The organism is Psychrobacter sp. CoH-33_TS_01 (assembly GCF_058189395.1).
The window spans coordinates 618,190-675,860 of sequence record NZ_JBVGQI010000002.1; the positions used below are offsets into that span (position 1 = coordinate 618,190).

Here is a 57,671-nt window from a genome sequence, read left to right on the forward strand (position 1 = left end):
GGCAATTGATAATAGAGACGCCCGAATTGCTCGCTCATATCATCGCTGTCATGTAATTGCACGCGATGAATGCTGTCTGGGCCTTTAGGCTGCAAATATAACTGCCAATTACGAGCGGCAAAGAATACTTTGAGCTTGTCAATATCACTGGCAGGTAAGGGCTCAAGGTGACGAACGATAAGGGCCACGGGCTGCTCACCATCTGGCAAATCAGGTTGCGGCTCACCCATGGCCAGCTCTAACTGTGCAATTCTAGAGCGCATTTCTAGCGAGCTAATCAGCGCCTTTAGGTTCTCCAGCTCTAAACCAATGCGCTCATCTAAGACGTAGCAGATATCGAGCGCGGCTAAGAAATTGCTGTTGCGCTCACGGAAGCCGACCAGTGCCGTTTCTTTTTTGGCGACGTAGCGCACCCCCATACGGGCTTTAGTACGATAGCCCAAGCGATCGCCGACTACTGGCGGCAACCAAGACTCAGGTTGTACGCCAGCTTGATGCTGCAATAACTCGGCTAAGACGGTCTGTTTAAAGGCAATTTGACCTTCAGGCTGCCAATGCTGCAGCGAGCAACCGCCACACACACCAAAATGGGGACAAGGCGGTGTCTGGCGTTCAGGGTTAGGATTGGCCAACACGCTAACCGCATCGCCTTCTTCAAAGCTGGCGCGGCTATTGCTAATCTTAACGGCGACCGTCTCATTCGGTAAAGCAAAGCTAACGAAGACTTTTTTACCGTGTTTATCGGTGATATGGCCGTCTTCTTCAGCAAAACCTTTGCCATAAATAGCCACGCCGCGGCCATCATGGGACAGACCATCAATGTTAAAGGATAGGGGAGCCGCATCTTTCAACCGGTTGCGCACGCGAGCGCTAGGCTTGGATTGCTTTTTGCTGGGTGCTGCTGCAAGAGAGTTTTGAGCTTTTGAAGGGGTCGAATCGGTGGGTTGCATAAACCTGCCTTTGTATCAGTCGTAGCGCTAAAAATAGCGAAAAAATAATTAAGCATTCATTGCGGGCGATTTTACCACAGTGGCCAATAGAAGATTAAAAAAGCGGTGGTGTTAAGATAGTGAGTAGCTCTCTACTGCCAAGCTATTGCCAATCTTGCAAAAATGCTTGATGCCTAGGTTTGCCTTCTTCTTTGGCTTTATGGGTCAAGAAGTCTCTAGTTTGTGCCTGCCATTGCTCGAATACAGGACTCGTTATCACCCCGGTTAATCGTAACCAACGTAAATAAATCAGCCAAGTGTTCATCACGTCGGATTCGCAATAGATCGTCAGGGCGTCCCAATCTTCATTGGCCACTAAATCTCCCACCATACTGCCATCGATATCGGTCTTGCCGGGCAACCCGTATAGGCTAGCGACCACATCCATCGCCTCTCTTCGGCTGGCTCCATACTGACTGAATCTATCCATCAAATCTAGATGGCGGGTTTGGTAGCGGTTTACATAATTATCAAAGCGCATATTTTTGATGCGTTCGCCTTCTTCAAACAACCAAGGGGCGGCTAAATCATACTGCATGGCGCGATAAATCAGTACCGGGATATCAAACCCTGAGCCGTTCCAGCTGATCAGTTGCGGCAAGTTATTGGTATCACTAAAGGCGCGAAAGAATTTGCTAAGGATAACTTCTTCACTGAATTTATCCGCACTCAAGGAAAATAAGGAAAATTGACCGTCTTTAATATAGAGCGCAGAGATACACACAATACGCTGTAGCGGCAGGCGCATAAAGTCGTGTCCCGCCTCTTGCACTCGTAGGCTGGTTAGCGCTGATAAAGCATCCGTATCAGATAATTCCGCCAATTCAGGATAAATGCGGCGCGCGCCTGCAACATCAGCAGTAGTTTCGATATCAAAGACAAGGATAGGCGTATTGGGAAAAGTAGCAGTAGTCATAGCAAAGTCTTTAGTCAAATAAATTAAGCGGAATCAAGGAGAAGAGATATCAGATAAACGAGGCGATCAGTGTCGTAACCTGGCACGACTCACTGGACTGTTTCGGTCAGCCACTAGTTTGGTGGCGTATTAAGCAGGCCTTTAAGGCTAATAGCGCTTTAAGTCCAATAAAACCTTAAGTGATAGGGGGCTACTAACGCAGATCTTCAATATAGCGGACTAATAGCAGCGGGTATAGCTCAGCGTGCTATTAGTCTTATGCATTGACAATGCTATGGTCTAGTCTTAATCCGCTACGGTATACAGGCCAGTAGATAAGTAGCGGTCGCCACGGTCACAAACGATAAAGGCGATAACTGCATTGGGTTGTTCTTGCTGAATTTCAGCGGCTACTTGTAAAGCGGCCCAAGCGGCAGCGCCAGACGATACGCCAGCTAGGATGCCTTCAGCACGTGCAAGCTTACGCATATAAATTTCGGCAGTCAGCTGGCTCACATCCATAATGCGATCGACGACACTGGCATCATAAATCTCGGGACGATACTCAGGGGCCCAGCGACGAATCCCAGCAATAGAGGCCTCTTCGGTGGGCTGTAAGCCGATGATTTGTACGTTAGGATTCTGCTCTTTTAGATATTTACCCGTACCTGAGATAGTGCCGGTCGTGCCCATCGAGCTGATAAAATGGGTGATACGCCCTTGAGTTTGCTGCCAGAGTTCAGGTCCGGTGGTTAGGTAATGCGCCTCGCTATTGTCTGGGTTGGCAAATTGGTTGAGCACGATGCCGCGACCCTCTTTCTCTAACTGTAAGGCCTGGTCGCGAGCGGCTTCAATGCCGTCATCTACTTCAATCAAAGTGGCACCGTAAGCCGCCATGGCATCTTTACGCTCTTGCGTTGAGTTGGTCGGCATCAGCAGAATCATCTCATAACCACGCATGGCTGCGACCATGGCCAAAGCGATGCCGGTATTACCACTGGTGGCTTCAATTAAAGTATCACCGGGTTTAATCTCGCCGCGTTTTTCGGCTTGAAAAATCATGTTAAAGGCAGGACGGTCTTTAACGGAGCTGGCTGGGTTATTGCCTTCAAGTTTTGCGAGCACTTGTACGCTATCCGCAATATTTTCTTGCTGCGGTAAGCGCTGCAAACTGACTAGGGGAGTGTTGCCCACGCAGTCGGCTAAAACGGTAATATGCTGAGTAAAGTTGTTATTATTTGCAGTATCGGCCATGAAACATCTCGGTCAGTTGGCTAAGGAATGAGGATGAGCGTAGCTTGGGTTGGCAGCAGCGTAATTTAATACTTGCTTGAGCCGTAGCTCATAGACGCTAAGGGGCGTAAAACTTGCAGAATTATATCATTTACCGCAGGGTGCTGTCGTTGCCAAATCTTGTACGAGTGTAAGCACCCTAAGGTCTCTTTAATAGGAGGCAGGCAAGCTTAGTGATTGGCTTAACTATCTTTTACTTTCCTTTTTCGCCTTCTGCCAAATGCTATAAAACCCTGTTAGACTAGCACCGTGAGCCGATTTAAGCTCTGATAATGAGGAGTAGCGATGACCTATTGACTAGTAATAGTCATCGCACAGGCTCCTATAGCGCTATAACTGTTCCGGTATTAACCGAGAAAGCCTTAGAGCCATCACTACAACATTGTTATCCCATAATATCGCTACACCCACAATGTCTAAAAAATCTCGCAGCATCTTAATAGAGCGACAGCAATGGCTTCTGATAAACGTATTGGATTTAGTAGTGCCTACGGTCAATTGATCCTTTTGGTCTTTTTACCCATTTTGGTATTGGCCATGGTCGGCGGCGTTTTGGTGTTTTATGAGGGCTCACGGGCTAGCCGCTCAGAACAACAAGCGCAAGCGGAAGCAGTACTGGTCCGGCATAAACCGATGCTATCGCAGGCTCTAAATGATACTTTCGGTCAAGATGTATTTACCGAGACTGACGGTATTGATGCCAGCAATGACAATAATATGGCAAATAGTACTGAGCTGCCCAATACCGCCGCCACTGACCAAGGTGGTGATAATACAAACGCCGTTAATGCGACAAAAACTAGAGAAGCAAAGGCAGACCCCCGTTGGTTTGGTCTACGCACTAAATTAGGTCGAGTGCAATCAGATCGCCATGTACAACGGGCGGCGTTTATTGATGAGCAAGGTCAGGTGCTGCTCTCTGTAGGGTATGCTACTGATAAACCTTGGCCTTGGTTTGATAGTAAATTGGAAGTGGTTGACGCGGCAGAGTCAGTCATTGGTACTGCTTATGGCACTTACGTCGGGCAAGTCGATGGCCGTAGAATCTGGCTAATGGTCGATATGGACAATGAGCCGCTGCATATTGCCCGCTACCGGATTGCTTTAGCCCTAGCGATCACTGGGCTGTTAACCTTACTCATCTTGCTGCTGAGTCTAAATATTTATGCCAAACGCTGGATTACGCCCATCTATGAGATGCGTTTGCAGCTGCAGCGCACCCAAGTCGATACGCTCTATAAGTCGATGCCCATTGTGTCTAATGGCGAGCTAAATTTATTGCAGCAAGACTTGGTCAAGACCTTACGCCGCTTGCATATCAGTTTTCAGGATTTAAAAGACCATGCCGAGCAGACCGAAGACGATCTACGCGTGGCCTTTGATGAGATGGAGATGCAGAACATCTCTATCCGCGACGCTCGTGATGCGGCAATCTCTACCAGCCAAGCCAAGTCTGCTTTTTTGGCCAATATAAGCCATGAATTGCGCACCCCGCTCAACAGTATTGACGGTTTTATCAACTTGCTATCGCGTAACGGTAATTTGAATGCTGAGCAAGAGTTATATGTACAGACCATTCGCAAATCTTCTGCCCATCTTTTAGCCTTGGTCAACGATGTTTTAGATTTTTCTAAAATTGAAGCCGGCAAGCTAGTATTAGACCGCCATGAATATAACCTTTATGACACTATTTATGATGTGGCCGATATGCTCTCGCCGGTTGCGGCAGAAAAACGCCTGCGTATGGGGGTGCTCTTTTATGACGATGTACCCAAACATATTATCGGCGATGCGTTGCGTCTCAAACAGGTACTGACGAATCTGCTTGGCAACGCGATTAAATTTACGGACAGCGGTGAAGTGCTCATCCGCGTAAGCTTAGATGACTATAAAGACAACCAGCTGATGATTGCGGTACAAGATAGTGGTAAAGGCATTACCGCTGAAGACCAAAAATTATTATTTCAGAGCTTTAGCCAAGGCGACCCTTCTATTACCCGTCAGTATGGCGGTACCGGTTTAGGCTTGGTCATCTCCAAACAGTTAACGCGCTTAATGGGCGGCGATATCGGCTTTTTTGACAATGCGAAGGAAAATATTGCCAAACAAGGCTCCACCTTTTGGTTTAGCATGCCTGCGCAAGTCGATGTGTTAGAGGCAGTCGAAGAAGTGCATATGCCACTGCCTGTATTAGCGCCGCTATCAAATGCAGGCGATGAGTTTCATCTGTTGGCTTGGATCAATCATCCGGCTTCTATGCAGGTACTCAAAGCCAGTCTGCGCGCTTTACCCATTCAGCTGACCCAAGCCAACTCTTTACCAGGGGTTTTAGAGTCACTGAAAGAGCACGGTAACTATTGGGATTGGGTCATCGTGGATAACGATACGCAAGACGATATGATGGCACTGCTTAAACAAATTCGTTTGCATTACCAAGGCAAGTTAGCCGTATTTGGCTACCAGGTCAGCTCGGACCAACGTTTGCTCGAGCGCTACCACGCCAATGGCTTATATGAGCCGTTGGATAAGTGTCAACTTTATAGAATGCTCGACTCGCAGACCCCGCAGCAGACCTTACTCTTACCTGAAAAGCGTTGGCAGGGCATCACTGTATTGGCAGTCGATGATCATTTGCCCAATCTCTTGGTGCTGGATGCACTGCTCACTGAGCTGGGTATTAAGGTAGTGACAGCCAATAGCGGTTTCGAAGCTATTGAATTGGTGAGTAAGCAGCAAGCGGCCGCCAAATCGGGTAAGACTGCCTTAACCAGTGACGCAGAAGAGGAGACGACAGCTGGTAAGACGACGGGCTCTAGAAAAACGCAGAATCTTTATACCACGCATAACCATGATAACCTCAACGAAAGTGCTTCTAAGATCTTAGAAATACCAAAACGTATCGATTTGATTTTTATGGATATTCAAATGCCACGTATGTCTGGTCGGGAGGCGGCTGAACAGATTCGCAAAATTGAAGATAGCAAGAACCGTATCCCCATTATTGCTTTAACCGCACATGGGCTCTCTGACGAGCGTGACCGCCTAATCGCCGCGGGTATAGATGATTACGTAGGCAAGCCTATTAGCCAACCGCAGCTGCTACAAGTATTGCAAAAGTGGCTGGGCCGCTCAGCGAATGCAAGGGGCGAGGTAGCAGGGCAGCTCGCTGTGGCTAATACAGATGACAAAGCGAACCTGCCTGTTGGCGTGACTTATAACCGCCCTGAAATGGGGCAGCAGTTAAGCTCTGATAGGGGGGCGAACCAGGAGCAAGGCTTAACTGCATTACCCATTATCGATTGGGAAGATGCTTTAACCCGCTCAGCGAATAAGCCAGAGCTGGCGGCAAAGCTATTGTTTATGATGGTTGATAGTATCGAGCAGGAAAAAATCGACTTAGCGCAGGCATGGGAAGATAAAGACCGGTCGGCACTGGCGCAGATAGCACACCGAATATTAGGCGCGAGTCGTTACGCTGGCGTGCCACAATTGCGTAAAGCCAGCCAAGACTTAGAGGATAAATGCTTACTAAATACTCAACACACTACGCCAGCACAGTTTACTATGTTGCAGCCCAGCTATCAGGCTTTGCAAGAGTCGTTAGATAGGTTGTTAAGCGTAGACTTATCGGCCCATACTGAGCTGAGCTACCATAAGCTGAGTGAAAATGACATGACTTGGAAAATGATATAAGCGCGGGTGGTTAAAGTAGGAGTGCCATGAACAGTGGTGGTTGTTATGAATAAGATAGTGATTCTATATCGACTCTTAGATTAACGGTATATAAGCAATATATCTTGTGAAAATAGTGACTTAGCCGTATGCGTTTGCCTTTTTTGATATAAATACTGCTATGTTGTACTGGACGCCCCCATTCAAATTTAAGGTTTTCTTTAAGGATACGGCCCATGTTTAAAACGCACAAAAAAACCGACTATAAAACGCTGCTAGTTACCACGGATAAAGACAGTGGCATCATGACAGTCACGCTCAATCGTCCTGAAAAGAAAAATGCCATGAGTTTTGCCATGATGCATGAGCTGATTGCGGTGGCTAAAAGTATTGGTGATGATAAGAGAGTAAGAGCCGTTATTTTAACAGGAGCCGGCGGTAGCTTTTGTTCTGGTATCGATTTGGGCGACTTAAATCAACCTAAGAACCAAGCTTTTGCGCTGTGGGAATTGCTTAAGCCTTGTCAAAGTCTATTTCAACGGGCCTGTTTGGTTTGGCGTGATGTACCCGTTCCCGTTATCGTCGCTATGCAGGACTACTGTTTAGGCGCAGGGCTGCAGTTGGCTTTAGCCGCTGATATCCGCGTCAGTCACAGTAACTGCCAGTTTGCGGTGATGGAAGCCAAATGGGGCTTAGTGCCAGATATGGGGCTGACTCAAGCCGCCTACGGTATTGTTCGCGCTGATATTTTAAAAGAGTTGGCTATGACGGCACGCATATTACCTGCTACGGAAGCCCATAAATTGGGATTAATCAGCCATATCGATGACGAGCCTATGCAGTACGCTATGGAATTAGCCAACGAGCTTACTGCAAGATCCCCAGATGCTGTTCTTGCCAGTAAGCGCGTCATTAATCGCATGTATAAGCAATCGCCGATCACTCTATATCAAGAAAAATTATGGCAGATTAAGCTGATGCTCGGTAGCAACCGCAAGCTTGCTTTGAAAAAAGTAAAAGATGCTAGTGTAAGTTATGGCAAACGACAGTTTCGATAAAGAACAGTGATAACAGAAAAATACGCTATTAACACTAAGGGGTAAAGAGAGGTAGGAAGTATTGATAGGAGTAGGGAGTCTCAAGGTTATAGACAACAAATCGCTATAGAAGCGGCTGTACTCGTAACTATAATGCCATGTTCTTTAGGGAACAGTTTCGTTATATTAAGATATTCCCTTATCTTTCATGTCCATTAGTGCCTCTGTACTAGTGGCGTTTTACTTTTTTTAAATGGTCTTCAATTATAAGACGGCCTTCAAGAGCGTGTTATATGTCCCAAAATGATAGTAATCCCTCCAAGCCCAATTCTAAGCCTGCTACTATAGTACAACCCGGTCTACCTGACCCATCACAACGCGTGCGTTCAGCCGATTTGCCTGTCGCTTGGATTATGATGCTAGGGTTGATAGTCGCCGTGGGTCCCTTATCTATCGATATGTACCTTCCGGCACTCCCGGCAATGGCAGATAGCTTTGGCGTGCCTACCGCCTTTATCGCCAACTCCGTACCCGCTTATTTCGTCGGGCTAGTATTCGGCCAACTGTTTTATGGCCCCTTTAGTGACCGCGTTGGTCGCGTCAAACCGCTGTATATTGGCATGACCGTCTATGTGATAGCTTCTATCATTTGTGCGACTACGACCAATGAGTATGTCTTGTTTGCCGGGCGTACTCTACAGGCCTTAGGGGCTTGCGTAGGAGCAGTAGTGACGCGAGCGGCTATTCGTGATCGTCTTACAGCCCGACAAACGGCCAAAGCTTTTTCCATTATGATTTTAGTGATGGGACTGGCGCCTATCTTAGCACCGTCGCTAGGGGCTTTATTTTTAAGGTTCTTTAGTTGGCACTCGATCTTTTGGTTCTTAGCGGCCTTTGGTCTATTAAACCTAGTGCTCACCAAACTATTCTTTTTTGAGACTCTGCCGGTAGAAAACCGTAATGCCCGCCCTATTAAAGAGGTCTTCAGCCAATACTGGGACCTGTTAGGGGACAACCGCTTTAGTTACCCTGCTATCGGCGGGGGGCTACTTATGGGAGCGATGTTTGTCTATATCAGCGCGGCCTCTGAGCTGCTGATGGACACTTACGGCATCTCTGCTACCCACTTTAGTTGGATATTCGGGATGAATGCTGCCGGGTTTGTGGGTTTGACGCAGCTGAATCAATGGCTCACGAACCGCTATCGTATTTTAAGTCTGCTGCGGTTTGGCGCTGTTATGCAAGTCATAGCCTCAGCAGGGTTGTTCATCTTAGGTATTTTCTTTGGGCAAGATGCTTGGTTGCCGCTAGTCTTAGTCTGTATCTTTTTCTGTATTGCCGGGTTAGGGCTAACTCAGCCAAACTCTTCTGCTATCGCATTAGCTTTTCAGCGGCATCGTGCCGGTATGGCGAGTGCCTTACAAGGCTCGTTAATGTTTTCGGTAGGTATTTTTGGCGGTCTATTACTCAACTTATTTCCTGTGAATCCAGTATTGAAACTGGGTATTACGATGTTTGTGTTGATGAGTTTAGGGTGCTTAATGATCTGGCGTATCGATAGTAATCTTAACTTGGATGATGCGGATAAATAGATTTTTTAATAGTTTATGTATATATATTTAATAATACTCCTCTACATAGAGGGGTATTTTTTTGTCTGATGAAAAATGAAGTACCTTTATTTCACGTCAGCAATAGGATGGAGGTACTTACACGGATTAACATAAAGCTATATTAATAAACCATAGCTGAAAAATTAGAGAAAGATAAAAATATATTTTTTATAATTTTTAATGAATTAAAAGTTAATATTATTTAATTAATTAAAATTAGGAGAATAACTCATTTTATTATATTACTTGATAATAGTTTGCTATTATTTGTATTAATTAAAACAAATGTTTGTCTAAATAAAATTATGATAACCAACTAATTAAAAATAAATAAGATAATGATTTAAAGCATAACAATTGTCTGACTTATTGTTTGTATTTGACTAAATATAATTTGATAATTAAATTCATATTATTTTTAATCCCATAATTAAAATAGTAGATTTTTTAAACAATAAGGTTTGATTTTACTTTTACACTAAATTACAATGCCTTTCATGAAATTTTGATAAAGCCTTAAATACTATATGTTTTCTATAAAGTTTTAGGCAAATCTTTTATTTATTAAAGCTATTTTATAAACATGTTGTTTATGAAATTATTTTTATAGCGATTAATTGGTGTAAAGATTTCGATGAAAATTATTCTCCTGCGGATTTTAAGATAACAGCATCTAAAGATTCCTTACTTCAGAATATTATTAAAGTTTCTGAATCTTATTTCTATTAACGTCAATTATAAAAGTTCTTTTACAGAGCTTTATTAATTATGCACGCCTATTTTAAAGACAATATATGTATTTACGCTCAGCGTTAATATCGTTATTGATAACTATAATTAAGTGTAAGGAATTTTTATGAGAATCGTCTATCAACTGCTACCCATTATATTGAGTGTAGGCTTAATCAGTTGTAGCCAGCCAGAGTCTTCAGAAAATCTGCAAACGGCTGAAGCGACTAATAATAAGAAAGAAACCTTCGTCAGTAAGTTACCAGACTCTGCTCCTGTTATTAAAGTGGCTACTACAGGAACCATGCCTCCTTTTTCTTTTCAGGACGATTATGGAAATATGCAAGGCATTGATATTGATGCTATTCGTGCTATTGGAGAGACGCAAGGATTCAAAGTCGAGTTTTATACAGAAACTTGGCAAAACATGTTTGATAGTGTGGAGTCGGGCAGCCGTGATTTAGCCATATCCGGTATTTCGTATAAAGTTGATCGTGATGCCAGATATGGCCTGTCAAACTCTTACTTCTTTAACCCTTCAGCCATTATGTACGCTAAAAGTAATTTAACTATTAATGGACTGTCTGATTTAAAAGGGCTACATGTCGGGGGTATGGAAGGGACCAAGCAAGTGGATCAGGTCAAAGAAATGGGCGGTTATAGCGATCTCTCTACTACAGTGACTACTTTCTTATTATTTGAAGATTTATTGCAAGGCAAGGTAGACGCTATTGTGCAAGATTTGCCTTTATTACAATATACCGCGGCAAATCATCCTGAACATAAAGTGGTCATTGTGCCTTACGAAGATGAAAGCAATCCTGCCGCACAGCAGGTTATCTTAATGGCCAAAGGGAATGACTCATTAATAGCCCAAGTCAATGAAGGTATTGCCAAGCTAAAAGCTTCTGGTGAATTTAAGAAGATAGAAGACAAATGGTTGAGTGCCTCAAGTGCTGATACCGCAGCTAATAAACCACCTGTAGAGCAAAAATAGGAATTATGAGCATGGCAATGACTAATAATATTGATAGCAAACGCTATCGTGGGTTGATTATTTCGATCACCCTGTTCTTAACCTTGATTGGCGCACTGCTGGCATTTACCTTCTTTACTTCAAGCTTACTTGAGCGTAATACCTCATTAATCGATGAGACCAACAAAGTTGCTAATGGCGCTCAGTCCGTTATTAAGGACCTATTTGACCTTGATAACAGTTATGGCGAAGACACTAAGTCACCGCATATTCAAAGGGTATTGAAACGACTTCAAGATAACTCGAATATGATCTCTTCAGCCTTGGTAGCTATTAGAGAAGGTGGAGAAACTACTAGCGGCAGTGGCAAGGGCAATCAGCTGCCTAAGATTGACTCAGAAGTGACATTGGCCAAGATCCAAACCGCGCAAAGCGAATGGGATTTATTAAAGCCTAAGGTCGATGCTTATTTGGTGGATGCAGATAACGTCTTAGTGGATTCATCAGATGAGTTAACCCAAGCGGTTGAACAAGCAAAAACCTCTAGTTTGCTAATCAACGAATCGTTAGACGATTTGACAGATGATGTGTTCTTAAGTGCTCAACGCCAAGCTGAAACGATTCGTTTAGTACAGATCCTTGGGGTAGCCGCTATCCTAGCTTACTTCCTGATCTTCGTATTCTTCTTTGTTCGTCGTCTGCGTGCTTCTGATGCAGAAGCTTTAGTGGCGCGTCGCGAAACTCAAGAGATTATGCAAACGGTTAGCACTGGTCTATTCCTATTAGATAAAGACTTAAATATTGGTCAGCAACACTCCAAAGCCTTAGAAGGTATCATTGGTACAGACCGCTTGGGTGGTGAAAACTTTACCAATATTTTACGTGGACGTATTTCAGATAAAGATTTGAATACCACGCGTCAGTTTATTGAACAGCTGTATAACCCTCGTGTGAAGGAAAAGTTGGTGGATTCTTTAAACCCGTTGCATAAAGTCATGCTGCACAACACGTCGGCTGAGCAAGCGAATGACAGCCGTTACCTTGACTTTAAATTTTCACGCGTCTATGAAGGCAAGGATATTGCACGTATTTTGGTCAACGTGAATGACGTGTCTGATGCAGTACGTTTAGAAGAGCGCTTAGAGCAAGAGCGGGCGCAGAATGACATGCAGATTGAGATGCTGACCACTATCTTGAATGTTGAGCCGAAGATTATTAATGAGTTCATCGGTAATACTAAGCAGCATATCGAAAAAATGAATAACATTCTTAAAAATCCAGGCAGCTCGCAGTTCGAGCTCGAAGCGAAATTGAAAGCTATTTATCGTGAGATGCACAGTTTAAAAGGCGAAGCATCTGCCCTGAAACTGCATAGCTTTACCAATATCGCCTCAGAAGCTGAAGACAAGCTGTATGCTATGCAAAACCAAAGCTCGCTCTCAGGCAATGACTTCCTACCATTAGCGGTGCATTTAGATGACTTGCTCAGCTTATCTAACACTATTGAAACTTTAGGGGAGCGCATCAACCAAGCCTCTCCAGCTAGTAAAGCACCTAGTAATAGCCCAGCTGCAGTGGCTCCTGTAGCGACGAGTGTGGCAGCGACACCGGCTCAGCCAGAAGCGCCAGCTGGCTTCAATATGAGTTTTGCGAAACCAGATAGCAGCTTAGAGACGTATTACCAAGCGTTTGCTCAGGAAATCGCGGCGCGTCAGCATAAGCAGGTGCAATTGACAGTGACGGGTTTTAATGACGCTATTATTCCGCAGAAGCTGCAACCTGTCGTAAAAGAGATGGCTATCCAATTATTAAGAAACGCTATTGTTCACGGTATTGAGTCCCCTAGACAACGGGAAGCTAATGGCAAACCGACTCAAGGTTTGGTGAGCTTGAGCGCGAAAGTCGTTGAGCAACAGCTAGTACTCTCTATCCAAGACGATGGCGAAGGCATTAACTATGACAATATTCGCAATAAACTGGTCACTGCAGGCCGTTATAGCACGGAAGAAGCTATAGGCTTGACTGAAAACCAATTGCTAGCGGATTTATTTGCTTCCGGATTTACTACACGTGACATAGCTGATGAAGACGGTGGGCGGGGTGTAGGCCTAGATATCATTAAAGAACGTGTTAAAGAGGCGCACGGACAACTTAATGTGAATAGTGAAAAAGGCAAAATGACTCAGTTTACGATTATATTACCTATCGCCTAGCTATAGCCTGGGTATCGAGTCTACCCAAACACACTTCTTGCACAAGATAAGGATGGAGCCTTTGCGGCGTTATTACCGCGCTTTTAATAACCGCTGGTCTAAGAAAGACTTAAGAATAGCGAGAATTAACAAGACTTGTGCAGGAAGGCTTATAAATAAGATCAATTTAGGGAAATACCAGTTATGTTTAAGTTAATGGTAGTAGATGATTCCAATATTATTAGAAATCGGATTCAGCGTGCTTATAACTCTGATAAGTTTATGTTAGTGGCTACCGCTACTAGTGGTGTGGAGGCTATTGAGAAGTTCAATACGCACTACCCCGATGTGATTACGATGGATTTGACCATGCCACATATGGATGGCTTAGAGTGCATCGAAAAAATCGTAGCTATTAATTCAGAAGTCCGCATCTTAGTCGTCTCAGCTTTATCGGATAAAGCGACCGGTATAGAAGCCTTGTCATTGGGTGCTAGCGGGTTTTTGACCAAGCCTTTTTCAGAAGAAGAGTTGGTAGAAGCTCTCGACGAACTTATGCAGGACTAATTATGAAAGAACAAAAGCTACAAATATTTCTGGATATTATCAAAAATTACTTTGATCAGTTGACGGCCGCTGAGTTAATCGTGGACACGCCTTACCTGCTAGAAAATGAGCAGCCAAGAATCCTTGACTATACAGGCGTTATCGGTATATCTGGAACCCAAAAAGGGGTGGTCTACTTTACCGCTAGCCAAGCTTTGCTTGAAGGCATTTTAGACAGTTTTGGAGAAGTCGATAAAAGCGAGGCCAATTACGTCGATTTAGTGGGGGAGGTTGCCAACACGGTCTCAGGCAATGCGCGCAAGGAATTCGGCCATGAGTTTCATATTTCGGTACCCTTTGTCTTTAGTGGCTCACCGCAAAGCGTTATTCTTCCAAAAAATGAACGTTCCTTTATCATTCCGATTACTTGGCAGTCGCAAGTGGGTGAAATTGTTATATGCCTACAAGTCTAATTGCGGGCTTACCTTTGAAGAGTGACAGATTATGGTTAAAGCAGAAAAGCTAAGTGTATTCGTCAATTCCGTTGTGGCTTTTTTTGCTCAGCTTGGCGAATCTTTGACAGATATTGATACCCCTTATTTGCATGATAATGCTACCCCAATAGGCTATGACTATAGTGGTGTTATTAGAATTACAGGGCCATTGCAGGGCAGCGTGTATGTTAGTGCGCCCAGTACGATGCTAAGAGCGTTGCTCACGGTAATGGGTGAGCCTGATAGCTCTTTAGGGATTATGAAAGACTTATTGGGTGAAATTGCCAATACGATATCAGGTAACGCTAGAACGGAGTTTGGTTCAGATTTTATTATCTCGCCACCCCAAGTCATGGATGGGGTACCCAATCAGGCTTATCTACCTAAAGACCGACGCAGTTATATTATTCCTCTACACTGGCGCGGCTATAATGCGGTTATTGGCATCTGTATTGCCTAGTTTGCACACGTTATGAACGAGGATAATAAGGCTATACCTGCGCTTGGTCGTAAGGTAGCGGGGATCAAATTATATCTGGTTTATGCTCCTCAGACTATGATATAATATACGCCATTAATTATAGGCTAAGATCGTGAATTACGCCTGATGCGTGGATTTTCTCTTATCTTTATAATTACAGCTCATTTAAAGTTAAGCCTCATGACTGTATGAGGCTTTATTTTTCTTAAGCATCATGAGTATAAAAAAAGTACTCATATTTAGTTGCAAACCCACCAACCAATGACACACACATCACCATAAAAAACCACTGGGTGTTCGTTGACTTGATTAATCTGTTCTATAGTAATCTATGATTATCATTATGCAGATGCGTGTCGATGAATCGGTCGTTTTGTGATGTGGAGGCATAACCCATCTTAAAGGATATTTAGACATGGCAAATCAGAACCCTACTCAAATCGCAATGCGTGACTTGCTACAAGCCGGCGCTCACTTTGGTCACCAAACTCGTTTTTGGAACCCAAAAATGGGTCCTTACATCTTTGGCGCGCGTAACAAAATCCATATCATCAACCTTGAGCATACTGTTAAAGCATTCAACGAAGCTTTGACTTTCGCAAACGGTCTAGCTAGCAAGAAAAACAAAGTATTGTTTGTTGGTACAAAACGTGCCGCTAGCAGCATCATCCGTGAAGAAGCTCGCCGCGCTGGCATGCCTTACGTTGACCATCGCTGGTTAGGTGGTATGTTGACCAACTGGAAAACACTACGCCAGTCAATCACTCGCCTAAAAGAGCTAGAGAAGCAGTCTGAAGACGGTACTTTCGCTAAGCTTACTAAGCGTGAAGCGTTAGAGCGTACCCGTGCTATGGAGAAGCTTGAGCGCTCTCTTGGCGGTATCAAAGACATGGGCGGCCTACCTGACGCTATCTTCGTAGTGGACGTGGATCATGAAGCGATCGCTATTAAAGAAGCTAAGAATTTAGGTATCCCAGTTATCGGTATAGTGGATACTAACTCTAACCCAGATAACGTTGATTACGTTATCCCAGCAAACGATGATGCTATCCGTGCCGTGACTCTATATGTGAGTTCAATGGCTGATGCTATCATCGCTGGTAAAGAGTATGCACAGACTCAAGCTGGTGGCGCTCCTGCAGAGCAAGAAGCTCCTGCTGAAGAAGAAGCACAAACTGAAGCTGCTGCTGAAGCACCAGCTGCTGAGTAATCATTCAAAGTAGCATTAAGGACTTGCGCTCATTACGGCGCAGACCTAATGCCCTACTAAAATGATTATCCAGGTGTAATAACCGTTGTGACAGGCATGATATAGGCAACTTATCATGCCTTGTCATTAATGGGACATTCAACTGCTTTATACTGCGCTAAACTGGAGCTACATTAGCCTTTCATTAAGACGCTATACAGTAGTAACCACCTGATATTGCTAATATTATATTAATAGATCTGTTATCAAGACAATACAGAGTTATTAGTCTATTAAAGCTACTGTGCTGTTTAACTTTCATCACCGCTACCACTAGGGCTGATTCGAGAGTAATGTTAAGCAGCTTAGTGGTATTTAACCCTATCACTTATAACCCCATAGAGGTGTTCTAATGACACAAATATCTGCCAAATTAGTAAAAGAATTGCGTGATCGCACCGGCCTAGGCATGATGGAATGTAAAAAAGCACTCCAAGAAACTGAGGGCGACGTCGAAATGGCGATCGATAACTTGCGTAAATCTGGTCAAGCAAAAGCCGCTAAAAAAGCCGGTAACATTGCTGCTGACGGCGCAATCATCATTGCTCAAAAAGACGGCAAAGCGTTAATGTTAGAAGTTAACTGCCAAACTGACTTCGTAGCTAAAGATGCTAACTTCACTACTTTTGCAGAAAAAGTAGCTGAAATTGCTCTAGAAAATAACACTACTGACGTAGCGGCTCTAGCTGACATGCCTTATGGCGATGGCCAGACTGTTGAAGAAGCGCGTGTCACTCTAGTACAGAAAATCGGTGAAAACATCCAAGTACGTCGTGCTGAAACCATCGAAGGCGCTAACCTTGCGTCATATCGTCATGGTTTACGCATCGGTGTTGTTGTCTCTTATGAAGGCGGCACTGAAGAGACTGGTAAGAGCCTAGCAATGCACATTGCTGCTTTCAACCCAGTAGCGATTGATGATACTGATGTCCCTGCTGATATCTTAGCTCGCGAAAAAGATATCATCGAAGCTAAAGCTCGTGAGTCTGGTAAGCCTGACAACATCGTTGAAAAAATGATCGAAGGTGGCCTACGTAAGTACCTAGAAGAAGTTACTTTACTTCGTCAACAGTACGTTATGGACAACGACAAGAAAGTTGGCGATGTACTTAAAGCTGAAGGCGTAAAAGTACTAAGCTTCAAACGTCTTGAAGTTGGCGAAGGCATCGAGAAGAAGCAAGAAGATTTTGCTGCTGAAGTTGCTGCTGCTCAAGCGGCATCTGCTGCTCAATAAGCTATTTTTTACGAAGTTGGCCGTAGTATAAATAAGAAGCCCACGATTTATTTCGTGGGTTTTTTCATGCCTAGGTTTTATCACTCTGACATAGGCAGTTCACTAAAGATTTAGCACAGAGTCACTAGTATCAAATTGTGCCTGCCTCAGTCATATTAGCGGTTCTAGCCAGAAAATTTATAATAGTGATCCTTTAAGTGCTAGTTTTAACCAGGATTGACTAAAAACATCATTCAGTCTGATCAATCTTTTTACTATTCGCACTCATTATCCCACCCGGCTGACATTGGGCTTGGGTTAAATCATAAACCGTCTCGTTATACGCATATTTTATGCTTAGACCTCTTCTAAAATCCCAAGGGGCTGTGGGCTGACTGGTTGCCCATAAGCCACGCTGTTGATCACGAGCGAGTACTTCGGCATTCGCATAAGCCAAGCGGTCATATTCGAGCTGTCCTTGTTGATAATACTTATAATGCCACGCTGCCCCTTGCCTGATTTGGTTGAGATTACAGTCATTACCATCGGCTATTACTTTGCCCAATAGCCTGCCGTAACGGTCTCTTTCCGTCCATTCGATAGTCACATTGGCATCGTTCACGCATTGCTGTAAGGCCTGTGTGCTGTGCTTGCCATAATCTTGCTTAGACTCCGGGGCATCTATCCCCAGCAAACGAATGCGCTCAGACTGTCCACTCAGAGGGATAACTTCTACCGTATCACCATCTATAACCCGCACGCTCTTTGCGGCTATCACTGCCCCTATATTAGCGCAAGTCGCCTGAATGTGAGGGTCATTAGTTGCCTTTGGGGCAAGCTGATTTATGGGCAGCGGTTGTGCCTTAGTTTGATGATCGGCGCTTGGCGTGCTACTGCCACAGGCTATTAGCGTCGCTGCCAAACTGCTTAGGCCTATTTTTATACAGTTCACGCTAGCCTCCAAGGCATAAATTTGCACCCTTACTGACATTGTCCATAGTTATAATTCTTGGGTATAACTACTTAATAAACGTTTAATAGCCACTTAATAACTCATTAATATAATTATACTTTTATATTAATGCTCACTGTAGTGTATACGAGATTAAGGAGCAACCATAACCATGGCTGATTCTTTGAAAAGAGCTACTTTAGGCTAATGCTAGGAGATAGGGTTAAAGTAATTTTGTAGGAAGGAGAGCTTAGCGCCTTGGCATTGAGGGCAAGCGTTGAGACAGGGCTATAGATAAATAGTTAATTAATTAGTCTATTCCGCCTATAGTCCACAAAAAAGCCAGCTTGAGATAAGCTGGCCTTTGCTAAGTTAGAGCTTTAACGCGCTACTAGAACTTAATGGATTACTAAGACTTAACGCAGTGCTTCATAGGCAGATTTAGTATAGCTGCTAGAGCCACTACTAATCTGGCCGCCATTACTGACTGTCGCATACGAGACCGGTTGAGCGCTGTAACCGTTATAATTATTATTATAATTGGTAGTAGCGGTAGGGGTGTTGGAGCTGCCTGCTAATAAACCGGAATCATTTTTATACAGACTATGGTAACGGCTCATGACACTTTTCACATAGTTGCGGGTCTCGCGAAAAGGTGGGATACCTTTATATTTATCGACGTTACCTTCACCTGCGTTATACCCTGCTACCGCATATTCCACATTATTATTGAAACGTTTCAATAACCAAGCAATGTATTTGGCAGAGCCTTCGATATTATCCGCAGGGTTCCACGGATTACCAACCGAAAAACGTCTAGCGGTCGCTGGCATAAGCTGCATGAGCCCTTGAGCGCCAACCGGTGAGCGGGCATTCGGGTTAAAGGCAGATTCAGTATGCATCATCGCTTTCATTAAGCCTGGATCGATGCCATGACGGCTAGCAGAGGCGCGAATTAAGGCATCATAAGCATTACGAGTCGCGCTGCCACTAGGCGAGCTGCTGCCATAACTGCTGTTATTACTGCTACTAGCGCCCGTCAAAGCTTTAGAATCTGGGTAATAAGTCACTTTGACTTTTTGGGTAAATTTGCTAAAACCGCCCGTAGGATTATCGACATTGGTTAGGAGGACCTGACCACTACTTTTGTCTTTATAAATAAACATTTCACCAGCGTGAGCACTGTTAAAAGCCGTGATAGACAGGGCAGTAGCAGAGAAGGCTGCTAACACACGCGGGGTCATGAAAGAGCGGGGATGGAGTTTTTTCATAGCAGTTGGGGTATACGTTGATATAGAGAGGGGGCGGATAGGGTTACGACTCAAAAACAAGGGAGCAAAAGAGCGGCGTAATATTGTCATAGAGTTATCACTTTTATAAGGTTTTGGCAAAAGTACTCACAAGCACATACAGTTGGCAGAGTTATCTTCTTTAGTTGAATGAGCCTCTGACAGTTTTATAGTGGCGCAACAGTCAGAGCAATTTGTAAAAGTGCCCGCATAAATTTACTAGCACAACCACAGGTACTAATTAGAGATACCAAATAACAACAAGACCTAGCAAGGTATCATACAATTGTCACGCCCTAATATATCATAAATCGTACTTTTTTACCTTTCCGCCTATCCCTATAAACGAGCCATTAACCTATAGGCACCCGTCATATGGTATCGCTATGATGCAAGATTTAACTTACTGAAACCGCTCATCTCTCTTAGCAATAAATAACCGTTAACATTACTTAAGATATTGATAAAGCGCTAATAAAGATAGGCACCCAAACGGCAGTGATTAAGCCATTAGCGGCTAAACCAAAGGCGGCATAGCGACCAGCAGTGGGGCTGATTTGCCAAGCTTCTACCGTGCCAAAGGCGTGCGCCGTCAACCCTAGCGTCAATCCTTTCGCCCGATCATCCTGTATCCCGCGTAATAAAACCCTAGCTACGGCACCGCCCATTAGTCCAGAAACGATGATAATTAAGTTGGCCATAGCCAAAGGCGCTTTGATAATTTCAGCGACGCTTAGGCCGATAGGGGTGGTGACGGAACGAGTAGCAAAAGCGAGTATGGTGTCGTGGCTTAAGGAAAAAGCATAGGCGAGCCCCATCGGTAATAGGGCGCCGACCAAAGTAGCTAAAATAATAATAAGCGACAAACGTTTGAGCGGTAAGCCCTTAAAATTCATGGCTGCCAAAGGAATCGCTAGCAACACAGTAACGTAGCCTAGCAGATGGTCAAAGACCGGTTTTGCCACACGATAATAGTCGTTATAGTCCCAACGTAGGACAAATAAAAATAGGATGACCAACGCCAAAGCAGTAATTACAGTAGGCAAGGCAGGAATACGTTTGGAGATGAGACGGGCAGAGACGTGAGCGACTAACGTTAATACAAAGGCCGCTATGGTCGGCCACAACAAGGCAGAGGCTATCATGGCTTATCCTCCTGATGTGGCAAGGTAGGTGCTGGGCTATCTGTGCTAGCTGCTGGCGTCGTATTCAACCAACGATTGGCCAAGATGCCTAGCCCCCACAGTGGCAGTAAAGTACTGATAATTATGGTGAGTACCACGCCCCAAAGCTCATCGCCTAAGGCAAACATTAATAATCCCGCCCCCGCAGATACGGGCAAAAAGGCAAAACCACTATCAACCAGTAAAGTATTACTCGCTTGCGTCAGCCACTGCGGCAACCCTACGGTTAAACGCCACACCAATAGAATAAAGAACATGACCAGCATCCCGACCACATTGGCGGCACTAGAGATGCCAAAGGTAGCGCATACCAATACTGCACCTTCGCGGATAATGATAACCAGCGCTAAGGTCAATAAAATAGCAAAGCCTAGCGGTAAAGGACGCGTAGGAGGAGAGGGCTGCCTTTGGTTCGTAGGGGGCACGGATTGGGCAGGGGGCATGACTCATCCTTAATCAAGGTATAAGGTGAATAATCTGAAAGGGTTATGGCCATGATAAAGTCGACTACCACTATTGGCAAGAGTGCCGAGCACTTTAGTGGCTATTAAACGCTATAGAGGCCATTTTATGAAGCTTAGGCTTAGATTTAAATAGTGGTAGAAAAGATAAGCGCAAACAACCTGGTGTAAAAAACTGGTTCAGTACAATGTTAAAAAGTCGTATCCATAAAAAAGCATGATATCAACTGCCTGCAAAATACAAGCAGCCCATACCATGCTTTATGGTCGATATAGCTATACTTATGAATCAGTCGAGTTTGGCTTACCTTCGCGCAAATCGTCTGCTAATAAATCATCTTTGAGCAACTCATCATCAAATTAGTCTTCAGCTAAGAAGTCATCAGCTAGCAAATCGCTGTCTAACAAGTCGCTATCTGCCTGAATCTCTTTTTCAAAAGGCTCTAGCTTAGGCATTAGTAAGATGGCTTGGCCTTCTGGCAGCACGTCCATAGGCGAGATACCCGCTTTGCCTAACAGTTGTTTGAGTTTATCACTTTGCAAGCGAATACGCAGATGCTCGTGGCCGGTATCATCATAGCTTTCTTCTTCGATGACACCCAATTCATATAAAGCATTTTTGAGCTGACCGGCGCCAAACGGTAAGGTTAAATCAAACTCGGTGAGCGAACCCGTTAATAACTGCTGTACCGCTAGCGACAACTCGTCCATACCCGTATTGGCACGAGCTGAAACATAAACCCGATTAGGCACATCGGGTTCGGCATAGCCAATATGCGGCGGCTCACCGGTCAGGTCAATTTTGTTATAGACATTAAGGACGGGGACGTCATTATTAATCTCCGCCAATACCTCTTTGACCGCCTTAATTTGCTCATGCATATCGGGGCTAGATGAGTCGATAACGTGAAGCAATAAATCCGCCTCTAGGGTCTCTTCTAGCGTGGCATGGAAAGACTCAACCAGCTCATGCGGCAGATGACGCACGAAACCCACGGTATCTACCAAGACTACTCGTCCGACTCCTTGCCAATCTAAGCGGCGTAAAGTGGGGTCTAGGGTGGCAAACAGTTTGTCCGCGGCATAGATATTTTCATCCACTAGACGGTTAAACAAGCTCGACTTACCGGCATTGGTATAACCGACTAGAGAGATGGTCGGTACGTCAGACTTTTGCCGCTTGGCACGACCTTGCGCGCGGGTCTGCTTGACCTTTTCCAGTTTGCCTTTGAGCTGGCTAACACGCACTTGCAGTAGACGTCTATCGGTCTCAAGCTGGGTCTCACCAGGACCACGCAAACCAATCCCGCCTTTTTGACGCTCCAAATGCGTCCAACCCCGCACTAGTCGGGTCGACAAGTGATTGAGCTGGGCAAGCTCTACCTGCAGTTTACCTTCATAGGTGCGAGCACGCTGGGCGAAAATATCCAGAATCAAGCCGGTACGATCCAGCACGCGGCACTGGACAAGGCGCTCTAAGTTACGCTCTTGCGAAGGCGATAAGCTGTGGTTAAACAGTACAATATCGGCTTCATGTTGGCGTACTAATTCAGCGATTTCTTCTGCTTTACCGGTACCGACGAAATATTTGGCATCGGGCTTGGGACGGGAGCCGGTTACTAAAGCTAGACGACGTGCGCCGGCAGAGTCCGCTAGCAGCTCAAACTCTTCTAAGTCGTCAGGGTCTTGAATTTGACGAATGTCTAAATGGACTAATATGGCGCGTTCGCCGCCTTCGTATCGATCAAAATATTCCAATGAGCATCCTCTTTATTGGGTTAAATGTATTAAAGCTAAGTAGGGGTTAAAACTATAAATAAGCGTCAGTCTATAAATATTACGTGGTCTAAGACCGCTAAGTCTTTAAGGGTTTTGTTATTGGCGGGTATAGGGTCGTTAGGTTAAGACAGAAGTCTAAGGCAGTAGAAACAGTAGGAGTAACGAATAAAATTCAGGATAATTAAGTAAAATGAAGGATAAATAGGAGTTTGGGTTAATTATTATAAGGTCATGGTCGCAGGTAAGCGTTTGATTGCGCTTAATCGGTAGCGAGCACTCTCTTTATTATGGGGTCAATTGACGATTATTAAACCACGAGGGTAATATTTAGATACAACTTATGCAGGCTATGTCATCGCTTTGCCCCAAGATTGTCATCGATTAGACATACGGGGTTTTCATACTTTGGTATCTTCACTCATTGGATGAGATACCATGTCAGATACTATTGACCTAAATTGTGCTCGAGTGGGTAAGCGCTCGCGTGCTCAAGAGGCGATTAGCAAGGCAACCATTTTTCCCAAAGGCACTATGCCATCGGCAGTGCCACAGTCATCGGGCTATAGTTGCCACTATATCGATGGGCAAACGGAACAATTTATTAGCATTGACCCCATAGTAACTACTGAATTTAAGCACCCCAGTCAGCCTCTCGTTAAGGCTGAGCCTATCTATTTACCGGCAGGCGCACAGCTTTTATTAGCGGCTAAGCAATTACGCACCCAGTGTTTTGCTACGAGCTTTGGGGTCGTGTTTCATGAGGATCTTGACAGCGACGCCTATGACGAGGCTTGCCTACATATTGTGCTACAAAAAGCGGGGCAAGTCATCGCCACTGCTCGAGTATTAGATAGTCAACGGGCGGCTTTATTAGGGCATTTCTATAGCGAACAAGAATTTCATTTGGCCCCATTATTAAAGCCGTATCCTTACGATATCTTGGAAGTCGGGCGGACTTGTATCCATCCTGAGTATCGTAACGGCAAAGTCTTGCGTCAGCTTTGGCAAGCGATTACCGAAGTCGCGCGTCATTTAAGGGTGAATGCTTTTATAGGCTGCTGCTCTATCAGCATTGGAGCGGGTGATATTAATGGTTGGCTACAGACCTTAGATGCCCCCAAGCTGACTATCAGACCAAAATACCAGTTACCACCCTCGGTATTGTCATCAGCACCTCTAGTGCCGCCCTTGCTCAGCACGTATTTAAAGATGGGGGCTAGCATCTCCGAGCAAGCGTGCTTTGATATAGACTTCCATTGCGCTGATGTGCTGGTATGGTTGCCTTTTGAGCAGGTTCAGCCGCGTTATCAGCACTTACTAGGGGGGATGTGACCCTGTCGTCCCCCGATAGTTATTCTTAGTCGCCTTAATTTTACGGTATACTGCACCCATGCTATTCCAGTGTACAGTCAGTCACTGGATGATTAAAGTTTATTTAATATCAAGCGCTATCCCATAACAGCCACCGTCGCACTCGACGCTATGGCTATCGTATTAAAGCAAATCGGTGGGTGGGATAGGCATTCAGTATTACTGGAAAGGACCCTATATGAGTAAGAAAAACCAACGCTTTTCGCCACTAAGACCTTTGGCACCTATAGCGAAACTGCAGCCTTTAAAACAGCTAAAGCGCGGCAAAAAAGTCACAGGTATGGTGCGGACGATGGCCGGGGGTTATCAAGCGGCCTCAAAAATCGGTGCCTTTCAAGAGCCGCCGCGTGAGATTCTACCTAAGTATATCCAAGCCTTTTGTGGGCATATGGCGGCGTCATTTGGGGTCAAAGTAGTGGAAGTGGAGCCGGTACCGCAGACTCACGCGCTATGGGCTTCTAACCACGTCTCATGGATGGATATTCCGGTCATGGGCAGCGTCAGTCCTGCTTTTTTCTTATCAAAAGCAGAAGTTGAAGACATGCCTATCTTTGGGCGTTTGGCTCGCGCAGCAGGGACTTTGTTCATCAAACGCGGTTCTGGTGATGCCGATTCGGTATCAGAGCAGATGACAACCTTTTTGAAAAAAGGCTATTCTATTCTATTTTATCCCGAAGGCACGACGACCGATGGCACTAAGATTAAACGTGTGCACGGTAAATTATTGCAAGCAGCGCTGGATGCTGGCGCGCCGGTACAACCTACGGTGCTGTGCTATGTCAATGCGGATGGCGAGCTGGACGATAAAGTCCCTTACTACGGTGGTCTAACCATGAAAGACAGCCTCTTACAGGTCATGGATACGCCTAAGGTAACGGCTTATGTGTTGCCTCTCGAGCAAATAAGCACTGAAGGCAAGACCCGCGCTGAGGTGACTAGAGAGCTAGAGCAACGTATGCAAGAAGGGTTGGCTGACTTACACCGCCGAGTCTTAAAAACCCCGCCTAAGGTGGTAGAAACATCTGCAAAAAAGCTAACAGAAACGGCGTAAGGTTTTAAAGTAGACCATATTACGTTGACACTGAGCTCAATAAAAAAGCGGACGCCCTAATCGGTATCCGCTTTTTTGGTTTATGCCAAACCATGCAACTGCTAGCTAGGTTAATAGTGAGTGTGCTATTGAAGGCTAGGCCTGTAGTGAAGAGCTATGGTGAAGGGTTAGGCTGCTGCTCATGCACCTTGTTAATGGCTGCGATGACGTCTTGGCTGAGCTCAACATTGACACTATCGATATTACTCTTGAGCTGCTCAAGGCTAGTGGCACCGATAATATTGGCGGTAACGAAATGGCGGCTATTCACAAAGGCCAAGGCCATTTGCGCCATATCCAAACCGGCGTCTGCAGCAATTTTGGCATATTGTTCAGTCGCCCAAATCGCTTCTTTATTGGTATAACGTTGATAATGGTCATACTCGGTTAAGCGGGCTCCTGCGGGGCGTTTGCCATCAAGATATTTGCCAGATAACACGCCAAAGCCGAGGGGTGAGTACGCCAACAGTCCGACGTCTTCACGGTGGGCAATCTCCGCCATACCGACTTCATATAAACGGTTGAGCAGGCTATAAGGATTTTGTACGGTGATAGGGGTGGGCAAGCCATGCTTAGCTGCTTCCCACAGATAGCGCATCAGTCCCCAAGCCGTGTCATTCGATAAGCCATAAGCACGGATACGCCCCTTTTTAATCTCCGCATCCAATGCCTCAATCGTCTCTAAAAATGGCGTTAAATCGCTTAAATCTTGTTCGGCCATCGCTTCGGTATAGCCCCGCGTACTAAAGAAGTTTGCCTGACGCTCTGGCCAATGCAATTGATAAATATCAATATGATCGGTCTGTAAACGCTTTAAATTATCATCGATAGCTGCACTGATATGCTGCGCGTTAAAGCGGGTTTTGCCTTCACGCAAAAATCCCATAGGCGATATTTTACTGGCCAATACAATGTCGTTACGACGTCCGGTCTTCGCCAGCCAAGTGCCCAAAAACCGCTCGGTATCGCCTTGCTTATCTTTATCCGGGGGCGACGGATACATCTCGGCGGTATCCCAGAAATTCACCCCTTCAGATAAAGCAAAATCCATCTGCTCATGCGCCTGTGCTTCGGTATTCTGCTGACCCCAAGTCATCGTGCCCAGACAAATTTTGGAGACTTCATCGCCGAGTATGGGGAGTTTTGAATATTTCATAAAAGGTCTCTCTAGTTAAGATAAATAAGTGCTAGCCGCTAAGCTATTAAGACAGTAATACAAGCGCGTGGCCAAATACAATGAGAATAATATAACTAAATTAATGATAGTCTACCGCAGTATTATGTAAGGCGCTGCTTGTGACAATGATCAGTAATTACCAACAATTATCGTTAATTTACTGGGATTTTAACCAGTTATCAGTTTAGAGTAACCGTTGATACTATAAAAATAAGAAAAATTATCACAAAAAATTTAAATCCTTATATATTTTGTGGGTTAAATCCTTTATCCTATATCGCTTTTATACTTGCTTAACTATTGGTCTATTTTAACTTAGTGCAGGTTGTTATCAGATGAATTGTCATTGCCTATAACGTCAGGCAAATAATGGGAAAAGTTTATGCGTACTGATATGTTTCAACAGATACTTGACGATTTAAACAGCTCATCTGCTGATGTAGAAGCTTCAGCGTTGATCTCGACAGATGGTCTTATGATTGCCTCAGCATTGCCTGCAGGTATCGACGAAGACAGAGTAGGGGCCATGTCTGCGGCATTGATGTCTTTAGGAGATCGCGCGGGTCGTGAGCTGGCACGCGGTAGTATTGATCGCGTTATGGTTCAGGGTGAAAAAGGCTACGTCATCATGACGTCAGCTGGTGAAGAGGCCGTTTTGACGGTAATGGCTAAGCCCAATGCTAAGCTAGGACTGATCTTTCTAGATATCAAACGTGGCTCTGAAGCTTTATCGAAACTTATTTAACGAGCCGCTGTTGTATCGCTAACGGTTTAATAGACCCCTGCTTAAGAGCTATCAGTTTAATGATGAGCTCAGTGTTGCAAAATTAGCTTTAAGCAGTCGCCCTATTAAAATTGTCAGTATTCAAGTCTTTAATACTCTAAGCATAGGAGAGCCATGTGGCTATTCAACTACCCGATATGCCGAAACCTCAGGCACCCGCTACTGAATATGAACTCAAGTTTTATGACGGTACTACGCGACTGGTTTACGATACTGATGAAGAGCGTAACTATCCTGATGGCAAGCTTATCGTCTCGCGTACTGACCTCGATGGGGTGCTCACGCATGCTAACGATGCTTTTGTAGAGATTAGTGGCTATAGTCTAGAGGAGCTCATCGGTAGCCCGCAGCATATTTTGCGCCATCCTGACATCCCTTCAGCGGTGTATGCTGAAATGTGGGCGACGCTAAAAGCCGGTAAAAAATGGCATGGCTACGTCAAAAACTTATGTAAAGACGGTACCCATTATTGGGTCTACGCTACTGCCGTACCTAACGTTCGCCGTGGCGAAACCGTGGGCTACACCTCAGTACGCCGCAAGCCATCACGCACTAAGATAGATGAAGCCGCTGCTATGTATGCAAAAATGCGAGCTGAGTCTCAATAATAAGTTACCTTAAACGGGACAGTAACTATGACCTATAATTTTTTGATTGCCCCTGATTTTTCGCCTGAGCATTTTGCCGGTTGGCACATGTTTAATAATTTATTGCAGCGTCAATCCGATGTGGGCGTCCATTTATTGACCCCAGCCTCACATGCCGAGCAAGAAGAAATGCTAGCGTCGCAGGATGTCGCCCTTATCTACGCCAACCCTTTTGATGCAGCCACGCTGATTCGCGAAAAGGGCTATCGTGTGATTGCCCGGCCTATCGGCAAATCTGATGAAATGGTGATTGCGGCATCGACGAAGAGTGAGATACAAAATCTCGATGCGATTAAACCGGGCAGTAAAGTCGCTATGGCGGACAATAAAGACGTCAAGCTCATAGGGCTACGCTTATTGGAAGCGGTCGATATTACCGAGGCAGACCTAAGCTTTCAGATTACTGAATCTTATCAAGCCGCCGCGCGTCAAGTGATTCAAGGTCATGTTGACGTAGGGTTTTTCTTAGCCGAGGTGTTCAATAGCTTATCTAAGCTGACCAAAGCTCAGCTCAACGTTTTGATTGAAAGTGATCTGGCAGATATTTGCCATGTTGTGCTCATCAAGGAAGAGCTTGAACATGCTGAGGTCTTAGCTAACGTCATCTTATCGCTACAAAATACCGAGGAAGGCAAATCGCTCTTAGCAGAGTTGGGTATGCCTGCTGGCTTTGAAGCGATGGATGAAGAAGACGGCGAGTTTATGATTGATCTAATGGAAACACTATTAGATTAATGCCAGGCTGTAGGCGGGCAAAAGGGGACTGCTAAGCGCAAGCTTTGTGACTAATACCTGAACTTCAATAGGGCTAGGATTATGATTAATAAGGCCATAAATAGTGACAAGCATCAGTTCCGTTATTATTCACGAGAAATCCTGAAGCGGCCTACTGAACTCATGTTGCATGAGCAAAGACTGCGCTTGGCTAGAAAATTTCCTCAAAATGAACCCTTACAAGGGGCCTTAGCGGATTTATTCTATGGCTGTTGGTATGATATGCCGCTGCAAGGCGGTGCGATATTGGCCACAGTAGCGGATCGTCTGCCGGCACCGACACGCAACCATTTTATAGACTGCATAGAAAAACGCAGTTATATTCAGCGGATTAGTGAGGTGGCGACGCGGTGGAGTGTGCTGGTGACGCCTTCGTTAAATGTGGCCTCGCACAGTTTGCGCATTAGTAGTGATGATGCCCGTCAACTTGCTGCTGATTTTGGCGATCGTTTGCTAAAGGCGAAAACAGGCACTAATAAACAACAGCTGACGCAAATTGAAGATGACTTTTTTGGTCATTGCTTGGCTTGTGTCGATCGGATTGGTTTTTCGTTGGTCTGGTTTCGCTTGGCCCGCAATGGCTGGGTGTTTGACGAGCGTTGGCTGGCCTGTCAGCATCAACTCGAGCAGATGCCAGCCACCGCCTCAAGCCCTTAACCATTCTATAAGTCTCATTCTAGCCAGCTATTAGGGCAGGACACTATATTTACAGGGTAAGCTCTATGAGTACTAACCGCAATACTGGGCCGGGTAACGAAACCTATATCATGCTAACGCCCGCTGGGGTGTTTGAAGCGTTTGCTTATAATGAGCCTGATGAGCACCAGCAAGCCTTACAAACCTTATTGTCCGGCAAGACTTGTATGAGTGTAGGGCAATGGACAGATAAATACCCCCAAAGAATGTTGGCGGATTTCATTGAAAAGGGTTGGATTGAGCAGCTGGCTACCAAGCTAACGGCACCTAATATGCCGCTAGATCAGTTCTTGCCTTATGTGGTGGCCAGCTTGTCAGGCCAACGCCGTGCCGCTATTGGCTCTAATGAAGGCTTTTGTCTGGCGCGCACAGGTTATACGCAAGAGGAAGGGGAGATGCTGAGCGTAGCTGCAGCGGATTTCTTTGACTTTTTAACCCGTCAACAGCAACGTGGTTGGGCCGTTGAAGGCCAAGCAGTGTCCTTTTTTAAGCATATTGACTTGCTTATGCCGAGTACCAGCTTTGTGTTCTTATGGATCGATGGTAGCGGCTATGTCCTGATTTTAGACAGTGAGCCGCTCACTAATAATCGTGCCTTTGTCGAGCTTATCTGGGGCATCAAAACGTCAGCATTAAGGTTCCATAGCGACGATTAGAGTCATCTAAATTAAAGCACTGCCCCTTTTAAAGTACCACCTCTCTGAAAGCATCAGTAGACTACTAAAATGAGCCAGTGACGCCTACATTAATTTAATCCCCGTCACACCCGGCGGGGTGACCTTAAAGACCTGCACTTTAAAGAGAACGGGCTGTCCGGCCAACGGATGGTTAAAGTCGACCTCTATCTCGTCATCGGTAATCGCGCTGATAACGCCTGGCAAGGTATTCTTACCCTTGTCTTCAAACTCCATCATCATACCCACTTCAGGCGACCCTTCGGTTAAGGCAAACTGCGTGCGGCTAAATTTCTGAATATTATCAGGATTCCACTCACCAAAGGCCTGCTCTGGCTCCAGATGCGCGGTACGAGTATCTCCAGCCCGTAAGTTAATCAGCACCTTTTCAAAGCCTGGCAATAGGCTCTCATCGCCAATCGTGAGGGTGACTGGCTCATCGCGACTGAAGGTAGAGTCAATCATCGTGCCATTCTCTAGCGACACTTCAAAATGCAGCTTAACTTCGCTGCCGTGGGTGATACGAGTGTCTTCATTGGGGTTGATAAACTGGGATTGTGTCATAGTGGTAGCGTCGTCTTTAATAAGTGAAATTAGGAATAATAGGGGGCTATAAAATGGGAGAATTGCTGTGGTAATAAGTGTAGCATAGCTGAAGACTATCTAAGCGACCGATAACAACACTTAAAATAAAGCCGTAACCAGCCCCATTCGATAGTGGGTTTACATAGGATTTTAGCGAGCGTATGAGTAATAGACAACAAGGTACGATTAAAAAATGGCAGGACGATAAAGGCTTTGGCTTTATCGAGACTGAGACCGGAGAAGATATATTCTTTCATGTGAGCGAATTTAAAGCCCAGCGTCGTCCCGATATTGGCGAGCAGGTGGTGTTTACCGTGGGTCAAGATAAGCAAGGCCGGCCGCAAGCCAAACAGGTACAAGAGCTAGTCTTTGTACAGCAAAAAATGGCGCAGAAGAATCAGCAAATCCGCAAGCGCAATCAAAAAAGAAGCGTGCAAGCGGACTTCGAAGCGGGTCAGAAAAAACGCTTGTTTCTCGGGCTAGCTTTTTATGCGGTATTAGTCTTGCTCGCCATGATGCATAAACTTGAGTGGCTGGTCGTCAGTTGGTATGTGGTGATTGGGATTATCACCTTTTTGGTGTATGCCAAAGACAAAGGAGCGGCGCAAAAGGGAGAGTGGCGAACACCAGAGGCAACACTACATTTGCTAAGTATCGCAGGCGGTTGGGTCGGGGCTATGGTCGCGCAAACCTACCTGCGCCATAAATCGCAAAAGGCGGAATTTCGCCTGATGTATTACCTCACGGTGGTAATCAACATGGCTGGGCTGTTGTTCTTAATAAGTAATAGAGACTTACAGGGGTTGTTATAGATTATGGCTCATTTTTATAGAGGGTCGTAGCGTGGGTGATAACCCACGGAATCTAACCCCGCATACCAGAAAATCCTCCCTAACCCTCCTTTAAAAAGGAGGGGGCAAACCTTTCTTAGTGGCTTTTGTAGGGTGTGGCGACCGCATCGATTAACATTGCGATGCACATGATGCACCGAGTACATCCTAGGCCTAGCATACAACGCTAATATAAGCAGGTGGCACTGCCAACGTCAGCCAAACCCCATTGTCAGCTTGATAAAATTTGTGACCCTCGCTAGCCATTCTTTGGCAATCCACACTCAATAACACGGCTTTGCCATAGCGTGTGCCTGTTTCAATCGCAGTATTGCGGTTTTCAGTTAAGTGGACATATTGCCTCTGTTGCGGAAGCAGCCCATTCAAATCAATACTCTTCATAAAACGCTCCGCAGTGCCATGAAATAAATGGGTAGGCGGTGTGGCTTCGGTTAAATCTAAGCTCACAGACTTTAACGAGTGGCCTTGAGCAGCACGGATATTTTTATTATCTAACGATAGAGAAAAGCGTTGTTTTTCGTCGCTCTCTACAATTGAAAAAAGCTGCTCTACTGTTAGTGGATTGCCTGATGCATTAGTGAGTCGGACAAGCTCTTCTATATTGGCCCAACCTTCAGCATCTAGCGTTAAGCCTATTGAATGGGGCTCATGGCGTAAAATATAACTTAAAAATTTGCTGGTATTAGTGTTGGCTTTGCTCATAATTTTTCTCGTTTTTTTATAGGGATGTCCGATTCTATCATTATTTTATATTGGGTTAATGAGCAGGTAGAACCAGCTACTATCCCCACAGACCAAAAAATCCTCCCCAACCCTCCTTTTTTAAAGGAGGGTTGGGGAGGATTTGTAGCCATAAAAAAAGGCAGGTCAGCATTAGCTAACCCACCTTGAACATCTCTTAAAAACCTAAGCCTATCTAAAACTAAAAGCCTATTTAGCCTTGCGTTTGCCTTCCAAGAAAATCATATCGATGATAATCAAAGCGACACCCACGCAAATGCCAACGTCGGCAATGTTAAAGATAGGGTAGTGCCAAGCATCGGCATAATGCACATGGATAAAGTCGATGACGTGACCATGCAGCAAGCGGTCGATTAGGTTACCCAAAGCACCGCCTAACACTAAAGCAAGACCGGTCGACAATAGGCGCGCACGACGCGGAACTTTCGCCAAATAGATGATTAAGAATATCGCCATAACTAGCGCTAATCCTGCAAAGAACCACTTTTGCCAACCTGATTGATCGGCCAGCATACTAAAGGCGGCGCCTTCGTTATATGCCAAGGTCCAATTCAATATCGGCTCAATGACCGGCACCGGCTGTAAGAAAGTCAGGGTCGACTCGGCCAGCCATTTGCTCCACTGATCAATCACCAACACGACCAGCGCCAGTAGATACCACGTAAAGGCTTTGCTGCCATTCGGAATGTTTTTGGGCTGTTTAATCAGCGCTGCACTCTCAGAGATAGCGGCGGGCGAGACATGTCTAGGCTCGATATCATTGGCAGTGATATTCTCGACCGCAATTTTGTCGCGAGGCATGTCGTTGGCCCCATCATTATGCATAGTGGCGTTCCTCTCCGTTGCCGGTGACGTTACTCACGCAGCGGGCGCATAGCTCAGGATGAGCAGCATCGACCCCGATGTCATTGCGGATATGCCAGCAGCGCACACACTTGGTGCCTTGAGCCGCTGAGATACTGACGCGTAGGTTATCGACTTCGGTAGCTTCGCCTTGTTTCGCATCATCTAGCTCTAACAGAGTAGCATTAGAAGTAATCAAGACAAAGCGCAACTCGTCTTTAAGTTTGGCCAAGCTCTCAAACATATCGCCTTTAGCATATAAAGTCGCATCGGCAGATAGGTTAGCGCTGATAATTTTGTTTTCACGTGCCGTTTCGATTTGCTTATTGATAGCATCTTTAGCTTGCAAGATACGCTGCCAATCGGCCACTTGAATGTCACTTAGCGCAAACTCTGGGAACTCATACCATTCTTGCGTAAAGATGTACTTATCAGCTTCGTTAAGCTCGCTGTCTTTGTGCAGAGTCTCCCAACCTTCTTGGGCCGTAAAGGTCAAGATAGGGGCCATCCAGCGCAGCAGGGCATGGGCGATATGATAAATCGCAGTTTGCGCTGAGCGGCGTGGCTGACCATCGGTTTGACTGGTGTACTGACGGTCTTTAATGATATCGAGGTAGAAACCGCCCAAGTCTTGTGAGCAGAATGCCATGATTTGCTGAGTGACTTGGTGGAAATCCATCGCATCATAAGCGGTGATGATATCGGCCTGAACCGTCTGCGCACGCTCTAAAATAAAGCGATCTAAGCTGACCAATTCATCAATGGCGACACTATCGGTAGCGGCGTTAAAGTCATCCGTATTGGCCAATAGGAAACGCAGCGTATTACGGATGCGGCGATACATATCGATCGAGCCTTTAAAGACTTTCTGTCCCGCGCTCATCTCATAACGGTAATCGCTAGAGGCAATCCACAAGCGCAACATATCCGCGCCCGTTTTATTAATCTCGTCTTGTGGGGTGATGATATTGCCTAGAGATTTACTCATCTTACGGCCGTTTTCATCCACCACAAAACCGTGGGTCAATACTTGCTTGAATGGCGGACGCTCGTACATCGCTTCAGAGGTTAATAAGGACGTCTGGAACCAACCACGATGCTGATCCGAGCCCTCTAAGTACATATCCGCCGGGTTGGTCAGCTCATCACGTTGCTCAAGGACGGCAAAATGGGTGCTACCTGAGTCAAACCAAACATCTAAGGTATCGGTCGCTTTGTCATAATCTGCCGCTTCAGCGCCCAAGAAATCTTCACAATTGGCATCAAACCAAGCTTCTACGCCGCCATTATGAATTTTCTGCGCCGCTGTTTCCATTAACTCTAAAGTATTAGGGTGCAGCTCACCAGTTTCTTTATGGGTAAAGAACGGGATAGGCACGCCCCAAGTGCGCTGACGTGATATACACCAGTCGGGACGACCGGTCATCATCGCTTCAATACGATTTTGGCCCCAAGCTGGTGTCCAAATGACTTTAGGGATATCGGCTAAAGCACGCTCACGCAGGCCTTTGGCTTCCATACTGATAAACCACTGCGGCGTAGCACGGAAGATAATCGGTGACTTATGGCGCCAGCAATGCGGATAGCTGTGCTCAATTTTGGTATGTTTGAGCAAGTGGCCTGATTCATTTAAGGCAGCGATAATTTTTGGGTTGGCTTTATAGATGTGCTCGCCCGCGAAGACAGCGGCCGTATCTAGATAAACGCCATTGCCACCGACTGGGTTTTCCACTTCTAAGCCATATTGTAGGCCAACAATATAATCGTCAAGACCATGACCTGGGGCAGTATGCACAAGGCCAGTACCACTATCGGTCGTCACGTGGTCGCCTAAGATAATAGGCACTTGGCGCTCAGCGATGAGGGGATGATGGGCGGTTAAGTTTTCTAACTCGCGACCAGTCACTTCAGCGATGACGCCTGCATTAGTCAACTCAAGCGCGGTCAAAGCAGACTCAATAAGGTCGGTAGCTAGTAGTAGATTGCCTTTTTCCGTCTTCACGATGCTGTAGTTGTGCTCAGGATGTACTGAGATAGCTTGGTTGGCGGGCAACGTCCACGGGGTAGTGGTCCAGATGACGGCTTGCGCAGTAATAGGGTCGCTACCTAAGCTAGCAACCGCAGCTAACTTATCCAAATCTATAACGTCAAAGCCTACGTAGATAGCGTCTGAGACTTTATCTTGATACTCGACTTCGGCTTCGGCTAGCGCAGAGCTACAATCGAGACACCAGTTGACCGGCTTCATACCACGGGTCACGTGACCGTTGTCATAGATTTTGGCCAAGGCACGCACGATATTCGCCTCTTGCGCGAAGTTCATTGTCAGGTAAGGATTGTCCCAATCACCGAAGATGCCCAGACGTTTAAAGTCTGCTTTCTGTAGTTCGACTTGGCTACTCGCGTACTCACGGCAAAGACCACGAAACTCAGTCGCTGAGACTTTTTGGCCAACTTTACCGACCTTGGTTTCGACTTTTTGCTCGATAGGCAGACCATGACAATCCCAACCGGGTACGTACGGCGCATCAAAACCAGAGAGTGTTTTTGATTTCGTAATAATGTCTTTTAGGACTTTATTGACCGCGTGACCTAAGTGAATCTGACCATTAGCGTACGGAGGGCCATCATGCAAAATGTATTTTTCACGGCCTGTACGAGCGGCGCGAATCTTGCCATACACGTCATCTTCTTCCCACGCTTTAAGCCAGTCAGGCTCGCGGTTAGCAAGGTTGGCGCGCATTGGGAATGGTGTATCGGCAAGGTTTAAGGTGTCTTTATAATCTACAGATTGGGTCATGGTCAGCGTCTTTATCTCTAGTCAATAGTGGGAAGGTCAAGGGGTCGAGCAAGCAGTGGAGCAGGTCAGTAGCGATTAATAACAGTGAGTAGTAGTTAAAAAAAGCTTCATAAGGACGGTAAGCTAGCCTTTATTAGAATAGGGTTGAGGCTACGGCTACGGTAGTCAGCATATAGCGCTGGTGCTAACGATTAAGAGCGCACACACGTAGCGTAATCTACTGTATTGGGCCGAATGCAAAAATATCAAAGCGTCCCATTATAAGGTAAAAAAATGACTAAAAATAGGGGAGTGGTCTGACCGGTAAAAGTAGGCGTTTATAAGGGCTAGATGTTGAACCCACATTACGCTTGCTAAGCCAAGATTGGGTTATATAAGGTCAATGAGTCAACAATACCATTTTCAAAACTAAAGCTTAAATTTGCGCTCTCACACAGGATAACTCTAGAAGTTGAATTGCTATTATATTCAACGTAATCCTTAACGCCATTGTCTTTAATTAACTGAACAATGGTCTCATAAGGTTGTCCAATGACCGCAGCTTGCCACAGAGTATATAAGTCTTTATCAATCTCAAAGCTGTGGATTTTATAGTAGCTACCTAGCCACTGGAAGACAATGGCGAGTCCTATCTCATCGTAATAATACACAGGTTGTTCAGCGATGGAGTCGTCTACACCCGCTGGATTGCCTAACAGTTTTATTACTTCCTCTTGCGTCATTGAGAATTTGACATCCTCAATTCCTACTTCTGGGAGAATCTCTTTTTTACTATTAATCATGTGGTGTTTCCTATGAGCTGGGTTACCCGACAGAAATATAAGCATAGCGGCTTATTATTTTATAATTTTATAATGATTTTAATTTAAAAAACCGAAGATAACCAAAGCCGTAAGCGCAAAGACCATTCTGGTTGGACCCCGGTCAATCCTTGGGTCATCTCACCCTCTTTCATAATTACAAATGAAGGCGTGACTTTGCCTTCCCAGGCATTAAACATTTCCCCACTCTCATCATTAACCGCAGTGAACTGATAGCCTTTAGCTTGGATAAATTGCCCCAGCTCTTGATTACTGCCTGACTTTACCGCGATGGTCACAACCGGGTAAGGGCTATTTTGGGCTAACGAGCTTACGGTTGGGGAGGTGATTTTACACACCGGGCACCAAGTGCCCCAAAAGTAAACCAATACCGGTGAAGTCTCGCTCAAGGCTGCAATATCAACGCTCTGACCTTGATAATCGGTCAGCTGTAGCTGAGGGTCAGCAGGCATGACCGGTTGCCGCCACCAGTTAATCGCCGTATAGACCAGTAAAAATATGACTAGATATTTAATGATGGTCCATAGCCACGACTTTACCTTACCTAAAGCAGTCGTCGGTTTGGCTTTAGCCGTCTTAGACAGCTTGGCGGCGGCGGTCGTATCAGCGGTGGTCGGATCAGTGGGTGGCGGAGTGGCAGGAGGAATAGAAGGGGTGGTCATAACAGTTACTCAATGTATTCAAGCTAATTTATTATCGTTTTATTACTATATAAGCAGACATATAGAACGACGCTTAGCAGTATTGAGCTGCTAAGCGTCGGGTCATATCTACTAGGGTGTCAGCTATCCGCAAATAACTCAAGGGCTACCTAAAGTTGGTGTTAAAGAAAAGCCAGCTACTTTAAAGGCAAATCTCTGCCAGCTCTGCTCAATTTGTCATTAATTAGGATAGTCAGAGCCATCTTTATTCACTGGCGGATTAATCTTGATAGCTTGTTTGGCTTTTTTCTTCCACTTTAGCGTGAATAAATCTTCGCGACGGTCTTTTAGGTTATTCACCGAGCCTTCGTTACGCACATGGGTGAGCTTGTCCAAATTGACATCTGAAAAGAACACCATCTCAGTATTGGCGGTAGTCTCTGCCATAATTGCATCGTGCGGGAAGGCAAAGTCTGACGGTGAAAATACGGAAGATTGCGCATATTGAATATCCAAGCTTTCGACCTGCGGCAAGTTCCCTACCGAGCCACAAATCATCACGTAGCATTCGTTTTCGATAGCACGAGCTTGGGCACAATGGCGCACCCGCAGGTAACCGTTCTTGGTATCGGTCCAGAAAGGCACGAATAAGATGTCCATATCTTCTAACGCTAGCAGGCGCGCCAGCTCTGGGAACTCGACGTCGTAGCAAACTAGAATACCAATACGACCGGCATCGGTATCAAAGACTTGGACTTTATTACCGCCTTCAATCACCCAAGCACTACGCTCATGCGGAGTGATATGAATTTTACGCTGCTCCTCTACCGTACCGTCTCGGCGGCACAAGTAGCTAACATTGTAGAGCGTATCGTCTTCATCCAATAATGGCATAGAGCCGGTAATGACGTTGACGTTATAACTCACCGCCAAGTGAGAAATCTCATTTTTGAACCACTCGGTATAGCCCGCTAAAAAGCGAATAGCGATATTTTGATCGGTCGATTCACATAGCCCCATGAGTGGCGCGTTAAAGAATTCAGGCAGGCAGGCAAAGTCAGAGTTATAGTCCGCCATAATGTCAACGAAGAACTCTACTTGTTGTAGCAATTCTTCCGGTGACTCTACCTCACGCATTTGCCACTGGATACCGCCAATACGCACTTCAGATTTGCGCGTATTCGGCTGATATTCTAACGGCTCGTAATAAATATTGGCCCATTCAAGTAAAGTAGCAAAGCCTTTAGATTGGTCATCATCGGGCAAGTAAGCGGTGAGGATACGCTTGACAATAAAGCCATTAGACAACTGAAAAGACAGCGCAGGGTCATGAATCTCACGGTCTTTGACTTGGTCGATATAGTCGCCAGGCGTTAAGTCTGGATAATTGTGATAATTGGGAATACGACCACCGGCTAGGATAGCGCGGTAATTCATCTGACGGCATAGCTCTTTACGGGCATCGTATAAGCGGCGACCGAGACGATAGCCACGGTAGTCCGGATCAATCAGCGCATCAAGACCATACATCGCATCACCCTCAGGATTATCCCGGATGATTTCTTTATGACCAATTAAGTCGTCATAAGTATGCGGGTTTGAGAAGCGTTGATAGTTAACGCGCATGGACAGCACCATGCCGATGAGCTTGTCGTGGTCGAATAAGGCAATTTGCCCTTCTGGAAAAGCGTCGATCAAAGCATGAATAGTCTCTTTAGACCAAGAGCCGCCCATATCGGCATAGACTCTGTCCATTAACGCTTTTAGCTGTGGGTAGTCCTTCTTTTCAATCTGTTGAATCTTTAGATGAAAGTCATCAATTTTGCTCATCTGCGTACCTTTTGTTTGCGGTTGCGAATTCGGATGCGCCTACTATACCCGATATTCAGCAGAGATAAAGCGACGTTACTTAACTTCGAATCTCGCACTATATAACGCAACGAAGCGCGTAAATTATGTATAGAAAATATTTATATGTGTTAAAATACAAATATTGCAAGAGTATTTTTGATAAAAATTAGACAATTTAAGTAACAAGTGTATATTTTTGCTATACTTAGCACTTAATAGCCTACTTTAGCAGGGTTTTTAAGAGCTCGAGCAGAGCCCTTACGCTGACTGCAACCTATAGATAACTATGGGGATGAATACGATGACTACCCTCTACTCAAGCCGTCATATGGATACGACAGGGGTCAATGCGCAGGTCGCAATGGCTGGCGACTTGATGCAGTTGGTATATATCAGCCGTATTAGTTGGTGGGGGCTGCTAAACCCCAAGACCTTAGCCAATATCAAAAGAGTGGCGACCATCAATAATGCACAGCATGGTATTACCGGCATCCTGTGTTATGGCAATGGGTATTTTTTGCAGTGTATCGAAGGACAGCAAGCAGAGGTATTGGCATTAAAAGACAAGCTATGCCTTACGGACAAACGTCATAAACAGGTACACATCCATCAATTTATCCCTATCGACAGTCGCCATTTTCAAGGTTGGTCGATGCGCTTATTGTATCTAGAGCGTTGGCTACTATCGCAAGATTATAAAAGTGAGCTGGCCACTTTAAATAAATTTATACCTTTCAAACCATTTGACTGGAATCAACAACAGTGGGAAGAATTTTTAAACGTGATTACCAATATCGACAAACTACCACAGCCCAAACCCATGCAAGCGAATCTTAACGCTATAGGTAAGTGGCTGAGCGCTATTGCAGCGCCACATCAGGCCTTTTTAATCGTGCAGAGTACTTTACTTCTTTGTGTGATTGTCTCAGTTCTATTTTTGCTCTACTAACCGCTTTACCGTAATCTTTAAATGACGGTCTGCTATTGAAAACAGGTCGTCAATAATAAAAAAAGCCCGGCATTAACGCTATGATTACTAGCGCAATGCTGGGCTTTTTGCGGTTTAGGACTTTATTTATGAAAACTAAGCTTAGATATCAAAAATCTTACCGCGGTTCATAATACCATTCGAATCAAAGACCTTTTTCACCTCACGAAGATAGTCAATCTCGGTTTCGCTACGGCTATAATGAAGATATGGCTTTTTAGTCATACCCACGCCATGCTCTGCTGATACTGAACCGCCATACTGCTGCACAATCGCAAAAATAGCATCGTTCACGCTCTGACATTTCGCAAAAAACTCATCTTTTGATAAAGTCTCTGGTTTGAGAATATTTAGGTGCAAATTGCCATCACCAATATGACCAAACCAACAAATTTCAAAGTCGGGATAGCGCGCATTCACGACGGCTTCAATATCGTGGATAAAGCTCGGTACGTGGGTAATAAGTACGGATACGTCGTTTTTATACGGGGTAAAGACGGAAATGGTCTCAGAGATATACTCACGCAATTTCCAAAGGTCCATCGCTTGCGCAATACTCTGACTCATCACACCATCTACGACCCAACCATTCTCCATGCACTCTTCGAAGATGGCCATCGCCTTGTCCATGATTGGCTCATACGGCGCTTCAAATTCTAATAAAGCGTAGTACTTGGTGCGCGCCTCAAAAGGCTCTTGCACATGACCGGTCGCCATTAACTTGTCAATCGCCACATCGTCAAAGAACTCAAACGCAGTCAAATCAACCTTAGCTTGGAATGCTGATAACACGTGCATGACATGGTCAAACTCATCCATACCCAAAACCATTACCGTTAAATCATGCGGTGGACGGTCCAGCTTAATCTGCGCTTCGGTGACGATACCCAAAGTACCTTCCGCCCCAATAAACAATTGGCGTAAATCATAGCCGGTAGCATTTTTAATCATACCGCGGTTCAGTTTTAGAATGTCGCCTTTGCCAGTTACTACAGTTAAGCCCAATACCCATTGACGGGTCATACCGTAGCGAATCACCTTAATACCGCCGGCATTAGTACCGATATTGCCACCAATTTGACTTGAACCTGCTGAAGCAAAATCTACTGGATAATATAAACCTTGCGCCTCAGCAAACTGTTGCAGCTGCTCAGTGATCACGCCCGCTTGTACTTCAACTAAGCGATCTGCCGGATAGAATTGACCAATTTTATTCATCTTATCGAGACTAACCACTATTTCACCATTGCTAGCCACAGCGCCTGCCGACAATCCCGTACGTCCGCCACTTGGCGTGATAACGATGTTGTAGTCATTGGCCAATTTCACCAACGCTTGCACTTGCTCGGTCGACTTCGGAAAGACGATAGCAGATGGCGCTGGCGCAAAGTGTTTGGTCCAGTCTTTGCCCCAGTGCTCAAGGCTGGCGTCATCTAGTTTAATCTGGCTGTCATCAAAGCCTTGCTCATTCGTTAGGCTGCTCAGCAAGCTAGTGAGGGCCGCAGTATCATTATCGGCGTTTGCCGCCAACGGGTTGGTATTCACTTCGGCTTGGTCTGCAGCATGAGTAAGCTCATGGGCTGGAGTGGAGGGGGTAGGGGTAGGGGTCGTTTGCGGTTCAGTCATGGTGGTCTCAATGCCGGCGAAGTCAATGGATAGCTATAATAGACGATAAGGCTCAAACTTTGAAAAGAATAATAATAGTATAGTGGAAATAGGCGGCTTAAATTATATAGAGGTAGCCATTAAGAGAGCTAGCGGCCGCTTAGAAACTGTCGTAAGCTGCTGCTAAGCTTCATTATGGTAACAGGTTTAAGTTACCCTGCAAACTATACGCTGCAAAGGCTCTATCCATTGCAAATTACTTAAGTGCAGGTCTTCTAAGAGCAATAAACTATGATGAAATGGATACTAAGTTTATCGGCAATCTTTTTGCTCCTGTTAGGGTTATGGTTATTTACGCCCTATGAAGTTTGGCAGCAGAGCTTATCAAAAAGCTATGCGCCTTTAACGATAACCGATTTACCTACGGCCAAGATTTTTGCAGATGTAGACGCCTCTTGTGAACTCGAGATTCATAAAGAAAAGCTATTATATCCTTATGAAGGTTGTCGGTTTATAGATGAGATGACCTTAAAGTTTACCGATGAGGAAAAGCAATTTTCTGAAGTTAAGCTCACGGCGTTAACCATCCGCTTAGATCAACGCCCTTATGACATACCCGTTACTACTTCAGCGCCAATGAAGCTACTGCCACCTGAGCCAGAGTATTACCAAACTGGAGAAAACTATGCCTATTATACTTTTCCTATCCCTAGCATTCCCCAAGAAAACGTCAGTATTATGGCAACAGGGCAAATAATTGACCATCAGGGGATGAGCTATGATTTCTCTTATCAGGCTACAACAAAAGTTATAAAACGGGTCTATAAAATATCTAGGCTCAACGCCTCCTTACCTATTCCTTAAAAGCGCGGCTGTTTATGAGATACGTGGCTGTTTATGAGATGAGAGTGCAGCGCTGATAATAGCTCCTTGCTAAGACATTAGCTTTAGAATAGCAACAATTTCACGCGAATCATCACCTTAAAGTGGCCCTAATAACCAATAGTTGTGCAGTATAGTCAAAAATGGCAAGCATATATTCGTCTTCCCACTAACATCATGAGTGGATTTTGTGTAAGATAAAGCGCATCATTTCATCACATTTTTTGATATAGGGTGTATTTCAGATGGCGTTATCATTAACCAAAGATAAAATCCGTTTTTTATTGCTCGAAGGCCTGCACGACAACTCAGTTAAAGTGTTAAAAGATGCTGGTTATACCAACATTGAATATTTATCACACGCGCTAGATCCAGAAGAGTTGGCAGAAAAAATCAAAGATGCTCACTTTATTGGGATTCGTTCGCGTACGCAACTGACCCGTGACATCTTAGAGCAAGCGGAAAAGCTGGTCGCCATTGGGTGTTTCTGCATCGGCACCAACCAAGTAGATTTGGATGCGGCTCGCGAGCTAGGTATCCCCGTCTTTAACGCGCCTTACTCAAACACCCGCTCAGTAGCAGAATTGGTATTGGCCGAAGCCATCATGTTATACCGTGGTATCCCCGAAAAAAATGCGGTGGTCCATCGTGGCGGTTGGGGCAAGTCCGCTGCCAACTCGCATGAAGTTCGTGGCAAAATCATGGGCATCGTGGGCTACGGCTCTATCGGCTCGCAGCTGTCTGTCCTAGCCGAAAGCTTGGGTATGAAGGTCATCTATCATGACGTCGTGACCAAATTGCCATTGGGCAATGCCTCACAGGTAGGCAGCTTAAACGAGCTACTGCAAACTGCCGATATCGTGACTTTGCATGTGCCTGATGTGCCTAGCACTCGCTACATGATGAAAGCGGAGCAGTTCAACGAAATGAAAGAGGGCAGCTACTTTATCAACGCTGCACGCGGTACTTGTGTTGAGATTGACGACTTGGCCGCGGCTTTAGAGTCTGGCAGAATCTTAGGCGCCGCTATCGACGTGTTTCCGAAAGAGCCAAAGTCAGCTGATGAAGAGTTTGAATCGCCACTACGTAAGTTTGATAACGTAATCTTGACCCCGCATATCGGTGGCTCAACCCAAGAAGCGCAGGCGAATATCGGTTTAGAAGTCGCTGAGAAGTTTGTGAAATACTCAGACACAGGCGACACCGTCACTGCTGTGAACTTCCCTGAAGTGAGTATCCCTGTGAAAGAGGGCTCACACCGTCTATTGCACATCCATAAAAACGTCCCAGGTGTCTTGTCACAAATCAACAGCTCGTTTGCTGCTGCTGGCATCAACATCTTGGCGCAGAGCCTCATGACAGAAGGCGATGTAGGTTACCTCATCATGGATGTCGATAACAGTGACTCTTCAGAAGCGCTAGAGAAGCTAAAAGACATCGCGGAAACTATCCGTGTGCGTGTACTGTTTTAATTTTTAATAGTTGAGATAATTAGCTAATCCATTAGTGTAGTTTTAATGCTAAAAATGAGCGGTAACTTATGATGAGTTGCCGCTTTTTTATGCGCTGTATATTTTTCTATGCGCACTATATTAGTTCTGCTAGTTGATTGTAGTGAGTTCGAAGGTGTTGTTTTGAAATGGGAAGGTAATACCTATTCAAATAGTAGGTGATAGCGGCCAGTATAAATACTGTGATTTATGCTTACTTTAGCGAAACAAGGCCAAGTATTTTTGACCAGTAATACGAGGGTTTTGTAGTAACTTAAAGAGGTTTTTATTAAGAAAATCTATTTAAAGACCAGTGCGTGTTAATATTTACTTCATAGACAGAGAGGCCGCTATAATGATTTATCTGCCCGTACTCTATGCTTACTCTACTAAAAAATACCCTATTCAAAAATTCATAATTTAGGACTATTTATGTCAATATTTAACACTCGTAACCTAGCTAAGATGAGCACTTTACCTGCTCTTGCCGTGGTTGGTGCTATGGCTTTGGCCAGTACCCCAAGCTATGCTTTGGATAAAGATGCTTATCAATTATCTAGCCATATTTTAGATATCAGCACGGGTAAGCCTGCACCTAACGTTGATGTGCAATTAATGAAGCAACAGAGCAATGGCAGCTGGGAGCTATTAGATACTAAGGCCACTTCTAGCGAAGGTCGCGTCAATGAGTTTTTACCCAATGATGGTAAGACCAAACATGATGGCACTTATAAATTAATCTTTAAGACCGCGCCTTATTTTCGTAAGCAGGGCATAGACCCTTTCTTCCCGTATGTCGAAGTCAACTTCAATATCGAAGGTGAAAAGCATTACCATGTGCCTATTACCCTATCTCCATATGGCTATAGCACCTACCGCGGTAGCTAAGCCGGTTGCGCAAGCAGCAAAAAGTACAGCCCAAAAAAAGCACCCACAGCTATGCGCTAGGGTGCTTTTTTTAGGTCTAATCGTTTTAAAGTCTGCTGTTAACAGTCTCTTTTAATAGTTTCTTTGCTTGAGATTAGTGAGTTACTAGCTGTCATCAGCAGCCAATTTACGTTGCTCTAGTTTCATCTGGCGGCGTTTTTCAATAATCTCATTCACTTCACTACCAATATGCGACTCACCACGTGATTCGGCCAATTCGATTTGGCGCTCACGCTCGCGGAAACGGGCTTTTTGCTCCTCGGTTGCCTTATCGATGCAATGCGGGCAAGACTCGCCTTTGACGTAAGCGGCGCTTTGTTTTTCCGCTTCAGTGATAGGCATACGGCAAGCGTAACACTGATCGTATTCACCTTTTTCTAGGTTATGATTGACCGCCACACGGTTATCAAAGACAAAGCAATCGCCTTCCCATAAGGACTCTTCCACAGGCACTTCTTCTAAATACTTAAGGATGCCACCTTCTAGGTGATAGACCTCATCAAAGCCTTGTTCGCGTAGATAAGCGGTAGACTTCTCACAGCGGATGCCGCCGGTACAAAACATGGCGACTTTTTTATGCTGAGCCGGGTCCATCTCGTTTTTGACGTAATCAGGGAACTCACGGAAGGTTTTAGTTTTTGGATTCACCGCATGTTTAAAGGTACCGATTTGCACTTCGTAATCATTACGGGTATCGATTAATAACACGTCTGGATCGCTAATTAAGTCGTTCCATTCGCTAGGTTTGACATAACGACCTACCGATTGCAACGGGTCGATACCTTCGACACCCATCGTGACGATTTCTTTTTTGAGTTTGACCTTGGTGCGATAAAACGGTGGCACATTGGTGTAAGACTCTTTAAATTCAAACTCACCAATAGCGGGTAGGGTACGCAAATAAGTGAGTACAGCATCAATCCCTGCACGGCTACCTGCGATAGTGCCGTTAATACCTTCAGCCGCTATTAATAGCGTACCTTTGATATCATGCTCAAGCATCTTATTTAAGATAGGCTCGCGGTACTCTTTAAAGTCTGGAAAGCGGATAAATTTATACAGGGCCGCCACTACGATGTTATTGGTGACGCTATCGTATTCGGTGGCTGATTTGGCCTCAATATTTGGGGTATCTAGGACGTCTAGGGTATTTAGGTTTTCTGAAGTATTGACGTCAGTGTTGGTAGTCGTGGTCATAATAATCTCCTGCTGGCTAGGTCGCAAACCTAGTGCGGTGGGTGAATAAATAATTTTGAGCGTGGTGTACACGGGTGGTCCTAAAAATTTTCGGACAAATCAGGACAGGGCGTATTTTATAGGATTCACCTACTGATTGTAAGGATTAAAATCATACATTTATTCGATAGCTTAATGTTAAATCTACAGTCTAGCTAAAAAACAATCCCCCCTTAAACTGGTGCGCATAAAAAAACCCAGCAATTAGCTGAGTCTCTTTTTAATAAATTAGTCTGCTGAACGCTAGCGCTTATTTATTTTGGAACCAGCTGTCGGCTTCAACGCGGGCTTTCTGAATATCAGAGTTTGATAAGTTCAACGCCAATTGACCAATCTTACCACGAGCTTTGGTACGGACTTTTTCGTCCAGCATGCCATCACGAGCGGCTAGGTCATACCATTTATAGGCATCTACTAGTTTATGCTGCTTTTCTTCCAATAGCGCAAGCGTGTAACTGGCACGGTTATCACCCAAAGAAGCGGCTTTTTCTAACCATAGGCGCGCTTGCTGAAGATTAGGCTGTACACCTTCACCGCGTAGATACATGATACCTAGATTTAGCTGAGCTGGTGCTACGCCTTGCTGAGCAGCTTTGGTGTACCACTGGGCGGCTTGTTGCGAATTTTGGGTGATGCCCATGCCTTTTTGTAGGCGCTTGGCCAAGTAAAATTGGGCATGGTCGTTGCCTTGGTTGGCACGAGCGGTCAAATCACTAACGCTCATCAGCTCAAACCGTGACGTGTCTAGCGGGACGTTTGAGACCAGTTCAGCATTGGCTAGGCCAGCGACTGATAAACAAGCAGTCAACAAGACAGTTTTAAACATTTTCATAGCAGCTCCGTTCAGTCTTCCGGGCACAAAGACGAATAGGGAAAAAGGGGGTCGCAATCGCCGGACAGTTAACGGTATAGACTTTGCTATCCGTAACTTTTATTACGTGGTTATCGACACTTGAATGTCTGCACGTAATTAGGGATTAACGTAATTTCGTTAGCTTACCACTGCAGTTTACGAAACTCAAATACTAATTACCTATTCTTACACCTCGCGGACGCCCATACCGTCTAAGGTTGCGTAACTAAATATTACAGCAAGACTTAAGTAAGCACTTAGTAAGGTTAAGCAAGTTGACAGCAGGCGCTTAAGAAAGCGTGATTTTAAAATTAATCGCTACCTTGTAAGCCTAACGTTTAACTTGAACAATACACCCGCTGACTAATCTTGCAAAGTAACGCGGTATATAGCAACGTCTGCCAATAGGTTGGGAGCGCGGCGTACTAAAGCGGTCATTAACGGGTTACGGCCCGCTTGAAAACGACTGTTGGCATCGGTGACAGCAAAACGATTGACGATATGAATACCATTGTCAGTGCACAATTTTTCAAAGTCTTTAAAGGTGCATAAATGGATATTGGGGGTGTTATACCATTCGTAAGGCAGCGCTTCTGAAACCGGCATCAAGCCTTTAAGGCCTAAGTGCAAACGGTTTTGCCAATGGGCAAAATTGGGGAAGGTAATCACGGCTTCTCGCCCGACCCGTAGCATATCGAGCAGCAGGGTATCCGGTGATTTAACCGCTTGCAGTGCTTGCGCCATTACCACTGTATCAAAGCTGTTGTCGGCAAAGCGGGCGAGCCCATCATTCAAGTCTTGCTCGATGATGTTCAGCCCCTTGGCGATGCCCTCATTAATCTTATCGCTATCCAGCTCTAAGCCATAACCACTGACGCCTAGCGTTTCCTGCATATGCGCAAGGAGCGCGCCATCACCGCACCCTAAGTCGAGAATGCGTGAGTTTGGGGCAATCCAACGTTTGGCGAGTTCATGATCTATTCTCATACGTTAGCTCCTTGGCGGCTATCTGCTCCATTATTACGGTCTGCTATAGTCGATGCAGCGTGGTTAGTAGGGTGCTGTTGCGCTAGCTGGTTATTACGAGACTGCGTCAAAAAGGGCGCCTGCATAAAACCACGTACCGCATTCATATAACGAGGAATATCGAACAGGAAGGAATCATGGCCATGCGGAGCATCGACATTGACGTAGCTGACCGGTTTGGCATTGGCCATCAACGCATCGACCAATTCTTGCGAGCGCTCCGGAGCAAAGCGCCAATCGGTAGTGAATGAGACGACTAAAAACTGACACTGGGTATGCGCCAATGTGGCTTTTAACGCTTCTAACTCTGTCAAGGTATCGTCGTCTACATAACCGCGAGTCGGGTCAAAATAGTCGAGTGCTTTGGTCATCAGCAGGTAAGTATTGGCGTCGAAGTTTTTGCTAAATTGCTCGCCTTGATAGCGTAAGTAGCTTTCCACCTGAAACTCGACATCGTAGCCATACATAAACTTGCCCGATTTAAGATCACGGCCAAATTTGGACTTCATGGCATCTTCGGTCAGGTAAGTAATATGCCCGACCATGCGCGCCAGGATTAATCCGCGGCGTGGGTAGGTGCCGGCCTCGAGATAATAGCCGTCCTTAAAGTCAGGGTCTGAGAGAATCGACTGGCGCGCGACCTCATTAAAGGCGATATTCTGCGCTGATAATTTTGGCGTGCTAGCAATCACGACACAACGCTGCAGCCGCTCGGGATAATCCACAGACCATTGTAGCGCTTGCATGCCGCCCATCGAACCGCCCACAATCGCATGCCAGACCGCAATACCTAAGCGATCGGACAGCATGACTTGAGTCGTCACCCAGTCTTTAATCGTAATGAGTGGGAAATCAGGGCCATAGGGTGCACCCGTTGGACTATCCGGGTTAGGACTGGTCGGACCCGTAGAGCCGTGACAGCTGCCAATATTATTGATACAGACCACGTAGTAGTGATCTGTATCAATAGGCTTGCTAGGGCCAATCATAGTATCCCACCAGCCCGGCTTCTTATCGTCGGCACTGTGGTAGCCAGCAGCGTGATGGCTGCCGGATAAGGCGTGACAGATAAGTACCGCATTGGACTTATCAGCATTTAAGGTGCCATAGGTCTCTACGACGAGGTCAAACGCGGGCAAAGTGCGGTTGCACTCCAGCGTTAATGGCGTGTCGAAATGTAAGGTCTCGGGGGTAACGATACCGACAGAATCGTTAAATTTAGGGTCGGTCAGCTCAGGATGTGCGCTCAAATCCACCTCATGCTCTATCAAATCAGGGTGAGCTTGTATTGTAGGCGGATGCAGGACTAAGTACAACTTCCATATCGAGCTTACCGAGCGTTAATATATTTTGCGAATAGACTATCGCTAGCCCATTGATATCCTTCTGCTAACCATACTTGAACTTTCAGCCTTAGAGCGACTGCTAGAGCTATTATCTCAAGACGTTGAGCACAGTTTTGCTCAGGCAAAATAAGCTGTTAGATGCTACACTAGGTCAGTTTTGAGCGTAGCTTTGACCCTAGTATTAACTGGGTAATACACAGCCACTGCTTTATGTCACTATAAGGAAGTCACCCTAAGATGAAACCTTCTCAGCCGCCGCGCATTGCCGTCTTACTCGTCAATCTTGGTACGCCAGACGAACCCACTGCTCCTGCTGTGCGTCGCTATCTTAAACAGTTTTTATCAGACCCTCGGGTCATTGAGATTCCGCAATTTCTGTGGGCGATTATCCTCAACCTATTCGTGTTGCCGAGTCGACCTAAACGCGTGGCTCATGCTTATGCCAGCATTTGGGAAGGCGACTCACCGATTCGTAAGATTTTAAATAAGCAAGTTGACCTGGTGCAAGCCCGCATGACCGATAGCGCTGCACCGTTTCCAGTGTCCGTACATGCGGCCATGAGCTATGGCAACCCTGGTCTGCCTGATGTCATGAATAAACTGCAAAGCGAAGGCGTAGACCACTTTGTCATATTGCCCTTATTCCCGCAGTACTCGGCGACTTCTGGCGGTGCGGTCTATGATGCGGTGACAAAATGGTCGCTCAAACAACGCAATTTGCCCAACCTCACTATTGTGAAAGATTACTTTGCCCATCCGCTGTATATCAAAGCCTTGGCAGACTCTATTCGCCGCTTTCAAGCCAACCATGGTAAACCTGATAAGTTAATGTTTAGTTTCCATGGCATTCCGCAGCCCTATGCCGATAAAGGCGATCCGTACCCAAAACGCTGTAAATGTACCGCAGCACAAGTGGCGCACGAGTTGGGACTGCAAGAGGACGAATGGATTATTAGCTTCCAATCACGCTTTGGTAAGCAAGAATGGGTCAAACCTTATACTGATGTCATCTTAGATGAATGGGGCAAGGCGGGTGTGCGGTCCGTGCAAGTGGTGAGCCCAGCGTTCTCTGCAGATTGTTTAGAGACTTTAGAAGAGCTCGCCATAGAAAACCGCGATAACTTTATCAACGCCGGTGGTCAAGAGTACCACTATATTCCAGCCCTAAATGCTGATGAAGGTCACATCGATTTGCTGGCGGCATTGGCCACGCCACTAGTACAAGGCTGGGCCTGTACGTTAGATGGTTGGGCGTAATAAGGCTAGACTTTGGATAGCGCGCCCCCTGACTTTGAGGTGATACGATGAACTCCCCTTATACCCCACCTAAGACTTCGCTGGTAAAAGAAACCCGTTATTCTCCGCATACTGATATGTATGGCAATCCTTTACCACAACTGTTGCCAGAGCCGCGCTCTTGTGATGCTGGGGTAGGGGTGGGCTGGTTGACCAAGGCTTTTGGATTATTTAAAGCGAACTTCCTATTGTGGATAGGCATCATGGTGGTGTTTTTTGTGGTTATGGCGATAGGCGGTGCTATTCCTTTTATCGGCTTATTATTTAACCTATTGGTCTTCGTATTTATTGGCGGCATTATTAAAGGGGCTGATGTGCAAGCCACGGGCGGGGAATTGCGCTTTGACCATTTATTCTCTGGGTTTCAAACGCATTTCGTACCGTTACTCATCCTCGGGGTGCTTTATTTAGTGGGTATTATCATAGCGATGGTGCCGTTATTTATCGCCTTAGGCGGTATGGCGCTGAGTATGTTTGCCGGAGATGTTAGTAGTATCGAACAAGGGATGAACGGTCTGTTCTCTGTGGGGATTATCTTCGCTTACTTGTTGTTCTTTGCTCTACTTATTCCTTTAGTGATGGCCATTTGGTTTGCGCCGTCACTGATTGTCTTACATAATATCGATGCTGTCACAGCTATGAAAAAGAGCTTTAGAGGCTGCTTAAAAAATATGCTGCCGATGTTCGTTTATGGCTTAGTTTTTATGATTGTCGCACCCCTTGTGGTCTTGTTTACGCTTGGCCTAGGGGTCTTTGCCGTTATGCCGGTCATGTTGATTTCTTACTACACCAGTTATCGCGATGTCTGGACGGATCAACCGGTCGCGGCACTGCGTTAAGCCAACCACTTATTATTCCATTAGAACTATAAGATTATTGATAGCCTTAACCTAAAAAAGCCCTGAATCGTCAGGGCTTTTTGCATTTATATATAATGCTAAACAATGCTAAACGATGCTAAGTGAGGATGATTTTTAGCAACAGACTAAAGGGCTATTGCCATCAATCAACAGTTATAAATCATCGTTATGGCTATGAGCGACCGCGTCGTTATCAGCGATATCACGAATACCTGGATAGTCTTTGTCGTCTAGTGCGTCTTCCACCAGGACTTCATCGATACGCGATTCATCAATATTTTGCGGATGCATGGGGGTTAGTCCTTCGCTGACACCGTCCATATCGGTGCCCATCGGGTCGTTCATTGGCATAGCTAAACCTTCGTTATCAATAGTGCTTACGGCTTCTGGCTTTGGCGTATTTGCGGTAGTCATTATGCTATCCTTATCTTTATTAATGGGTGGTGGTTAATTGGTAATGAGTAGTATATTTTTGGCGTTTACTTTATATAATCTGCGTCTTATCTCAGCGATATTTTAGTTAACCTAAAATCTATGCAATCGCTGTGCAATACCCCTACTATAGTGCCAAGCTAAGCTAGCGATAACCAGTAATAAGGTGTCACCGCATGTGCAAAAAATGTAAGACGCATAACTATAAAATCGTTAAAACCATCTTCGTAAGTGGGGTCGCTGCGCTGGTATTAGCGGGCTGCGAGCGCCTACCTACGGGCAGCATAACGCCAACAGCCACTACGGAGTCGCCCATAATGACAGAGATGCCGCGGGTAATTGACGCCAGCTTACCGGCGCCTACCGAACAGCTGTCTTGCGCTGACTTGCAGGCCAATCAGGTCGTCACTATTAGCGGTCATACTCAGTTGGCTAAAAGCTGTGACTTAGCGACTAAAGGCGTGCAATTTGTAATCAACAGCTCTGATACCTCTTTGGACTGCAATGGCGCTATCTTAGGCCCGACAGAGGCCACAGCAAATAAAACCGCCATTACGATTAAACCCAAAAAAGATGCTGCGATTGCCAATATCGCTGTGGCCAATTGCCACGTACAAGGTTATGGTCATGCCGTTAATATCCGCCAGAAAACTAACCCTAATGTTCGCTATAGCAAGGGGTTCATTGACCCAGCAGCCAATAGAGCATTGGCGCCGCGGGATATCCGCATCGTCAATGTCAGTAGCGAGGGCAGTAATAATAGCGGTATCTTCGTCGGCGACCATGTCCAGCGAGTCACTTTTGATAAGCTAAGGGTAGCGCGCGCAGGCACGGTAGGCCTCTACCTAGAGTTTGGCAGTCAGCACAATACCATCCAAAATTCAGTCTTCGTCGATAATGGCTTTCGCTCGTTTAAACCCAATCGCGAAGCCATCGCAGTGGACTCCTCTAGTTTTAATACCATCCAAAACAACCAATTTATCCATAATGGTGCTGGTAGCGTGCTGCTCTATCGCAACTGCTTTGAGCATGCGGATGACCCTAGCCAAAGCAATCGTTTTAAACGTACCGAATCTGCCCATGACAATATCATCAAAGACAACACCTTCCGTGATGAGCCGGTTGGGGTATGGGTAGCTTCGCGGCAGTCACGTAATCTTAAAGGGTTTGCCTGTGGCGCTTATCCCCTCGCTACTACCTTGCTTGCCAGCTATCATATCGACAGTGCCAAAGACAATCAGATCCTAGGCAATACCTTTATACAAGTCGACACCGGCATCATTGTAGAAGATGATGGCACGCAGATTATGAATAACGACTTTACGCAAGCGGGCGGCATAGCGATTAAAATAGGCTCAGAAATTCGAGAAAAATATGCTGATACGGGTAAAGGAGTGTTGGCAGGTATACAGAATACCCAAGTCCGTAATAACCGTTTAGCGGCTAATAAACCGTTAGCTCAGCAAATCCAAATCAGTACACCTAGCCAAGCTACCACCGTGCTAATAGATAATAAATCAGGCAATTAGTAAGCGTATATACAAACATAGAAGGAATCAGTAGGTGGATAAAACCTCTTCTGGGCGCGGATTAAATGAGCTGCTGTTGCCAGAGCAAAGCGAAGATTATCTGCCGTTCGTGCTATTGCGGCTAGCGCTATTGGTCGGTTTGCTCATGTATACCATAGGCTTACTTGGTGGTATCCGTGACGATATGGGCTCGCTGCTGCATCTGGTAAATTTACCTTTTCATGAAGCGGGTCACGTTATTTTTGGCCTACTGGGCAATCAGTTTTTGATGTCTTTGGGCGGGATGCTCGGGCAGTTATTAATGCCTATGGTCTGTGCGGTGGTGTTCCTAATTCAGCAGCGCGATGTGTTTGCTGCCTCGGTAGCGCTATGGTGGTTTTCTGAGAATGTCGTAGATTTAGCGCCCTATATTTGCGACGCTAGCATTGGTGAGTTGCCATTACTAGGGGGTAATACCGGTCAGCATGCGCCCTATGGCTTTCATGACTTTGAATATCTATTAACGGAGACGGGGCTAATAGGCTTTGACCAACGTATAGCCAACCTAAGCTACTGGCTAGGTTGCCTGTGGATGCTGGGCTGTATTGGCTGGGGTGGTTTTATTTTATGGCAGCAATATCAAAGCTGTCAGCGGCAGCCTCGCTAATTTAGTTTAGCAAGTGACTAAGTTGTCTCTGAGTTGCTTTAGCCATAAAAAAAGCCCTAACCGAATTGAGGGCGGCTAGGGCAAAAGCGCGATGCTTTTAACGGACAGGTTTTAGCTATTGCTTTTGATGGGGATTATTAACTGCAAACAATAAAACCTGCTTCTTAAAGAAACTTGCTCATTAAATTAAATCTTATAGCTCTGCTTGGCGAGGCAGGTCACCTTCTTGCGAAGCGCCTTGCATATCACGGTCGAGCGAGTAGAAATTGGCATTGTTTTCTTTATCTTCAGAAGCCAACGCAAACTTATCGCGTAAGCCATCAATTAAGGCTTCTTCTTCGATTTGCTCTTTGACGAACCACTGTAAGAAGTTAAAAGTTGCCCAATCTTTCTCAGCCATGGCTTGATCAACCAAGGCATAAATCTTTTTAGAATTTGCTAACTCATGCTGCCACACGTCTTCAATACATTCTTTTAGGTTGGCAGGATTGTCTGCTGGAGCCGCAATAGCGCCAATCTTTGCCGTACCACCACGCGTATTAATGTACTCTAAAAATTTAAACATGTGCTGACGCTCTTCTTCTGAATGCTTATAGAAGAAATCGGCAATACCTGTGTAATTATTGGCTTCAGCCCACACGCCTAGTGCTAAATAAGCTTGCGCCTGTGCGGCTTCGTTATTCATTTGATTATTAAGAGCTTGTTCGATACTGTCTGAAATGCGCTTGTCACCCATGGTGAGCTCCTTAAAAATGTTATTAAAATTAAAAATATTATAAAAATTAGCAAGGCTACACTTAAAGTACTTTGATTTTTATTAAGCCATTATTCTAAAAGTAGCTTCTATTCTAAAAAGCATAAGTTAGGCCACTCACAATAGTATAAAAGCTACCCACTCTTAAGTGAGTAATGTGCTGTCCTAATTATGTGAGGAGTTATGGGGTATGCGTCAAAAGATGTAACGAATGCGAATAATTATCAGTGGTTTATATTTTCATAAGTTATTGAAATAATTGGTTTATAGTTAAGAAATATTGGCTGGTTGTGATAAGAGCTAAAAGTTGGTCATAAAAAAATCGACCTGCAGCCGATTTTTATATTCAGGAAAATATTGAGTCATCCGTTGTTTTACGAGCCGATTTTTTGATTCATCCAACGGGTAATTTTGCTGGGCGTTACTTGCGCTAAACTCTCAAAAATCTTGGCAGGTAAGCCGACCGTATAATGGACTTTGGAGAGCTTGTGGTTGGGAGCGATGGCTAATTTATATAAAGTTTTTGCCACATCATCCGCTGTCAGGTGCATGCCCAAACGGTTGATACTGGTCACTTCCACATTCTTCGTCATATCTGTTTTGACCCACAATGGCATCACATCTACCACTTTAATCCCGCGAGCCGCAAATTCAATATTCAGCGCTTCGGTTAAGCCCCGCACAAAGAACTTACTGGCAGAATAAGGGGCAATCTCAGGTTGGCCATAGATAGCAGACGCTGAAGATAGGTTGATAATCTTGCTATATTTATCGCCTCTTTGCTGCTGAGCTACTTTATGGCAGCCAATCAGGATGCCTTTACAGTTAATATCAACCAACAGCAATTGTTTGTCTAAATTGGTCTCCGGCAGCTCCCCAGTGATAAGAATACCCGCATTATTAATTAAGATATCCACACCACCAAAAGACTCGGTCATTTGCTCGATAGCCGCATCCCAATCTTCTGGACTGGTCACATCAAGGTTGCCGTGCAAGATGGCTTTAGATTTAATGGCTTTTTTAAAAGATTTATTTTTGAGGGCATTGCCTAATTCTGGCACGTCGATATCGAAAAGCCCGACATTGTGGCCTTTACTGGCTAGCTTTTTGGCGGCGGCCAACCCAATACCACGCGAGGCACCTGTGATGAGTATATTCATTATGATTTCCTTATCATGAAGTAAGCTTGAGGGAGTGACCTTGTTTATGGAGCAATAACAAGGACTTAATCAGTACGTTAATTAAAGACGGCACATAGAAGCGATAGCGCAAAACTGTCAATCGTCACAAACAGATATATAGACAGCCTAGACACTAGGCTCACTTTAGCGACGGGGATACCGTATAAAACTGAACATCTGTTATAGTACAGCGCTACCTTTTATTCAAGTCAATTTTACGGCCTAAATGTGTGTGAAAATTGCTGGCAAATGCTAACTAGAGAGAATAAGAGGCGTTTAATCTAATAAATAATACCATGAGACAAAGTGGGTAAATTGGCCGGTAATAGACAAAATACGGCTACTCTGCAGAATACAGGCAGAAAAAAGCCCAAGCTGATATTGGGCTATTCAGAGTAGGCAGGTTATATAAATAGCATCTATTTTTTAATAATTTTGCCATTTTTCCAAAGATAGACTATTGGTTCTGTTTTAGTCACAATCATATTACCGCTGCCCTCAACCCCCTCTTCTTCACCTTCTTCCGAAATCATAGTGATTTGATTGGGCTTGCCTTTTTTATCCGTAGGAAAGATATATTCCTCAGTATGATAATAAAGTCCAGCGTCGCCCACGGTCATAAGCGTAGGCAAGGCGGTCAACTTCTCACCATCCCACAGCATATATTGCTGCATCGTAGGGACGCCGCATGCCTCTCCGGATACTTCAGCAAATAGAATGTTTTTTATTCCCGCCAAGCCTTTATTAGACAGCCATTGTAAACGTACAGAGCTGAGACTTTCTTGCGTGGTCTCGAAGTGAACCTGCTGTTTGAGTTGGCCCTCTTTTACGACATTCACCACCATAGTAACTTCGCCATCGTCTTTGGCAGGGGCGACACCCAATAAGAAGTCATAGCCTCTTAACTTTTGAGAAGCGATGCTAAAATTCGCTCCCCAAACATAGCCTAGACGCTCTTTACCCGCATGGCGATAGCGGACTTGGTACCAGTTTGCAGCCCGATTGCCACTCCTGAATACTTGCTTACTTTTGGCCACTACGGTGATTTCTTGCCCAATAGATAAAGTATCGGCAATATCAGACTGTAGTGAGGGTTGCGTGCGGACATTAACCTGGTCGTTAAGGATGCGCTGCACACTATTATTCTCTACCTCAAACACATAGTTGGCGTATATAGGTTCTTCAATCATAACAATGGCCCGTTGAGTAGCTGCTGGGCTTTGCGGAGCT

The 57,671-nt window shown here is 45.2% G+C and carries 51 protein-coding genes (2 of these 51 only partly in view); 26 read left to right on the plus strand and 25 right to left on the minus strand.

Features of this window, described 5'->3' with window-relative positions:
• The 3 genes from rlmD to cysM all read right to left on the minus strand — a co-directional run.
• Window positions 1–950: the 5' portion of a 23S rRNA (uracil(1939)-C(5))-methyltransferase RlmD gene (gene rlmD, locus ACZ2XM_RS05625; RefSeq protein WP_490587386.1), read on the minus strand. It extends 568 nt beyond the left edge of the window; 950 of the gene's 1,518 nt are visible here — the first part of the coding sequence; it begins with the start codon at window positions 948–950; its stop codon lies off the left edge, out of view.
• A gap of 142 nt (window positions 951–1,092) precedes the next feature.
• Complete coding sequence (locus ACZ2XM_RS05630; RefSeq protein ID WP_490587387.1) at window positions 1,093–1,905, minus strand: 3'-5' exonuclease; 813 nt, start codon at window positions 1,903–1,905, stop codon at window positions 1,093–1,095.
• A 285-nt stretch (window positions 1,906–2,190) separates the two neighbouring features.
• Window positions 2,191–3,138: a cysteine synthase CysM gene (cysM, locus tag ACZ2XM_RS05635; RefSeq protein ID WP_490587388.1), complete on the minus strand. Its 948-nt coding sequence runs from the start codon at window positions 3,136–3,138 to the stop codon at window positions 2,191–2,193.
• A gap of 492 nt (window positions 3,139–3,630) precedes the next feature.
• Here cysM and ACZ2XM_RS05640 point away from each other — a divergent pair, with 492 nt between their 5' ends.
• The 10 genes from ACZ2XM_RS05640 (at window position 3,631) to tsf (ending at window position 17,400) form a co-directional block, all read left to right on the plus strand.
• A complete protein-coding gene (locus tag ACZ2XM_RS05640; protein ID WP_490587389.1) occupies window positions 3,631–6,870 on the plus strand; it encodes an ATP-binding protein in 3,240 nt (1,079 codons plus the stop codon).
• A 215-nt stretch (window positions 6,871–7,085) separates the two neighbouring features.
• A complete protein-coding gene (locus ACZ2XM_RS05645; protein ID WP_490587390.1) occupies window positions 7,086–7,907 on the plus strand; it encodes a crotonase/enoyl-CoA hydratase family protein in 822 nt (273 codons plus the stop codon).
• Between the two features lie 392 nt (window positions 7,908–8,299).
• A complete protein-coding gene (locus ACZ2XM_RS05650; RefSeq protein WP_490587468.1) occupies window positions 8,300–9,478 on the plus strand; it encodes a multidrug effflux MFS transporter in 1,179 nt (392 codons plus the stop codon).
• Between the two features lie 877 nt (window positions 9,479–10,355).
• On the plus strand, window positions 10,356–11,225 hold the full coding sequence (locus ACZ2XM_RS05655; RefSeq protein WP_490587391.1) for a substrate-binding periplasmic protein: 870 nt from the start codon (window positions 10,356–10,358) through the stop codon (window positions 11,223–11,225).
• A gap of 11 nt (window positions 11,226–11,236) precedes the next feature.
• Entirely contained in the window at window positions 11,237–13,417 is a 2,181-nt protein-coding gene (locus ACZ2XM_RS05660; protein WP_490587392.1) for an ATP-binding protein, read from the plus strand.
• Window positions 13,418–13,600: 183 nt separating this feature from the next.
• Window positions 13,601–13,963, plus strand: a complete 363-nt coding sequence (locus ACZ2XM_RS05665; RefSeq protein WP_201497876.1) for a response regulator — start codon at window positions 13,601–13,603, stop codon at window positions 13,961–13,963.
• Window positions 13,964–13,965: 2 nt separating this feature from the next.
• Window positions 13,966–14,415, plus strand: a complete 450-nt coding sequence (locus ACZ2XM_RS05670) for a chemotaxis protein CheX (RefSeq protein WP_490587393.1) — start codon at window positions 13,966–13,968, stop codon at window positions 14,413–14,415.
• A 31-nt stretch (window positions 14,416–14,446) separates the two neighbouring features.
• Window positions 14,447–14,896 (plus strand): chemotaxis protein CheX, encoded by a 450-nt coding sequence (locus ACZ2XM_RS05675; protein WP_490587394.1) that lies wholly within the window; start codon window positions 14,447–14,449, stop codon window positions 14,894–14,896.
• 436 nt (window positions 14,897–15,332) lie between these two features.
• Window positions 15,333–16,127 carry a 30S ribosomal protein S2 gene (gene rpsB / locus ACZ2XM_RS05680; RefSeq protein ID WP_490587395.1) on the plus strand — a complete coding sequence of 265 codons (795 nt, stop codon included), beginning with the start codon at window positions 15,333–15,335 and terminating at the stop codon, window positions 16,125–16,127.
• 391 nt (window positions 16,128–16,518) lie between these two features.
• Window positions 16,519–17,400 carry a translation elongation factor Ts gene (tsf, locus tag ACZ2XM_RS05685; RefSeq protein WP_490587396.1) on the plus strand — a complete coding sequence of 294 codons (882 nt, stop codon included), beginning with the start codon at window positions 16,519–16,521 and terminating at the stop codon, window positions 17,398–17,400.
• A gap of 229 nt (window positions 17,401–17,629) precedes the next feature.
• Here tsf and ACZ2XM_RS05690 read toward each other — a convergent pair whose 3' ends face one another.
• The 5 genes from ACZ2XM_RS05690 to hflX form a co-directional block, all read right to left on the minus strand.
• Window positions 17,630–18,331 (minus strand): thermonuclease family protein, encoded by a 702-nt coding sequence (locus ACZ2XM_RS05690; RefSeq protein ID WP_490587397.1) that lies wholly within the window; start codon window positions 18,329–18,331, stop codon window positions 17,630–17,632.
• Window positions 18,332–18,747: 416 nt separating this feature from the next.
• The gene (locus ACZ2XM_RS05695; protein ID WP_490587469.1) at window positions 18,748–19,575 is read right to left on the minus strand and encodes a lytic transglycosylase domain-containing protein; all 828 of its coding nucleotides are present in this window, start codon (window positions 19,573–19,575) and stop codon (window positions 18,748–18,750) included.
• Between the two features lie 497 nt (window positions 19,576–20,072).
• Complete coding sequence (locus ACZ2XM_RS05700) at window positions 20,073–20,765, minus strand: LrgB family protein (RefSeq protein ID WP_490587398.1); 693 nt, start codon at window positions 20,763–20,765, stop codon at window positions 20,073–20,075.
• Window positions 20,762–21,247, minus strand: a complete 486-nt coding sequence (locus ACZ2XM_RS05705; protein ID WP_490587399.1) for a CidA/LrgA family protein — start codon at window positions 21,245–21,247, stop codon at window positions 20,762–20,764. The genes ACZ2XM_RS05700 and ACZ2XM_RS05705 overlap by 4 nt, the downstream gene beginning before the upstream one ends.
• A gap of 378 nt (window positions 21,248–21,625) precedes the next feature.
• Window positions 21,626–23,023: a ribosome rescue GTPase HflX gene (gene hflX, locus ACZ2XM_RS05710; RefSeq protein ID WP_490587400.1), complete on the minus strand. Its 1,398-nt coding sequence runs from the start codon at window positions 23,021–23,023 to the stop codon at window positions 21,626–21,628.
• 456 nt (window positions 23,024–23,479) lie between these two features.
• Between hflX and ACZ2XM_RS05715 the strand changes: the two genes are divergently transcribed.
• Together ACZ2XM_RS05715 and ACZ2XM_RS05720 are read left to right on the plus strand one after the other, a co-directional pair.
• Window positions 23,480–24,376: a GNAT family N-acetyltransferase gene (locus ACZ2XM_RS05715; protein ID WP_490587401.1), complete on the plus strand. Its 897-nt coding sequence runs from the start codon at window positions 23,480–23,482 to the stop codon at window positions 24,374–24,376.
• 319 nt (window positions 24,377–24,695) lie between these two features.
• On the plus strand, window positions 24,696–25,466 hold the full coding sequence (locus tag ACZ2XM_RS05720; RefSeq protein ID WP_490587470.1) for a lysophospholipid acyltransferase family protein: 771 nt from the start codon (window positions 24,696–24,698) through the stop codon (window positions 25,464–25,466).
• A 154-nt stretch (window positions 25,467–25,620) separates the two neighbouring features.
• On the opposite strand, the gene ACZ2XM_RS05725 is transcribed toward ACZ2XM_RS05720, so the two are convergent.
• Window positions 25,621–26,661 (minus strand): aldo/keto reductase, encoded by a 1,041-nt coding sequence (locus ACZ2XM_RS05725; RefSeq protein WP_490587402.1) that lies wholly within the window; start codon window positions 26,659–26,661, stop codon window positions 25,621–25,623.
• Window positions 26,662–27,064: 403 nt separating this feature from the next.
• Between ACZ2XM_RS05725 and ACZ2XM_RS05730 the strand changes: the two genes are divergently transcribed.
• The 5 genes from ACZ2XM_RS05730 to ACZ2XM_RS05750 all read left to right on the plus strand — a co-directional run bounded on the left by ACZ2XM_RS05730 (window position 27,065) and on the right by ACZ2XM_RS05750 (window position 30,239).
• On the plus strand, window positions 27,065–27,427 hold the full coding sequence (locus tag ACZ2XM_RS05730; RefSeq protein WP_490587403.1) for a roadblock/LC7 domain-containing protein: 363 nt from the start codon (window positions 27,065–27,067) through the stop codon (window positions 27,425–27,427).
• Between the two features lie 155 nt (window positions 27,428–27,582).
• The gene (locus ACZ2XM_RS05735; RefSeq protein WP_490587404.1) at window positions 27,583–28,074 is read left to right on the plus strand and encodes a PAS domain-containing protein; all 492 of its coding nucleotides are present in this window, start codon (window positions 27,583–27,585) and stop codon (window positions 28,072–28,074) included.
• A 27-nt stretch (window positions 28,075–28,101) separates the two neighbouring features.
• Window positions 28,102–28,848 carry a PhnD/SsuA/transferrin family substrate-binding protein gene (locus ACZ2XM_RS05740; RefSeq protein ID WP_490587405.1) on the plus strand — a complete coding sequence of 249 codons (747 nt, stop codon included), beginning with the start codon at window positions 28,102–28,104 and terminating at the stop codon, window positions 28,846–28,848.
• An 81-nt stretch (window positions 28,849–28,929) separates the two neighbouring features.
• Window positions 28,930–29,544, plus strand: coding sequence for a hypothetical protein (locus ACZ2XM_RS05745; protein ID WP_490587406.1), 615 nt, complete (start codon window positions 28,930–28,932; stop codon window positions 29,542–29,544).
• A 65-nt stretch (window positions 29,545–29,609) separates the two neighbouring features.
• Window positions 29,610–30,239 (plus strand): hypothetical protein, encoded by a 630-nt coding sequence (locus tag ACZ2XM_RS05750; RefSeq protein WP_490587407.1) that lies wholly within the window; start codon window positions 29,610–29,612, stop codon window positions 30,237–30,239.
• A gap of 84 nt (window positions 30,240–30,323) precedes the next feature.
• Here ACZ2XM_RS05750 and fkpB read toward each other — a convergent pair whose 3' ends face one another.
• Entirely contained in the window at window positions 30,324–30,821 is a 498-nt protein-coding gene (gene fkpB / locus ACZ2XM_RS05755; RefSeq protein WP_490587408.1) for an FKBP-type peptidyl-prolyl cis-trans isomerase, read from the minus strand.
• A gap of 182 nt (window positions 30,822–31,003) precedes the next feature.
• Here fkpB and ACZ2XM_RS05760 point away from each other — a divergent pair, with 182 nt between their 5' ends.
• On the plus strand, window positions 31,004–31,654 hold the full coding sequence (locus ACZ2XM_RS05760; protein WP_490587409.1) for a DUF1294 domain-containing protein: 651 nt from the start codon (window positions 31,004–31,006) through the stop codon (window positions 31,652–31,654).
• 192 nt (window positions 31,655–31,846) lie between these two features.
• On the opposite strand, the gene ACZ2XM_RS05765 is transcribed toward ACZ2XM_RS05760, so the two are convergent.
• From ACZ2XM_RS05765 to ACZ2XM_RS05790, 6 genes are all read right to left on the minus strand, one after another.
• Window positions 31,847–32,395, minus strand: a complete 549-nt coding sequence (locus tag ACZ2XM_RS05765) for an RNA 2'-phosphotransferase (RefSeq protein WP_490587410.1) — start codon at window positions 32,393–32,395, stop codon at window positions 31,847–31,849.
• 228 nt (window positions 32,396–32,623) lie between these two features.
• Entirely contained in the window at window positions 32,624–33,259 is a 636-nt protein-coding gene (lspA, locus tag ACZ2XM_RS05770; protein WP_490587411.1) for a signal peptidase II, read from the minus strand.
• Complete coding sequence (gene ileS / locus ACZ2XM_RS05775) at window positions 33,252–36,077, minus strand: isoleucine--tRNA ligase (protein ID WP_490587412.1); 2,826 nt, start codon at window positions 36,075–36,077, stop codon at window positions 33,252–33,254. The genes lspA and ileS overlap by 8 nt, the downstream gene beginning before the upstream one ends.
• Before the next feature lie 353 nt (window positions 36,078–36,430).
• Entirely contained in the window at window positions 36,431–36,859 is a 429-nt protein-coding gene (locus ACZ2XM_RS05780) for a hypothetical protein (protein ID WP_490587413.1), read from the minus strand.
• Window positions 36,860–36,942: 83 nt separating this feature from the next.
• A complete protein-coding gene (locus ACZ2XM_RS05785) occupies window positions 36,943–37,560 on the minus strand; it encodes a protein disulfide oxidoreductase (RefSeq protein WP_490587414.1) in 618 nt (205 codons plus the stop codon).
• Between the two features lie 219 nt (window positions 37,561–37,779).
• On the minus strand, window positions 37,780–39,369 hold the full coding sequence (locus ACZ2XM_RS05790) for a GNAT family N-acetyltransferase (RefSeq protein ID WP_490587415.1): 1,590 nt from the start codon (window positions 39,367–39,369) through the stop codon (window positions 37,780–37,782).
• Window positions 39,370–39,682: 313 nt separating this feature from the next.
• Here ACZ2XM_RS05790 and ACZ2XM_RS05795 point away from each other — a divergent pair, with 313 nt between their 5' ends.
• Window positions 39,683–40,339, plus strand: a complete 657-nt coding sequence (locus tag ACZ2XM_RS05795) for a BLUF domain-containing protein (protein WP_490598337.1) — start codon at window positions 39,683–39,685, stop codon at window positions 40,337–40,339.
• A gap of 141 nt (window positions 40,340–40,480) precedes the next feature.
• Here ACZ2XM_RS05795 and ACZ2XM_RS05800 read toward each other — a convergent pair whose 3' ends face one another.
• Complete coding sequence (locus ACZ2XM_RS05800; protein ID WP_490587417.1) at window positions 40,481–42,004, minus strand: FAD-binding oxidoreductase; 1,524 nt, start codon at window positions 42,002–42,004, stop codon at window positions 40,481–40,483.
• Window positions 42,005–42,274: 270 nt separating this feature from the next.
• Between ACZ2XM_RS05800 and ACZ2XM_RS05805 the strand changes: the two genes are divergently transcribed.
• From ACZ2XM_RS05805 to uraH, 3 genes are all read left to right on the plus strand, one after another.
• On the plus strand, window positions 42,275–42,847 hold the full coding sequence (locus ACZ2XM_RS05805) for a hypothetical protein (RefSeq protein ID WP_490587418.1): 573 nt from the start codon (window positions 42,275–42,277) through the stop codon (window positions 42,845–42,847).
• Window positions 42,848–43,110: 263 nt separating this feature from the next.
• Window positions 43,111–44,337, plus strand: coding sequence for a phosphoglycerate dehydrogenase (gene serA / locus ACZ2XM_RS05810; protein ID WP_490587419.1), 1,227 nt, complete (start codon window positions 43,111–43,113; stop codon window positions 44,335–44,337).
• Between the two features lie 450 nt (window positions 44,338–44,787).
• Window positions 44,788–45,243 carry a hydroxyisourate hydrolase gene (gene uraH / locus ACZ2XM_RS05815; protein WP_490587420.1) on the plus strand — a complete coding sequence of 152 codons (456 nt, stop codon included), beginning with the start codon at window positions 44,788–44,790 and terminating at the stop codon, window positions 45,241–45,243.
• A gap of 144 nt (window positions 45,244–45,387) precedes the next feature.
• Here the strand turns inward: uraH and trhO are convergent, their stop codons facing one another.
• From trhO to metX, 4 genes are all read right to left on the minus strand, one after another.
• Window positions 45,388–46,485, minus strand: a complete 1,098-nt coding sequence (gene trhO, locus ACZ2XM_RS05820; protein ID WP_490587471.1) for an oxygen-dependent tRNA uridine(34) hydroxylase TrhO — start codon at window positions 46,483–46,485, stop codon at window positions 45,388–45,390.
• 283 nt (window positions 46,486–46,768) lie between these two features.
• The gene (locus ACZ2XM_RS05825; RefSeq protein ID WP_490587421.1) at window positions 46,769–47,350 is read right to left on the minus strand and encodes a tetratricopeptide repeat protein; all 582 of its coding nucleotides are present in this window, start codon (window positions 47,348–47,350) and stop codon (window positions 46,769–46,771) included.
• Between the two features lie 384 nt (window positions 47,351–47,734).
• A complete protein-coding gene (gene metW / locus ACZ2XM_RS05830; RefSeq protein WP_490587422.1) occupies window positions 47,735–48,358 on the minus strand; it encodes a methionine biosynthesis protein MetW in 624 nt (207 codons plus the stop codon).
• Complete coding sequence (gene metX / locus ACZ2XM_RS05835) at window positions 48,355–49,629, minus strand: homoserine O-succinyltransferase MetX (protein WP_490587472.1); 1,275 nt, start codon at window positions 49,627–49,629, stop codon at window positions 48,355–48,357. The genes metW and metX overlap by 4 nt, the downstream gene beginning before the upstream one ends.
• Window positions 49,630–49,980: 351 nt before the next feature.
• Here metX and hemH point away from each other — a divergent pair, with 351 nt between their 5' ends.
• A complete protein-coding gene (gene hemH / locus ACZ2XM_RS05840; protein ID WP_490587423.1) occupies window positions 49,981–51,000 on the plus strand; it encodes a ferrochelatase in 1,020 nt (339 codons plus the stop codon).
• A 47-nt stretch (window positions 51,001–51,047) separates the two neighbouring features.
• The gene (locus tag ACZ2XM_RS05845; protein ID WP_490587424.1) at window positions 51,048–51,878 is read left to right on the plus strand and encodes a BPSS1780 family membrane protein; all 831 of its coding nucleotides are present in this window, start codon (window positions 51,048–51,050) and stop codon (window positions 51,876–51,878) included.
• Window positions 51,879–52,052: 174 nt separating this feature from the next.
• Here ACZ2XM_RS05845 and ACZ2XM_RS05850 read toward each other — a convergent pair whose 3' ends face one another.
• Window positions 52,053–52,313 carry a hypothetical protein gene (locus ACZ2XM_RS05850; RefSeq protein ID WP_490587425.1) on the minus strand — a complete coding sequence of 87 codons (261 nt, stop codon included), beginning with the start codon at window positions 52,311–52,313 and terminating at the stop codon, window positions 52,053–52,055.
• A 194-nt stretch (window positions 52,314–52,507) separates the two neighbouring features.
• Here ACZ2XM_RS05850 and ACZ2XM_RS05855 point away from each other — a divergent pair, with 194 nt between their 5' ends.
• The gene (locus ACZ2XM_RS05855) at window positions 52,508–53,860 is read left to right on the plus strand and encodes a right-handed parallel beta-helix repeat-containing protein (protein WP_490587426.1); all 1,353 of its coding nucleotides are present in this window, start codon (window positions 52,508–52,510) and stop codon (window positions 53,858–53,860) included.
• Between the two features lie 34 nt (window positions 53,861–53,894).
• Window positions 53,895–54,506: a hypothetical protein gene (locus tag ACZ2XM_RS05860; protein ID WP_490587427.1), complete on the plus strand. Its 612-nt coding sequence runs from the start codon at window positions 53,895–53,897 to the stop codon at window positions 54,504–54,506.
• 193 nt (window positions 54,507–54,699) lie between these two features.
• Here ACZ2XM_RS05860 and ACZ2XM_RS05865 read toward each other — a convergent pair whose 3' ends face one another.
• The 3 genes from ACZ2XM_RS05865 to ACZ2XM_RS05875 all read right to left on the minus strand — a co-directional run.
• Window positions 54,700–55,242, minus strand: coding sequence for a ferritin (locus ACZ2XM_RS05865; RefSeq protein WP_490587428.1), 543 nt, complete (start codon window positions 55,240–55,242; stop codon window positions 54,700–54,702).
• Window positions 55,243–55,634: 392 nt separating this feature from the next.
• Window positions 55,635–56,420: an SDR family NAD(P)-dependent oxidoreductase gene (locus tag ACZ2XM_RS05870; RefSeq protein ID WP_490587429.1), complete on the minus strand. Its 786-nt coding sequence runs from the start codon at window positions 56,418–56,420 to the stop codon at window positions 55,635–55,637.
• 440 nt (window positions 56,421–56,860) lie between these two features.
• Window positions 56,861–57,671, minus strand: the 3' portion of a protein-coding gene (locus ACZ2XM_RS05875; protein ID WP_490587430.1) for an SH3 domain-containing protein. Its footprint extends 77 nt past the window's final position; the window shows 811 of its 888 coding nt (coding positions 78–888); the start codon falls outside the window, past its right edge; it ends in the stop codon at window positions 56,861–56,863.

Bases quoted from the DNA above. Each gene is read 5' to 3' on its own strand.
- ACZ2XM_RS05630 (WP_490587387.1), bottom strand. From the start codon at position 1,905: ATGACTACTGCTACTTTTCCCAATACGCCTATCCTTGTCTTTGATATC.
- cysM (WP_490587388.1), bottom strand. From the start codon at position 3,138: ATGGCCGATACTGCAAATAATAACAACTTTACTCAGCATATTACCGTT.
- ACZ2XM_RS05640 (WP_490587389.1), top strand. From the start codon at position 3,631: ATGGCTTCTGATAAACGTATTGGATTTAGTAGTGCCTACGGTCAATTG.
- ACZ2XM_RS05645 (WP_490587390.1), top strand. From the start codon at position 7,086: ATGTTTAAAACGCACAAAAAAACCGACTATAAAACGCTGCTAGTTACC.
- ACZ2XM_RS05650 (WP_490587468.1), top strand. From the start codon at position 8,300: ATGATGCTAGGGTTGATAGTCGCCGTGGGTCCCTTATCTATCGATATG.
- ACZ2XM_RS05655 (WP_490587391.1), top strand. From the start codon at position 10,356: ATGAGAATCGTCTATCAACTGCTACCCATTATATTGAGTGTAGGCTTA.
- ACZ2XM_RS05660 (WP_490587392.1), top strand. From the start codon at position 11,237: ATGGCAATGACTAATAATATTGATAGCAAACGCTATCGTGGGTTGATT.
- ACZ2XM_RS05665 (WP_201497876.1), top strand. From the start codon at position 13,601: ATGTTTAAGTTAATGGTAGTAGATGATTCCAATATTATTAGAAATCGG.
- ACZ2XM_RS05670 (WP_490587393.1), top strand. From the start codon at position 13,966: ATGAAAGAACAAAAGCTACAAATATTTCTGGATATTATCAAAAATTAC.
- ACZ2XM_RS05675 (WP_490587394.1), top strand. From the start codon at position 14,447: ATGGTTAAAGCAGAAAAGCTAAGTGTATTCGTCAATTCCGTTGTGGCT.
- rpsB (WP_490587395.1), top strand. From the start codon at position 15,333: ATGGCAAATCAGAACCCTACTCAAATCGCAATGCGTGACTTGCTACAA.
- tsf (WP_490587396.1), top strand. From the start codon at position 16,519: ATGACACAAATATCTGCCAAATTAGTAAAAGAATTGCGTGATCGCACC.
- ACZ2XM_RS05695 (WP_490587469.1), bottom strand. From the start codon at position 19,575: ATGACCCCGCGTGTGTTAGCAGCCTTCTCTGCTACTGCCCTGTCTATC.
- ACZ2XM_RS05700 (WP_490587398.1), bottom strand. From the start codon at position 20,765: ATGATAGCCTCTGCCTTGTTGTGGCCGACCATAGCGGCCTTTGTATTA.
- ACZ2XM_RS05705 (WP_490587399.1), bottom strand. From the start codon at position 21,247: ATGCCCCCTGCCCAATCCGTGCCCCCTACGAACCAAAGGCAGCCCTCT.
- ACZ2XM_RS05715 (WP_490587401.1), top strand. From the start codon at position 23,480: ATGTCAGATACTATTGACCTAAATTGTGCTCGAGTGGGTAAGCGCTCG.
- ACZ2XM_RS05720 (WP_490587470.1), top strand. From the start codon at position 24,696: ATGGTGCGGACGATGGCCGGGGGTTATCAAGCGGCCTCAAAAATCGGT.
- ACZ2XM_RS05725 (WP_490587402.1), bottom strand. From the start codon at position 26,661: ATGAAATATTCAAAACTCCCCATACTCGGCGATGAAGTCTCCAAAATT.
- ACZ2XM_RS05730 (WP_490587403.1), top strand. From the start codon at position 27,065: ATGCGTACTGATATGTTTCAACAGATACTTGACGATTTAAACAGCTCA.
- ACZ2XM_RS05740 (WP_490587405.1), top strand. From the start codon at position 28,102: ATGACCTATAATTTTTTGATTGCCCCTGATTTTTCGCCTGAGCATTTT.
- ACZ2XM_RS05745 (WP_490587406.1), top strand. From the start codon at position 28,930: ATGATTAATAAGGCCATAAATAGTGACAAGCATCAGTTCCGTTATTAT.
- ACZ2XM_RS05750 (WP_490587407.1), top strand. From the start codon at position 29,610: ATGAGTACTAACCGCAATACTGGGCCGGGTAACGAAACCTATATCATG.
- fkpB (WP_490587408.1), bottom strand. From the start codon at position 30,821: ATGACACAATCCCAGTTTATCAACCCCAATGAAGACACTCGTATCACC.
- ACZ2XM_RS05760 (WP_490587409.1), top strand. From the start codon at position 31,004: ATGAGTAATAGACAACAAGGTACGATTAAAAAATGGCAGGACGATAAA.
- ACZ2XM_RS05765 (WP_490587410.1), bottom strand. From the start codon at position 32,395: ATGAGCAAAGCCAACACTAATACCAGCAAATTTTTAAGTTATATTTTA.
- lspA (WP_490587411.1), bottom strand. From the start codon at position 33,259: ATGCATAATGATGGGGCCAACGACATGCCTCGCGACAAAATTGCGGTC.
- ileS (WP_490587412.1), bottom strand. From the start codon at position 36,077: ATGACCCAATCTGTAGATTATAAAGACACCTTAAACCTTGCCGATACA.
- ACZ2XM_RS05780 (WP_490587413.1), bottom strand. From the start codon at position 36,859: ATGATTAATAGTAAAAAAGAGATTCTCCCAGAAGTAGGAATTGAGGAT.
- ACZ2XM_RS05785 (WP_490587414.1), bottom strand. From the start codon at position 37,560: ATGACCACCCCTTCTATTCCTCCTGCCACTCCGCCACCCACTGATCCG.
- ACZ2XM_RS05790 (WP_490587415.1), bottom strand. From the start codon at position 39,369: ATGAGCAAAATTGATGACTTTCATCTAAAGATTCAACAGATTGAAAAG.
- ACZ2XM_RS05795 (WP_490598337.1), top strand. From the start codon at position 39,683: ATGAATACGATGACTACCCTCTACTCAAGCCGTCATATGGATACGACA.
- ACZ2XM_RS05800 (WP_490587417.1), bottom strand. From the start codon at position 42,004: ATGACTGAACCGCAAACGACCCCTACCCCTACCCCCTCCACTCCAGCC.
- ACZ2XM_RS05805 (WP_490587418.1), top strand. From the start codon at position 42,275: ATGATGAAATGGATACTAAGTTTATCGGCAATCTTTTTGCTCCTGTTA.
- serA (WP_490587419.1), top strand. From the start codon at position 43,111: ATGGCGTTATCATTAACCAAAGATAAAATCCGTTTTTTATTGCTCGAA.
- uraH (WP_490587420.1), top strand. From the start codon at position 44,788: ATGTCAATATTTAACACTCGTAACCTAGCTAAGATGAGCACTTTACCT.
- ACZ2XM_RS05825 (WP_490587421.1), bottom strand. From the start codon at position 47,350: ATGAAAATGTTTAAAACTGTCTTGTTGACTGCTTGTTTATCAGTCGCT.
- metW (WP_490587422.1), bottom strand. From the start codon at position 48,358: ATGAGAATAGATCATGAACTCGCCAAACGTTGGATTGCCCCAAACTCA.
- hemH (WP_490587423.1), top strand. From the start codon at position 49,981: ATGAAACCTTCTCAGCCGCCGCGCATTGCCGTCTTACTCGTCAATCTT.
- ACZ2XM_RS05845 (WP_490587424.1), top strand. From the start codon at position 51,048: ATGAACTCCCCTTATACCCCACCTAAGACTTCGCTGGTAAAAGAAACC.
- ACZ2XM_RS05850 (WP_490587425.1), bottom strand. From the start codon at position 52,313: ATGACTACCGCAAATACGCCAAAGCCAGAAGCCGTAAGCACTATTGAT.
- ACZ2XM_RS05855 (WP_490587426.1), top strand. From the start codon at position 52,508: ATGTGCAAAAAATGTAAGACGCATAACTATAAAATCGTTAAAACCATC.
- ACZ2XM_RS05865 (WP_490587428.1), bottom strand. From the start codon at position 55,242: ATGGGTGACAAGCGCATTTCAGACAGTATCGAACAAGCTCTTAATAAT.
- ACZ2XM_RS05870 (WP_490587429.1), bottom strand. From the start codon at position 56,420: ATGAATATACTCATCACAGGTGCCTCGCGTGGTATTGGGTTGGCCGCC.